Source organism: Shewanella sp. TB7-MNA-CIBAN-0143, assembly GCF_040310065.1.
In the GTDB taxonomy this organism is placed as follows: domain Bacteria; phylum Pseudomonadota; class Gammaproteobacteria; order Enterobacterales; family Shewanellaceae; genus Shewanella.
Genome location: NZ_JBEOPL010000006.1, coordinates 115344 through 173014 on the forward strand (window position 1 = coordinate 115344; position 57671 = coordinate 173014).

Here is a 57671-nt window from a genome sequence, read left to right on the forward strand (position 1 = left end):
AACGGATCAAAGATGGCAAAGTGCATTGGCAAAATGGTGAGTTAATTACCGCAGACAGTGTCTATCAAGCCACTGCGAAAGTGTATTATTACCGCGAAGTGCTGGCCGAAACGAAAGTGCCTTTTGCTGAGCAGGTGTTGTATCAAGATCTTGATACCATTGTGGTTTATAAACCGCATTTTTTACCTGTTACCCCAGGCGGAAATTACGTCAATGAATGTTTAGTGCATCGATTACGTATCGCCACTCAAATTGATACGGTCGCCCCAGCACATAGGCTCGATAAAGACACGGCTGGGGTGATGTTAATGACGCTCAATCCGCAAACACGCCATGCATATCATCAGCTATTCTTAGATGACAAGATCACTAAAGATTATCAAGCCATCGCTAAATTAACGCCTACGTTGCTGAGTGAATTAGCCGATAATACTTGTACGCTTCCTATTCATTGGACGGTTAAAAATCGTATTGTGGCAGCAAATCCCAGCTTTACCATGCAGGTGGTTGAAGGCGAGGCGAATAGCCATTCTGAAATCAGTTTAGTGGCGGTAAAAAATGGTTTTGGCTTATTTGAGTTAAGTCCGATTACCGGTAAAACTCATCAATTACGTGTACATATGCAAAGTTTAGGCATGCCGATTTTACACGACCGCTTTTATCCAGTGCTACAACCTAAAGGGCCGGACAACTTTGATAAACCATTGCAATTGTTGGCTAAACGGTTGCGCTTTACCGATCCAATCAGTGCTATTGAACAAGATTTTCAATGCCAAGGTTTAGATTTTTAGTTGGTTATTTAGCGAATAAAAAAACCGCCATCGTAAAGTCGATAGCGGTTTTTTTGTATCAGCTTATTGCTGTTGCAGTGAGCTTATCTGAGTATTAGTCAGCTTTTGTGTGTTTAATACCTTTACGATTTTTCATTGGGTCGCCATCATAACCAAGGGCTTTCCAGTCTAAACGCTCGCCTTTGTTGTGGCAGTCATTACACTGTAGTGCCTTGTCTTTTGGTGACACCATGTGGTTGATGCGCCACCACATTTCGGTTTCAACAAAGCCATGCTGACCACTGTATTTGAGTCCTTTTTCTACCATGGTTGGGTTAGCTTCCATGCCTAGTTTTGCAGCTAAATCCCAATCAAATTTATCCCAGTAGCCACCTTCACCGTACGTTTTAGGGGTTATCAGAATATTAAGTTTAGCATCATAGATTTGCTTACCCGTGTGCACTTTAAATGGGTAGATTTTAGCTTTAGGGTCGCGAATATCACCTAATGGATAAGCTAATTTAACCGTTTTAGTTGGGTCCATTTTATCGCCAGCCATATACGCATCGGCGCGGCCATTAAACCAGGCATATTGTGGTTTAACGTCTTTTTGCCAAATAAAGCTGCCTTTCTTTTTCATAAAGGTGTGCTTGCCGTATTGGTCTGTTGTTTCAGGAAGATCTTGACCTGCCTGTGACCAATCCCAACGCATTTTGGTGGGTTCATTTTTAGCAAATGATGGTATGTGACAAGTCTGACACGCTACAGTTGCTGTGTGTGTATTGAGCTTTTTATTTTTGTGAGGCGCAGCATCATGGCAATTTACACAACCAATTTTGTTTTCACCACCAGGTGATACGCCCATCGAGTTACCGGTAATTTGATGATTTTCAGTAACGTGACAAGTTTGACACTGGAAGTCATTGCCATCGGTATCCATGTGGACATCGGTCGCTTTATCTGGATAAGACATTGATGAGTCTAAATCGCCGTGTTTAACCGCATCACCACCGCCACCGTAAAAGTGGCAACTGCCGCAATTGTCACGCACGGGTGCACCTACATTTTGGGCAACATTGGCTAAATTGACTCTTGCTAAGGCCTCGCCTGCGCCCGCAGGATCTTTAATGTAAGTTCCCGTGGTGTCGTGACAGACTAAGCAATCGACTTTGGTCATGTCTTTAAAGTCGAATGTAGAATCTTTCCAACCATAACCTGCATGACAACTGGTACAACGCGGTTCGTTACCCGATATCGATACACAAAAGTTGTTAATACTGTTTTTTTTACCACGCATCACTGTGCGGTCAGGTAGTTTTTGCTCTAACTCCCAAGTCCAATGTGAAGATTTCATAAACTCTTCAGCATGTTCTTTATGGCAGGTTAAGCATTGTGTCGTCACTTCAGGGCCATTAGCAAAAGGCCCTTTCAGCGCCTCTTTATGGTTAAAGGCAGCCTGTGCGCTACTGCTTAATAACAGTAATACAGCCAGTGCTGATAATAGTTTCATGATATTTGTCCTTACCCCTGAGCTTGTGCTCAGGGGGGCCAAGTTAGAAGGTTAAGTTAGCGTTAGAAGTTAACGGTCAGTGAGGCATTGACGTCATAGGCGGTGTCAACAACGGGCAACATTGAGTACGCGCTACCGGCAATCACATCGTCAACCTTCATCGGTGCACCTACTGGTGAGCCACTTCCGGTATATTCATAGTCGTAATATAAACCGGCTAACTTGATAAACATTTTTGGATTAATATCAAAGATATAATAAGCTTCGGCAACGTGGCCACGAGTGGCTAACTTACTGCCGATTGGGTCGTCTTGTGCTTGGGTGAAGGGACTCCAGTATTTAGAACCGTAGTTATATTCCAAACCGAATTTGCCGTATGGTGCAGGAATTTGCATGCCCACATAAATGCCGTAACCATCTTTGGTGTCGCTATCAACGGTTTCTTTTGGCACCATAATGATTTCAGTACCAGTGCTGTTCAACTCTGCTTCAAATACTGCATCGCTTAACATGCCACCGAACAAACCAGCATTGCCGTTAGGTTCAGCACGAGTCCATCCTAATGAGGCAAACATTTTCAGGTCGTCATCGGTTTCATAGGCATAACCTAGGCCACCTAAGTACATATCACCAATGACACCGCTTGGTTGTACGCGGGTGACGAAGTTAAAGTTGTCGAATTTTTGCATGTCTTGATACATGGTTGGGGCAAAGATACCCGCCAGTTGAGTAGGGAATGCCATGGTGCCCGTAAAGCCATCATTGACATCTTTAGCACCGAATAAAGTGAACTGTAAGAAATGGTTACCGTCATTAATCACGTCGATATTAAACCCGCCGAGGTGGGTATCTTTAGTGATGATGTCACCAAACAATTCGCCATTGCCGTACTGTGATTCAAAGCCTTGGCCATAGCAAAAACGCACTGTTTGACCTTCAATACCGGTGATATCACCCAAGTTGTAACCTAAGGTAAGACCATCGAAGTTGAAATTGACTAAGTGACCTGATGGCGTGCCGCCTCTGAGTTCATTTTCACGATAATGATTTGGTGGACCGTACGTTGAAGGACGACGTCCAATAGAAAGGTAAGTGCCACTGCCGTTAATGTCTTTCCAATTAAAATAGGCGCGCTCTACTTTTAACTCATCACCACTGGTGCTACCGCTACTGGTGCCATCCATGGTGAATGAGTTCCATGAGTCGAATACTTTAACCCCAGCAGAGTCTCCCCAGCTCTTAAACATGGTTAAACGTCCTGCAAAGCTGACGTTATCCCACACTTTAGCATCAATATTTAGGCGTAAGCGCGTGGTGTAAAATATATCGTTATCAATGTCCTGTTGGGTTTTTTGGCCCAACAGCATTGGCATAACGCCTTGAAGCATACCGCTTTGAAACGCGCTGGCTAAATCAGGGTTTGCCATCATCATTTGGCCTAACGGTGAGGTAGCGCTATTTGGATCGCCAAATACTCCTGACATGGCTTTAGCGCCAAAGTCAGAAAAGTTAACGTTCATGGCTGGGTTCCAAGTGACGTTTTGATAATGTAATGAATGTGCTTTGGTTCTAAAATCACCCGTAATGGCTATTCTGTCTAAGGCTGTGTGACGCTCGGTTTTGTCAACTCGTGAATTTAAGTAATCAAGATCTTCATTAATAGTAGCGAGTTGTTGTTTAAGATCGGCAATCTTTTGTGCATCGGTATCTGCTGCTAGGCTTGCGCCGCTCATAAAGAGCGCGTTAGCCACTAATATTGAGATGAGAGTTCTCATGGTCTTTCTCCCCTTTATTTGCCAAATAACAAGGTCAATTTGGCAAATTTTTTGTGTCAGGATCCCTGAGGCTAAGCCTCACAGTTTTTTCGTTTGGTTTATTGGCTGATGTTTCGTTTAGAACGAAAAGATACTCAGCATTGATGATTTAGCCGCAAGTAGCTGGTTGGTCTGAATCGGCGGCGTGGTCATATAAAAACTGTTGAATATCTTTTATGTCTTTTTCTGATAAGGCTTCAAAAACGGCAGGTTTAGCTTTGTGCTTATCACGAGTAAAGAAACGATCCCATTGGCTCATGGTTTTGGTCATTGGGGTTAATTCAGGGCCTTCACTGTTAGCGCTGTGGCAGGCTTTACATTCTTTTTTGTACAGGTGCTTACCTTTTTTAGGATTACCACCATCTGCGGCCATCACTTGGGTGCCAAGTGATAATGCCATTGCAACTGCGATACCAACTTTAATGTAAGTGTTCATCATTTTGTCCTCTGTCGGGCTTATTAGGGTTGTGCATTAACAGCATTTAATTATTTCTTTGCTGTAAACAATGTTACCTAAAAGTGAGTAGTGTTAATTTGAAGTAGATCATATCCATGAGAAAAATCTAATTGAAAAAAAGTTAATTGAAAGAAATCTAATGGACTAGTGTGATGTGGATCTATTGCGTAAAGATGATGAGTTTGTTAGGGGAGATAAAAGAGGTTTTTTTGATTCTTATTATGGGTATTTTTAGTTGAGAAATAGACTTTTGATAAGCAGGTTTTTACTAAATAGAGGGATTATTAATCATCATTTGAGATCAAGCCCATTGATGGCTGGTTTTGTTTACAGGTGCAGAATAGCTGATTAGCTCATTAACGTGTTGGTCGACATAATCACTAATACAGTGGCACTAATACTACATAACACTAAGGTGACTATGCGGGTTTTATCTTTATCAACGCGGCCAATTAATCTACCTGAGACAAGATAACCAGCAACGACTGAAGGCAATAATAGCAGTGATAGCCATAAATGCTTCACTTCAACTAAGCCGACGATGGTTAGAATAGCTAAGGCAATTAATGAGCTAAACACGAAAAAGGCAGATAATGCCGCTCTAAACTGACCTGGGTCTTGGCCTGCAAGCAAAATGGCCATTGGTGGACCACCGATAGCAGCGATATTGCCAAATATGCCTGAAAATACCCCAGCGATAAATAAACTGAGGCGATTAATGGGGGCGGTAAAGCGAAAAATGCTAAGAATAACAGCAATAAACACAATGCCTGCAATCACTAAGCCTAGTATGGCTTGTGGGGCAAACAGCAATAATCCAGCGCCTAAAAACCCCCCAGGGATCCGCCCGAGTAAGGCATATTGCAAACCATTAAATTGTAGGTGACCGCGTTCTCTAAATAAGGTCATTGCAGAAATGGCAAAGCCCATAACAATAATAGGAACAGGAACTAATTGAGGATTAACAATATACAGCAGCGGGCTAGCAACAACGGCTAACCCAAAGCCAATTAAGCTTTGGGTTAGCGCGCCAAAAAACACGATAATCGATGCCAGTATCAAGGTCGTTGGATCGATAAATGACATCATAAGTTCTCTTTAAAAACATGACGACTTCTTATTAGGGTCGTTTCAAAGTCTGTGAGGTATTGACTAATCAGTGAATTATTCGAGCTCTTCCCACTCGATACCCATATCATCCATTAACTTTTTCGCTTCACTTGGAATGCTATCAGGCTGATCTTTTGATAGATCACCGTCATAAGGTAATGGTTGACCTGTGTACGCATGCAAAAATGCTTCGCATAGCAGTTCACTGTTAGTTGCATGGCGCAGATTATTTATCTGGCGACGCGTCCGCTCATCCGTCAGTACTTTTAATACTTTTAAAGGGATAGAAACCGTAATTTTTTTTACTTGTTCATTTTTTTTGCCGTGCTCGGCATATGGGCTGATATATTCGCCATTCCACTCAGTCATTAACTTACCCTTAACGATAAATACGCTGCAGATTTTAAACCGTTACAATCTCTAGTCAAATTATTGCTACTATTTAATCCCGATTGCAAATAGATTTCTTGATGTTTAGACGTCTAAACGTCTATTTAAGTTGACGGATGGGGATCTCTTAGGTAAATTTGGACGTCTAGACATCTCTTTGTGTGTTTGTGAAATTTTAGGAGTCACCATGACTAAGCATCAAAACGCCACATTGGCCGTTCGCCAAGGTATTGAAACAGACACACAACATGGTGCTATCGTGCCACCGATTTATTTATCGACCAATTATTCATTCGATGGCCACAATAATCCGCGCGAGTTTGATTACAGTCGTTCGGGTAATCCTACTCGATGTATTTTAGGTGACGCACTCGCCAAACTCGAGCAAGGTGCTACCGGCGTGGTGACATGTACCGGCATGGCGGCGATTACATTGGTGACTAGCTTACTTGGCCCAGAGGATTTATTGGTTGTGCCGCACGATTGTTATGGTGGCAGTTACCGCTTATTTACTAACTTGGCCAAAAAAGGCCAATTTAAGTTATTGGTTGTTGATCAAACTGATGCGCAAGCGCTGAGCAAAGCGATAGCTCAAAAACCGAAAATGGTGTGGTTAGAAACGCCATCGAATCCTTTATTGCGGGTGGTAGACATTAATGCCATTAGTATCGCTTGCCATGACGTTGGCGCGCTAGTGACAGTCGATAACACCTTTTTATCACCAATATTACAGCAGCCATTATTATTAGGTGCAGACATTGTTATTCACTCAACCACCAAATACATCAATGGTCATAGCGATGTGGTCGGTGGAGCGGTAGTGGCTAAAGATCCTCAAGTGGGTGAGTTGTTACATTGGTGGTCAAATACTCTTGGGCTTACGGGTTCAGCATTTGACAGTTATTTAACCCTCCGAGGCTTACGTACTTTAGCGGTACGAATTCGTGAGCATCAACGTAATGCACAAAAGATTGTTGAGTTACTCAGCGCCAGTGATGTGGTGGCCAAGGTGTATTATCCGGGTTTAAAAGACCATCTAGGTCACGAAATTGCGGCAAAACAACAACAAGGCTTTGGTGCTATGTTAAGTTTTGAGTTAATTGGCGGCGAAGCGGAAGTGGTGGCATTTTTAAAGGCGCTGTCGTTGTTTAGTATTGCCGAAAGTTTAGGCGGAGTGGAAAGTTTAGTCGCCGTTCCGGCCACCATGACCCATAGAGCAATGGACCCACAAGCAAGGCAAGAGGCTGGTATTAAAGAGACTTTATTGAGACTATCTGTCGGTATTGAAGATGCAGATGACCTCTTGGCCGATATTCAAGCAGGCCTAGCAGCTGTTGCCGCGATAAAATCAGCTTAATTCGAGTTTAAGTTAGCTGTGGTTTCGACCAAATTGGGTAAAATAGCAAAACATGCACTTGCAACACTATTGGTTTCAAAATAGAAGTCTAGCAGTCGCAACAAAAGTCGTAGTTGTTTAAGGAGTCAGTAATGACGCGAAGTCATTTACATAAGTTTGGTGGTTCAAGTTTAGCGGATGCAGATTGCTATCGCCGTGTTGCACATATTCTACTTACGCATGGTCAGAGTGATGATTTAGTTGTGGTATCCGCCGCCGGAAAAACGACTAACTTCTTATACAAATTATTGAGCCTGCGTGACAGCGGTCAGTTGTGGCAAGAAGAGCTGCAAATTCTGATCAGTTACCAGCAGACGTTAATTGAACAATTATTATCAAACGAGCAAGCGCGTGATTTACGCGAACGTTTGTCTACCGACAAATCTCAGTTAGTCAGCTTATTATCTTTAGAGCAACGTAACGATTACCAATTAAACCAAGTGGTGAGTTTTGGTGAACGTTGGTCGGCGCGCTTAATGGCCGCTTTGTTACGAGAAATGGGCGTAGCTGCGACTCATGTCGATGCGTGCTCTATTTTGGTAGCCGATGAAGGCGCCGTACCTAATATTTTAGTGGCTGAGTCTCGTGACAAGGTACAGGCCTTATTAGCCTTACATCCGCAAGAGCGTTTAGTGATCACCGGCTTTATATGCGCTAACCGCCACGGTGATACCTTATTGCTGGGTCGCAATGGTTCTGATTTTAGTGCCACCTTAATTGCCAGCTTAGCTGACATTGAGCGTGTGACCATTTGGACCGACGTTGAAGGGGTATTTAACGCCGACCCGAATAAAATTAATGATGCTAAATTACTCAAGAGTATGTCATTAGCCGAAGCTGACCGCTTAGCGCGCCTGGGCTCTCCTGTACTGCATTCTCGTACCTTACAGCCGTTATTTAATACCGACGTGAGCCTAGCGGTACGCTCAAGCTATGCTTCACACACCGACTTTACTTTAATCGCGCCACTGAGTTCATCAGCGAGTGCGCCTGTGGTCACTAACTTAAATGAAGTGGTGTTGTTTAGTTTTAAAATGAACGCAGACATTGAACCATTGTTGGCCATTTTGGATAAAGCAGGTATCACACCGTTAGCTTATTGGTCGCTAGCACAACATAAGTTTGAGTTGGCGTTAACGCTTGAAAGCCAGAAACAAGTGCAAGCTTTACTCACTCAATACAGCAGTGAATTTTTGATTGAAGAGTTGAGTGCCCAAACTGACTTAGGCCTAGTGGCATTAGTCAGTGCCGATGCTCATCACTTTAGACGCAGTTTTGCCCGACTACTCAGCCGTGATGCCAAACCGATTTATCAAGATGCATTAAGTTTGGTCACTTTAGTCCCGCAAGCTCAAGTGAGTTTATTGACCCAAAAAGTACATCGTCGTTGTGCTGGACCAAGAATGCGTATTGGAGTGTTATTGCTGGGAGTGGGTAACATTGGTGAGGCGTGGATTGATTTGTTTAAACGCGCCAGTCCAGCATTAGATCACGAACTTGAAGCCTCTGTTGAGCTTGTTGGTTTAGTCGGTTCGAAAAAAGCATTAATTTCTAACGACGGAATTAACCTTGAACAATGGCAGCAAGATTATCAACAGCAAGGTATTGAATGGGATTATGATCAGCTTTTTGATCAATTAGCGCAGTTATCATGCGATGAAATTGTCGCCTTAGATATCAGTGCGAGTGCTGCTTTAACCTTACAATATCCCGAGCTATTTGCCCGTGGTATTCATGTGGTAAGTGCCAATAAATTAGCCGGCTCAGGGCCATTGCCATTTTATCGTGAATTAAAGCAGCAGCTGAGTAATCGCCGCTTATTTTGGCGTTATAACGCCAGCTGTGGCGCAGGTTTACCTATTCAACATGCGTTAAATGACTTACGTAATAGTGGTGACACTATTGAAGCTGTGGGTGGTATTTTCTCGGGCACGTTATGTTGGTTGTTCGAAAATTATGATGGCAGTAAGCCGTTCTCAGAATTAGTACTGCATGCTCGCAGTTTAGGCATTACTGAACCTGATCCACGCGATGACTTATCTGGCCGCGATATGCAACGTAAGTTGTTAATCTTGGCTCGCGAGATTGGTTTAGCGGTAGAGCTAGACGATATTAGTCTTAACTCATTAGTACCTCAAGCTTTAGCAGAGTTGTCACTAGAAGATTTTTTAACACGCATCAGTGAGTTAGACGATGATTTGTTGCAGCAGTATGTCGCTGCGGCTGAACAGAACAAGGTGCTACGTTATGTGGCTTCGCTGGATAAAGTGGAAGGTAAGTTACAGGCTGAAGTGGGTTTGCAGTGGGTTGATAATAATCATCCTTATGCCAATTTAACCCCAGGGGATAATGTGTTTGTTATTCGCAGTGCGTTTTATCAAGGTAATCCATTGATTATTCGCGGCCCAGGGGCTGGGCGTGAGGTGACTGCTGCGGCTGTGCAGTCGGATTTGGTGCATATTTGCAAAGACTTGTTGCAAGAGTAGTTTTGTTAAAAAAGACCATTATTAATGGTCTTTTTTTATGTCATCTCGGGAATGTTTATGAGCTGAAATTCAGCTCTTTTCTTTATTTGCCGCAAACCGCTCAACGCATAAATACTAAAATGTTAGATGACAAGTGTTCACATCTTGAAATGGAGTTCAAAATAATGATGAAAATCAAAGTATTTACTAAAGTGTTAAAACCTAAACTAAGCTTTTGGATGAAACCGATAGAACAAGCTGATTGTGGTTTACAAGACGAAATTAATTTATGGTTATCCACACAAACATCTATAGAAATCACCGAAATTAAACAAACTCAAAGCGGTGGGTCATTTATGCCAGCGACGTTAAATATTACCATTTGGTATCAGTAATCTAATGAGATTGTTCCATGTAAGCTTAATCATCTCCTCGACATAAACGAACAATAGATAATAAAAATGAATAGGTAGCATAAAGCTGCGTCCTTATTTTAAGTGCTGAAAAAGCTTAATAATAGAAGGGCTTAGACTTTTTATTATATGAATATCCGATCGAGAGTTCGACCAATTTGAAGTGATGTTTATGGATACTATTTTTGCGAGTATTTAAAGATTGGCCCAGTCTTTAGTTATCTTTATTTATTCTCAGGTAACGAATACTCTTAAGGCGACACAATCTAAGTCGCCTGTGCTTAGGCTTCTTCTACTGCGTCATCTTTTAATGATTTAGCTGTTTTATCGGTTAACGTTATTAATAGGCCTGTGAGTAGGCTCATGCTGTAACCGAGTACGGCGCCGATAATAAGTGGTGGAATGATAGCGGCTATATCAGCATTTAAGGCAAAAGTGATGCAACAACCGATAAAGGTGCCGGGAATAAAGGCGAAGTTTTTATTACTGGCTTGTAAGCACATAAATGCGGTGACAATGCCTGTTAATGCATAGCTGATCATTGGCGAACCTAGAACACCGCTGCCTGCAATAATTAACCAGCCCCAGAATACACCGGAAAGATTGGTCATCATCGCCATCATCATGCCTTTAGCACCTGTTTCTGTTTGAGCGAAAAAGGTACTGCAGCCCAGAAAGCCGACCCATGTCACGAGATGAAATACATCAGCAAGACCAGCCCAAACAGCCGCTAATAAACCAGCAGAAATTGCAATTTGCCAACGATGCGCCATGGTTGCCTCACAAAAGATTAAAATTAGAACGGTGAGTTCTAAATTTAGCACAATAAACTAAATTTAGGCAGTTAGGTTTTACAAAAGTCGATCCAGTTCGCAAATAAAAGCAACTGCTAATAAAACCAAACGTTATGCAACTCGATAATTGTCAGAGAGTCATCATGTCTATCGCACATTAACATCAGATATAGTCACTAATGCTATTAACTTTGTTAGAACCTAAGTGTTAGCGCACTTTTTAAAAAATAATTTGAACATTATCAAATGACACAGTCTGCAGGCTGATGAAAAAAAAGCCTGCAGATAGATGAACAAACGGCTGTTTTCAGCCGTTTTATATTGTCTATGATTTAGGCCTAGCGTTAATGTGATTATTACAAATTGCTTATTGATGGTTTTTTAGCTTGACTTAGTATGCAGTTAAACTAGTATATGGACATATAGACGTCCAAACGGCCAAATGATTTAGGTTAAGTTAATCATTTAAGCTGATTGGTATAGACTCCTAAGTGTTACAGAAGTTAAAGGAATACATTATGGCTTTTCATCATGCACAACATGCCCAGTCGTTAAATCAGAGCTTGTCTGAGCTGAATGATATTAATGTGTCTTTTGAGTTTTTTCCGCCATCAACGCCAGCAATGGAAGAGATTTTGTGGAATTCTATTCGTCGTTTAGAACCATTGAACCCTAAATTTGTATCAGTAACATACGGTGCCAATTCAGGTGTACGTGATCGTACTCATAGCGTGATTGAACGTATCCAGAAAGAAACCAATCTACTCGCTGCGCCGCATTTAACCTTGGTTGATGCTAGTGATGAAGAATTGGTTGAGCTGGCAAAGCATTATTGGAATTCTGGTATTAGAGACATCGTGGCATTGCGCGGTGATTTACCTGACGGTAGCCCAAAACCAACTCGCTTTGCCAATGACTTAGTGCGTTTACTGCGCTCAGTGGCCGACTTTGATATTTCGGTAGCAGCGTATCCTGAAGTGCATCCTGATGCGCGTAATGCGCAGGCTGATTTAATTAACTTAAAGAAAAAGATTGATGCGGGTGCTAACCGCGCCATTACTCAATTTTTCTTTGATGTTGAATCCTACTTACGTTTTCGCGACCGTTGCGTTACAGCTGGTATAGATGTTGAGATTATTCCAGGGATATTACCTGTGACTAACTTTAAACAGACTAAGCGTTTTGCTGGCATGACCAATGTCGCTATTCCACATTGGTTACATCGTCAATTTGAAGGTTTAGATGACGACCCTGCAACACGTCAGTTAGTGGGTGCCAACGTTGCTATTGATATGGTGAAAGTATTGTCCCGTGAAGGTGTTAAAGATTTCCATTTTTATACCCTTAATCGTGCAGAATTAACGTATGCCATTTGCCATACATTAGGCGTGCGTCCAAAGTAGTACAGTGTAACATTCACTCAATTTAAACCCCGTTAATGGTTCCATTAACGGGGTTTTTGTTTAAATATTCGACGTTTGCCGTATTCTTTTTTGAATATATTTAGCCTATGGTGGTAAGACAATAACCAATAACCAATAACGAATGACTAAAGAGGTGTGATGATGAAAACATCCTTTTACAAGCTCGCTGCATTGGCTGGCATAACGATGCTAACTGTTATGACCGCAGAAGCTGCAGAAACAACTTCCCCACAACTGCCGGTTCCTGCTGCGGCTCAGCTATGTACTTCTTGCCACGGTGCACAAGGTCAAGGTATCGACATTATTGGCCCTCGTTTAGCAGGCTTATCTGCCGATTACATCAGCAATCAACTTGCGTTATTTCATGCAGGAAAACGTCAAAATCCAACCATGCTAGCAATGGCTGCAACGGTGCAAGGTGACAATATTGCTGTGGTAGCGCAATATTTTAGTCAGCAACCTGTTGCTGACATTCCGCTCCAATTTCGCGGTGACAAGGTTGGTATTAGCGATCCGTTCGAAAAATTAGCCTTTCAAGGTGACTGGTCACGTACCATTCCAGCATGTGTTAGTTGCCATGGTCCATCTGCCGTGGGTGGCGGGCAGTTTCCTCGTTTAGCGGGGCAGCAAGCCAGTTATCTTAAAACCCAATTATTAGCCTGGCAAGAGGGCTCTCGTACAGGCGATGCTGATAACATGATGGGCAATATTGCGCTGAAATTAACGGCTGCCGAAATCGATGGGTTATCTCAGTTTTTTGCCAATATAAAATAAGGACATGGCTATGAAATTATTATCGCTATTGACCATTGGCGCTCTGTTTAGCTTGCCTTTACAGGCCGATGAATTATTGACCGAAGTTCCGGCTAAGCCTACTGCGGTAAAATCGTCAGAGTCTTCGACGACACTACCCGATCGCCAAGCTGCATTACCTGCGCTGGAGAAAAAAGTTGATGCTGTTTATCTTCAACCCGCACCATTAACTGCTATTCCAGAGGGGGATTTTGGTGACAAGGTTCGGTTAGGTTATCAATTGTTTGTTAACACCCAACAGCTACGAGACAAGTACGTTGGCAATGAGCTCAATTGTGTTAACTGCCATATGAATTCAGGACGACAAGCTAATTCGTCGCCTTTATGGGCGGCATACTTTGCTTACCCTGCTTATCGTAAGAAAAACGATAAAGTAAACTCTTTTCAAGAGCGTATACAAGGTTGTTTTACCTATTCAATGAACGGTAAAGCTCCGGCGGCAAACTCTCCTGAACTTGTGGCAATATCGGCCTATTCTTACTGGTTGGGCATGAGCGGATTAATGGATCAATACAAGGTTGCAGGCCCAGTGCCTGAGTTGTCTGATGTGGAGTTGGTTAAAGGCGGTAAACGGGATGATTTCCCAATGCCAGCAGCTATTGCTAAACATTTGGATACTGCAGCGTTAAGCCAGCTTCCTGGGCGCGGCTATCCGAAAACACCTCAACCTGAACTGGCTTATTCTCCTGAACGTGGTCAGGCAGTTTATCAAGCACATTGCCAAGTGTGTCATAGTGAAGATGGCCAAGGACAAGTGATTGCTGGTGTTACTGCATTACCACCATTATGGGGAGCTCAAAGCTATAATTGGGGCGCAGGCATGCATAGGGTAAATACAGCTGCTGACTTTATTTATGAAAATATGCCGTTAGGCAAAAGCGTGCAATTAACAGTTCAGCAAGCTTGGGATGTAGCGGCTTACCTTAATTCGTTTGATCGGCCACAAGATCCTCGTTTTAACGGTGATGTGAGTAAGACTCAAGCCACCTATCATAAGCACCAAGGATATTATGGCCAATCCGTTGCCGGCAAGCCTGTTTTGGGCACGGCTTCGTATCCGGTTTTTCCGCTTAAAAATAATATAAAGTAATTATATTTGCTTAGTCTAAACCATTAATCTTTGTCAGTTATACCCATTAAGTTAACGCTTAGTGGGTATTTTTATTGGTTGTTAATTCATTTTCAGAAATGTAATACGCAGAGCGCTTATTGAGCATGATGATAAATGTCAGTATATTCAGTCATCATCATCACCATATAGGCTGGGCAATGACATTATTTACTTCAGCAGCACAATCGTGCCCACTTTGCCAGCAAGCTAACGGTTGTGCGATGGAGCAAGGATTAGCCATTGATGCATGCTGGTGTGCTAAGCAAACGTTAGACATGCCATTGATTATTGAGCAGTACAAAGCCGCATCTACTTTGGTTGATTTACCTAATGGCCAATGTGTTTGTCAGTCATGTATGACTAAATTGGCGCAACAATTCAACACAGACCTCGTTGAAACCTATTCACCAGAACCAGAACCAAAATCTGAATCAGAACTCAAACCATAACTATAACCATAATAATAATGACCATTTATTAGGAACGTTTCTATGCCAACGAAAGTGATTAATTTCAATGACAAGTTCTCTTTGTTCGACCAGCATTGGTCTCCTCGTGTAATTGCAGAAATGAATGACTATCAATTTAAATTGGTTAAAGTCGAGGGTGAGTTTGTTTGGCATGAACATGCCGATACTGACGAAGTGTTTATTGTAATGGAAGGAACGTTGCAGATCGCTTTTCGCGATCAGGACATTACGCTTCAGGCAGGGGAAATGTTTGTTATTCCTAAGGGGGTTGAGCATAAACCCATGGCGAAAAAAGAATGCAAGATCATGATTATCGAACCTCGAGGTGTCGTCAATACGGGTGAGATAGATAGCGATCGAACTGCGTTAAATGATCAGTGGATATAAAGCAGACCCTTTCTGGTCATTTATGACAGGACTCTGTTCATGCGATCGCATTTCAAGCAATAGCCGCAGGTGTGACGTCAACACGATGTTTAATGAGAAGCCATTGTTAACCCAATGTTAATTTTTATTGTTAGCCTGCTGTTAGTCGGTATACTGAGGAGATTGCGTGTTGGCCATTAAGCCAAAAAGTCTGACATATAACGCTATGTATACTAGAGGATAATAATAATGCTTAGAAAAATTCTCGTTGCTGTCGCGACTATTATAGCGATCCCTTTTGTTGTCGCCCTATTTGTTCAAAAAGACTATTCAGTCACTCGTACTATCACCATAGATAAACCGATCTCCGAGGTTTTTGATTACGTTAAACATCTAAAAAACCAAGATAATTTTAGTAAGTGGGCGCAAATGGATCTCGAGATGGTGAAAGCCTACCGCGGTACCGATGCGACAGTAGGCTTTGTGTCTGCTTGGGCAAGTGAAAACCCAGATGTAGGTGTTGGCGAGCAAGAAATTATTGCCATAGATGAAGGTAAACGTATCGATTTTGAATTACGGTTTATTTCACCCTTTGAAGCGACCGAGCCTGCCTATATGAGCACTACAGCCGTTAATGCTAATCAAACTAAAGTTGATTGGGGTTTTAGTGGCCATTTTGCTTATCCAACTAACTTAATGTTTTTGTTTATCGATTTTGAAACCATGATAGGTACTGATTTACAGCAAGGTCTAGAGTCATTGAAAGTGGTACTCGAAAAATAATTTGTATGTGCATGAGCTAATGAATCATCTTGAAGATGATTCATTAGCTCATGCAGTGGCTTGCCATGGTTAACTTAATCGGGGTAATCTAAAAAATGCAATCGTTGCAGTGGAGTTGGGCCACCGTAACCATAATAAAAATAACCAAACATCTAATAATTATAATATTCGACATAAGTCATTACTCATTATGAGGTTTTTTACATGGAAGCAGTCACGCAATTTGTCAGTATGATTAACAGTATAGTATGGGGCGTTCCCATGCTGATTTTGATTTTAGGGGTCGGGCTGTTTCTGTCGATAGGCTTAAAATTTATGCCTATTTTAAAGCTGAATCGAGGTTTTAAATTATTATGGTCGGGTCGTCAGGTTACTGATGAAAGTGAAAAAGGTGATGTCAGTCCGTTTAATGCTCTCATGACTTCATTATCGGCCACCATTGGTACGGGTAACATCGCTGGTGTGGCTACGGCGATTTTTATTGGGGGACCCGGGGCATTATTTTGGATGTGGTGTACGGCGCTCGTGGGTATGGCGACTAAGTTTTCGGAAGCTGTACTGGCGGTAAAATATCGTGAGACAGATGCTAATGGAAACCATGTTGGCGGCCCGATGTATTACATCAAAAATGGTTTAGGCAGTAAATGGGCCTGGTTAGGCACTGCATTTGCTCTGTTTGGATCTATTGCCGGTTTTGGTATTGGTAATACTGTACAAGCTAACTCAGTCGCTGATGCAATGAGCAGTAACTTTGGTGTACCTAATTGGGTTACTGGTGTGGTGTTAATGGTGCTAGTGGGTGCGGTACTCATGGGCGGTATTAAACGTATTGCTGAAGTGGCGGGTAAGTTAGTGCCATTGATGACGGTATTTTATATTACCGCAGGTTTAGCGGTATTGATTGTATATGCAGACGAAGTACCTGCTGCTTTTATGTTGATTATTGAAAGTGCCTTTAACCCAGTAGCAGCTCAAGGTGGTTTTGCGGGTGCTGCGGTATGGGCTGCGATTCGTTTTGGTGTGGCACGTGGTGTATTTTCAAATGAAGCGGGGTTAGGGAGTGCGCCAATTGCTCATGCGGCGGCGCAAACTAATAACCCAGTGAAACAAGGTTTAGTGGCCATGTTAGGGACGTTTATTGACACGCTCATTGTGTGTTCAATAACGGGCTTGGCGATTGTAGTTTCTGGTGCGTGGACATCTGGCGAAAACGGCGCTGCATTAACCTCTCTTGCATTTTCACATGCTTTGCCCATGGGTAATTATATTGTGGCCATCGCATTGGCTGTGTTTGCCTTTACCACTATTTTAGGGTGGAGTTTTTACAGCGAAAAGTGCGTTCAATACTTATTGGGCGACAAAGCGGTTAAGCCATTTCGTCTAATCTGGACCTTGGTTGTGCCTTTGGGGGCAGTAAGTTCGCTAGAGTTTATTTGGTTATTAGCCGATACATTGAATGCGATGATGGCGATTCCAAACTTAATTGCGTTAGTGCTATTAAGCCCTGTAGTATTTGGCTTAACCCGTGAATACTTTATCAAGCAACGCGCACTAAAAGCCAAAGCATAGTGTGAGTAAATCGTGTGGGTAAAATAGTGTGGGTAAATAGTGCAGGTGCATTGTTCGGATAATTTGTTTGGCTGAATCGCTTGGCTAAATCATTCAGCAATCGCCGGATAATGGCACCGAGCAATATAATTCAACAATAATAATAGCTAAGCATGTTTATCAGTACATTGATAAACATGCTTTTTTAAAAGGATTTTTTATGAAGCACGTTTTTTTTACTGCCTCTGTTGCAGCTATCTTGAGTGCGGTGTTAGTGTCGGGTTGCTCTAACCTGTCACTGCGAACCAATGCGGGTACAATTGCGCTAGGCAATGCCACAATAGCTGGAGTTGATACCTACACCTCAGCAGAAATGTCTAGGTTCAAAGCACAGTTTCTTGGCGATGTGACCACGTCATATTGTGAAAATTCATCGGATCCTGAAAAGTTAGATGATCTTCCAAGTTTGTCTTCAATGACTAAGTCACTCAAATTACAAGTGACTCAACGAGGCGGTAATGCCATTGTGTTGAAGCAATGTGGCAAAGTTAATTACCCGTCTTGTACTGTTTATTTAGAGTGTAACGGCGAGGCATATGTCATCGACCGTGGCTTATAACTAGACCCATTTTTCTAGCGCCTATTGGAGTCATGCAATAGGCGCTAATCTAATCGTTTACTGAATCGCATTGCTGCAATCCATAATCCAATGACTGTAAAACCCACCAGCCATAACACATCGCTAATTAACTCACCTAACGTCGCCCCTTTTAACACAATCGCTCGGATCACCCGCATAAAATGGGTCCCTGGTAGTGCTTCAGCAATCCATTTGGCTGCCGTCGGCATGGCTTCTAATGGGGTGATAAATCCAGAGAGTAATATGGTCGGTAATAATACAAAAATGGTCATTTGCATGGCTTGTAGCTGGTTTTTTGCAATAGTGGAAATGATTAACCCTAATGTCAGACTCGCGGTAATAAACAGTAAAGTACCTAATAATAAATGACTGATAGCGCCATTGATGGGCACTGCAAAAATAATATTGCCCAAGCCCAAAATAATGGTCATTTGCACTAAGCCGATGACGATGTAGGGCAATATTTTTCCAATCATTAGTTCTATTGGTTTAATCGGAGTGGTGATTAATAATTCAAGATTACCGCGTTCACGCTCACGAACGATGGCTGATGAAGTAAACAGTACCATGGTCATGGTCAGAATGACGGCGATTAAACCTGGAACAATATTTACCGCTGATCGCTGCTCCGGATTATAAAACAAGCTAACTTCAAACCGAGATTGGCTGCTGGTTTGCTCAGGTACAATATCGTTGAGCGATAGGTTTCGTAGTTGCTTTATCGCGCCAGCAATCATGGTGTCTGAACCATCGACTATCCATTGGCCAATCGGTTCATTGCGAGCGATTTTTTCGTTCAAGGTAGGCGGTAAAATTAATGCCGCTTTAATGTCGCCACGGCGAATAGCAGCCTGAGCTTGCTCGGCTGTGGTTAGATAGGATGTGACTTCCACTACCTGGGTGACTTTTACCGCTTCGACTATCCAGCGCCCTGCTGCTGAGTCACTTTGATCAACAATAGCGACTGGTATTGCCCGTACATCAGTATTGATGGCATAGCCGAATAACAACAGCTGGATCAGCGGGATCATTATCACCATAGCAAAGGTAATTCGATCGCGCATAAGCTGCTTAACTTCTTTAGCGGTAATGGCGTGAATGCGCATGTAGCTATGGCGAATACTGTTCAGCATGTTGTTAGCCCTTATGTTGCTTCATGGGAGGCTGGAACACGCTGGCCAGTATGACTGACAAACACGTCTTCAAGATTAGCGCTAACCAAGTGAATATCTTGCAGGTTAACGGGGCGATTATGCTGTTGGCACTGATGCAGTAGCCAAGAGATAGGATCTGCCACTTGTTTGCTGACCAAGACCCGTAATCTATGGCCTAACTGCGCCGCAGAGGTCACTTCAACGTGACTGATTAATGCTTGTTTTAACAGCCTTAAATCAGTGGTGTTGATTTCAACCACATGGGCATTGATGTTATCCATTAATGCTTTTGGCGTGTCATCTGCTCTGATCCTGCCTTTTTCCATAATGGCAATTTTATGGCAGCGTTCGGCCTCATCCATATAATGGGTAGTCACTAAAATACTGGTGCCTTGTTCTGATAAATCGAACAGTTGCTCCCAAAAGTCACGCCTGTTTTGTGGATCAACGGCTGAGGTGGGTTCATCTAAAAACAGTAACTTAGGTTGATTTAAACAGGCGCATGCAAGGGCCAATCGTTGTCTTTGTCCACCGCTGAGGGTGCCAGCCAGTTGATGTTGATACTGGCTTAGCTTGTAAGTGCTTTGCAGTTGATCAATGCGTTTTTTGCAGGTGCTACTGTCGATACCATAGATTCGGCCAATAAATTGCAGGTTCTCTGTAACCGTTAAGTCATCGTAGAGAGAAAACTTTTGGGTCATATAACCAATGTTATGGCGTAATGCTTCAGCCTGCTCCGGGATGGCTAACCCCATGACATTGATGGTGCCTTCGGTGGGAGTGAGTAAACCGGTTAACATTCTAATGGTGGTTGATTTACCACAGCCATTTGGGCCTAAAAACCCATAAATGTTGCCTTTCGGCACCAATAAATCTAATTGCTCGACCGCAGCAAAGTCGCCAAATTTTTTGGTGAGGCCATGAGCTTGAATTACCCATTGTGGGTCTACGGATGAGGTCATTTTTGTGTCGGCAATATAACTTGGGCTGGTATGCCCGTAGGTAGCTCGCTGGCCGAACTGTCTAAATTGACTTCAGCTAGAAAGGCTAATCGTGACCGATCTGATTGATTCAGCGCATAGTAGGGGGTAAATGCTGGTTCAGTACTTATCCAACGCAGTGTGCCGTTAAATGTGCCCTCGATACCATCTACACTGACCGACAACGTTTGGCCAATGTGAAGTTTGGCAGCATAGGGTTCAGGTATATACACTCTGGCGTAGGGCGCTGCATCAGCTTGAATAACTGCAACGATTGCACTCAGTTGGACGCGTTCGCCTACATTGTAAGGTAAGTTATCTAGCTTACCGCTGCGAGTTGCACGAATGCTTAAGTCGCTGTAAACCTGCTGCTCGTAACGTAGGTTGGCATTGGCAGCATCGAGTGCCGCTTGTGCTTGAAAAATATCTTCTTGGCGAACACCTTTGATTAATATGGTTAGCCGGTCGTTGGCGGCGTCATATTCTGCATTGGCTTGATCGCGAAGCGCTAAAGCACGATCGCGTTCTGCTTCACTGACTAGATTTTTTAATAATAAACTCGCGCTGCGTTGATAAGACTTTTGTGCTTCTATTTTGGCGGCGTTAGCACTTTTTAATGCCGAATTGGCACTGGCGATATCTTCAGGGCGCTCGCCATTGGTGAGTTTTAGTAAGTAGGCTTGGGCTTTGACCACTTCGGCTTGCATTACCGCTAAGCGCGCGGCTTGTTTTTGGGTATCAAATTGGACTAATAAATCACCGGCGTTGACTTGCATGCCTTTTTTAATGGGTTGTGCAGTAATGATTTCTGCGGCGGTTGAACGAAGAATGACTCGATCGCGCTCTAAGGTACCTAATGCTTGTGAAGGGGTGGCTGGGGTGCAGCCACTTATTAATATCAAGCTGGAGAATAACGTTGAAAATAACGCTGAAAATAGAATGTGTTTCATAGTAAGTCTCAACCATCGTGGTCATTACACTATAGCAAACTTGTCGTGTAACAATGCATTAGCTTATTTGATGATTGCACTTGTAAAGCCAGCTAAGTGTGACCTATGCCACACTTAGCGAGTTTCCTTTGTTTGCTCTTTATTCGAAGTTGTTATCAAATTCTGAATCTTCAAATAAGTCGACAGCAGAAGTCGGGACAACATTTTTGAATTGGCGTGCAAAATGACGTTGCACCCCTTTTAAGTCGATATTGCCGATACCAGACGCAAAACCAAACCAAGCATACAGACCGCTAATGTCTTCAAACATCGGGGGTAAATATTTAGGGTGGGCAATAATGCCTTCTTGGTAAGCTTGATACAGAACAGGAATGTCTTCGATGGCTAATTTACCCAAAAACAGCATTGGGATTAGTTCTGGTAAACCTGTGCTGATGGCGCTACGAATAAAGTTAATGTTTTCAACATAACCGCGTACGTAGGAGATATCTTTAGTGAAAAAGCTGCCACCACCAACCATGCCACCACGAAACACCCGTTGAGTAACACGATAACTGTCTTTTGAACTCAGGTTGAGGTTTCTAAAGTATCGATAGACTTCAATAAAGTCGGCACCTTGTTCTGCCATGTCGACAGCAGATACTCGATCGCTAATTCGACGAGCACGGCCTGGATTTGAGCTTAATGTCAGCATTTCCATCAACACTGCTAAGCCTTCCTGCGACGCTGTCACTCGTGGTGAACCAACACTGAGCCAAGTTGCATGTGGTTGCGCCCGACCATTAAGTGTGGTGCCCACATGCACCCAGCCTTCGTGCACTTCATATACATTGAGATCCGATTCGCTGAACATGGCGCGGGTATTGAGCTTAACGGTATCGCCACCTACTGCCGCATCAGAGACAATACCATCGCTCAATTTAACGTGAATTTCATCGTTATGAAAATACTTCACTAAGCGTTCGCTAAGAATAGTTACCGCTTCAGGGGCGGTCACAATTTTAGGATGACGGCTACTCATGTGACGCGCTGCTGGCAGCGAAAATATATGGCTTAAGCGATCGCCCAGTTGGCGTACCGTATGACGATCGCCATGTAATTTGTCGCTCGCACTGCCGTACAATTCTTGGCTGAGTTTACCAAACATTGGCTTGCCGCGGTTATGCAGCATGTCTATTACTATTCGATATTGGTCAATGTTAGCCAGTAAAATTTTACCTAGCTTATCGCGTTTGCCTAAACCTCGCTCAACGGCACTTTTTAACCCTTGTAGGTCGGTCTGGGTCTGATCTGCGTTAAATGATAAAGGAATCGATTGATAGAAATCATTACTGACGTTGGGTAATTCTTTGCTTTGTTTGGCTAAAAAGTCATCTTCAACTTGTCTTGGCCATTTTATCGAATCCAAAATTTTAATCGGTGCTTGGATGCGAATTAATTCATCAGAAAAACGACGAATATCTTGTTGATAACGCAATAAAGAGTCAGACATTGTCTTTTCCTAATCTTGAGAATGTTGTAAGCAGTATTAGCACTTATATTAGCAGATGTTGATCGCAAAACGGCAATGAAAAAATACCTCAAATGTAGCACTGTTTTGGTGCGACAAATCAGTTTATATCGCAACCCCCTCTAGTCATATTATTTAAGTCTATAAAAATTATAGGTTATTTATTTGGCATTAAAACTGCTTTAGCTAAAGTAGTCTTGATTAAAAGGAAAACCTATGGCAGCGATGAGCTATTTAAGTGTGATTGAGCGTTACCATGAATATGAACACCTGGTACACGAATTATTAGAATCGATTTTGATCGGTGTGGGAGACATTAATCTATTCGAACAGCCTATTTCAGCTAAAATTTTTGAAGACATGGCGATTAGTTATCCCTTTGTGGAACTCATTTATTTACTTGATCAGCAAGGGATGCAGATTTGCCCTAATATCAGTGTCATTAATCAGCAAGTTAAGCTAATGGCTTGCGGTCATCATGCTGACCGAAGTCAGCGACCTTATTTTACTCAATTGACTGCCATCGACACCGTTCATATCACTCGACCTTATTTATCTAACTCCGGTGGTGGGCTGTGTTTGTCGGCATCACAAATGATTAAATCGGCCTCTGGGCAAGTGGTTATTGTGGTTATTGATGTCAACCTAACACGATTGATCGAGTTTATGATGGGCGACAGTGCTCGGCGTAAAATGTCACCGTTTTTTAAAAGCATTTATGCTGCGATTGTACTGTGTCTGTTTGTGTTGGTGAGTGTACTTATGTGGACCGTGATCCGCGATATTTATACCTTATTTAGCCAAATATCTGCGACCCATGATCCGCTACAGCCCTTTGGTATTATCATTTTTCTTACATTGGCTTTAGCTATTTTTGATTTGGGTAAAACCATTTTGGAAGAAGAAGTGCTTATGCATAAAGATATCTTCCGCCACAGTTCGACCCGAAGAACGATTACGCGGTTTATTTCGACCATTTTGATCGCGATTTCAATTGAAGCTTTGCTGACCATGTTTAAAGCGTCGCTGGGAGAAAAGCAATATATTGAACCAGCCATTCTGATGATGTTGGCGGTCGTTGGGCTATTGGTTGGGTTAGGGATATATGTGTACTTAGGTGCCAAAGCTGAGCTGCTACTCACACAAACACAAGCCGGTAAGCACACTAGGCGCGTACAAACTAAGAGTGAATCGGCGATTAATTAGCGCTTAATAGTGTTTAAGTTCGCTCGCTTAAAATAGACAGGGATAAACGACATTAGCGTTTATCCCTATTTTTTAGAAAAAGTCGTCGTCACCAATCGCTTTACGTAATTGTGCTTGTTCGAGGAAATCTTCTAACCTGCGTTTTACTTGGCGTTTATGTTGTAATGTTTCTGCGGATTTAACGTTTCTAGGCGTTGTCATCGCGTCCATTTCTGTGTCATCAGGCACTCTTTCACTAAGATTAGCCATAACAAAACCCTCATGTTGAATAAAAGCGTGGTATTAATTCAATGAGCATTTTCTAACTAAAAAAACCTAAATAGGGAAGTAAAATATTTTTCCTCAGTTGGACAGCTATTTTTACCTTTCTCTTTGAGCTTAGCAGTAAATGTTTTTCTTGCTAGTAAAACAAACTAGCTTGTGCGAAGAGTATGCTTGTGATCAACTATTCTGGATGTGCTGATGTGCTGATGTGCTGATGTGCTGATGTGCTGATGTGCTGATGTGCTGATGTGCTGATGTGCTGATCGTAGATAATGCTCCGCTTTCAATACAGATAAAAAAACGCCACCTTTAACTCGGTGGCGTCGATATGAAAAATACAGCAAAGCGCATATGCGATAGGTTGACTCGTTATAGGCTAAAGCCATATGAGTAGCCTAAAACGACTTTAGCATCATTGTCCGGTAAGTCCGTGTCAGAGGCCATAAATGAGACAGTTCCTAGGTCTGTTTCAGCGCTTAATGTGACATTGTAGTCTGCATAGGTGTCGCCGAATAAATCTTCAACGACATCGCCTTGTGAGTAACCGTAGTGGAACGCAATGCTGAGCTTTTCTGTTAACGGGAAACTGGCATTGGCTTGGATATAGTTCCAATCTGTTTCGTCACTTGCACCTGACACATCAGAATCAGCGTTGATCACTTGAGAATAACCCACATCTAACCATTTCCATCCAAGTACTAAGGCTACTTCACCAAAATCAATACTGCCACCAGCATCTGGGTAAGCATAATAAAGATAGCTAATGTCGTAAGTTAGGTCTTCAGTAAAGTTACCGCCATAACCACCATAAAGATCTAATTCGTAGCTGGTTTCATCACCGAAATCGACATTCGATACCCAAGTACCAGCATAAAATCCAGAGTCATGAGCATAGTCAATGCCGCCTTGAACGGCCGCTTCATTATTGGTTTGCGTGGTGCCACGCCATAAGTAGTTCGATGTTGCGCCAATATTGCCAGTGACTTCAGCAAGGGCAGAGCCGCTTAGTAATAAGCCTGTTGATAATGCAATAGCTTGATATAGTGATTTTTTCATCTTCATCCCTTAAAGTTTTATTATCACTGAGGCATTTATGTGTCATTAAATGAGCTCAATGTTGGTTTGTCTGAGGATCAATTAGCGAATCGCATGCCAATATTTTTTTATTATTTAAATTAGTGAGTTATATAATACTGGATCATTTTGTTGCATCTTTGTTGCCGCTAAATGATGCACTAATGCACTTTTATTGTGCAATGATACTTTGGGCTTAGGTATTTGCTTATATTGAGTCGATTAGCGTTTTGCTGTGCGAAAGAAGGGATTCTGAAGTGATCTATATTGTTCATGTAACTCAGGCATCTGGATAACAGAATAAGCAAAGCTGAAAAATAACCAATAAAAAACCTCCACAGAGGAGGTTTCTATCAAAAAAAGACTGAGTGTAATAATTAATTAACGCTATCTTTTAGTGTTTTACCAGCTTTAAACTTAGGCACAGTAGCTGCAGCGATTTGAATTTCTTTGCCAGTTTGTGGGTTACGGCCTGTACGAGCAGCACGTTGAGTGGTTTCAAAAGAACCAAAACCAACAATAGAAATTTTATCACCATTTTTCATGGCTTCAGTTACCGCTTCTTCGAAAGATTTTAGTGCGCGGCCAGCTTCAGCTTTAGTTAGTTCCGCATTCTCAGCGATTTTTGCAATTAATTCACTTTTGTTCATATTGATATTCTCTGCTTTCCATAGAAGTGTTTTTTAAAACATGAATAACATGCCACAAGCCATGCTGGTTTAAAAGCACTTTATCCCATAAATTCAGTATCTGTAATGGTTTTAGAGCAAAATCAGTACAAATAATGTCTTTTTTGGCTCTGTGGTTATTCTTCTAGCAGTTGGTAAAGAATTTTCTTTACTAACTGTGGTTCGAAAGGCTTATCACATAAGGCGTTAACTCCAGCACTAAATACATTACTTAGGTGGGTGTCATTGGCTTCTGACGATACCATTAGAATGGGGATATGTGATTGTTGACTGTGATTACGGATATATTGCGTTAATGCAAGACCATCCACCGAAGGCATGTTGTAGTCTGTTATCACTAAGTCATACATGTTTTCTTTCATTAGGTTGATAGCCTGCTCACCGTCAACCGCTTCAGTAATCAGTTGCATCCCTAAGTTACCAATAGTGCGTTTAATCACATTACGCGCCATTCGGCTATCATCAACCACTAATACCCTGATGTTATGCACGTCAAAGTGGCTTAAATCCAACTCGTCGTGGCTGAGTAAATCAATGGTCGAATTAAGTGCCGTCGCTAAGTGCTCAGCATTAAATGGCTTAGGCAAAATGGCGACAACACCTGATTGCCTAAAGATTTCGAGCTGTTCACGGCGACACTCACTGGACACCAGCATAAATTGAATATCATTTAACGCTGGAGTGCTTTTGATGTATTGCAGTAGCTCTGTGGCTTCACCATCGACAAAATGCAGTGCACTGGCGATTAAGTCGGGTTTATGGCGTTGAATAATCGTTTTGGCTTCCGCAATCGTTGCGGCAGTTTGAATGCTGCTCACCCCTTCTTGCTGAAGACGCGTAATGATAATTTTACGTTGAGTCTCTGACGGCTCAAGTAATAGGATGGATAATTCACTTGGGGATAAACTAGTCATAATTCACGTTCCACAGATATATTTATTATTATTTTGTTGTTTTAATGTTACGCATATGAATGAATTATACACTAAAAATGCCCTAAGGATGCCCTAATGATGGCAGTCAAACCAGAGTAATAGTGTCTTATGCTTACTTTTTAACGAGATAGTCTCTCGTCACGTTAGACAGTCCTACCCACCATTGAAATACCACCACGCTCAACAGTAACAACCACAGTGGGATCAGTGGTATGTCATAACCTTGAAACACAAGTTTTACGTCATCAGGGGTGATTTGATAGGCAATGATTGCTGTTGTGGTGATAGCTGTAAGTCCGAGAGTTTGTAAGCCTACGTAGCTGATCAGCAGTACTTTTGTCCATGCTGCACGTTTGATTAAACCAATGAATACCGGTATCACTCCCAGTGTTAATAAATCATATGCTTGATATGTTGTTGCGCGCCAAATAGCAATAATAGTGAGTACAACATACAGTGAGATAAGAAGCATGACTCTAATTGGCATTCGGGGGGCTGTGTTTTGGTTCATATTGATCATCTAGCTGGAAAATTTGAGGTAGAATATCTCACAAAATAGAGCGATGGATACATTTTGATGACAGAAACACATTTTTGGGCGCTGGTAACACGAGATCAACCAGAGCAGTCTTCTGCTGATCTTGAATTGCGTTTACGCGAACAATTGCAACTCTTGGATGATGAAGCGCTAAAGACATTTGATAAAATGTTAGGCCAGCAATTACGCCGTAGTTATTTATGGTCAGTTTGGGGCGCTGCATACATCATTACCGGTTGCGATTCTGACTATGCCTTTGCTGAGTTTAGATGTTTTTTACTGTCGTTAGGTCAGCAATGGTATGACAAGGTTATTGCTAATCCTGACTGCTTGGGTGAGTTAGCACAATGGCCGTTAGTGGATGATTATGCTTACCCGTTTGTGGAAGACTACGATTTAATTGCAGGTAAAATTTACGAAGACCGTAATGGGGATGAGTTGCCGTTTATGCCATCAGGCCAGAATACACCAGTGGGTAAAAAATTCAGCACCAAGCCAAAAGTGATGCGTCAAACCTATCCTTTATTGAGCGCACGATTTCCTTTTTAGTGGGATGAAACTGTTAAGCGTTGGTTCAGCTTAACAGGTCTATAGTTATTACATATGATGCTGGCTAGATGGCTAACATTCAATTTAATGACGATTATCCGCATTGCAATATGACCACAACAGTTTAGACAAACGTTAAACATGACGTGCTGGATTGATTGTTTAACTTACAGTATGAAGCGGTTGTGTTGTAAGCGTCTTAACCCCTTTGGAGGTCTATTATGAACGTAAAATATTTACTACTTGCTCCGGTATTGGTATGCCAAGTTGCCATGGCCGAAGATGCGCCAGAAGCGAACCCTGTTACCGAAGTGGGGCTGGTTAAAATTGAGTGGCAAAATCCAAAAGATTTTCGTGATATTAAAACCTCAAATGAACTTCAGTCGCGCTTTGAAAACCGTTTATTTGAAACCTTAACCAAAAACATCAATAAACAGGCTGAAAAAATCCTTAAGCCAGGGCAGACTTTGCAAATGCAAGTGACTAACTTTGATTTAGCTGGAGACATGCGACCAACATTTGGGGCTACGCCAGGTGATTTACGTATTGTAAAAGATTTATATCCACCCAGAGCGACGTTTAGCTACAGTGTAAATGAAGGTGACAAAGTCATTATTGCTGGAGATGAAAAAATTATCGACATGAGTTTTATGAACAATACGCGTAATTTCAATAACAGACCGTTTCAATATGAAACCAACTTATTTGATGATTGGTTACAAAAAACGGTAGCTCCCAAATTATAAGCTAAGCATTGTTGATTGTTTTTCATGCAGGTAAAATCCATTTGAAGCGATTTTTGCCTGCTTTTTGGCCTGGGCGCTTAACGTTGATATTTGATACTCTGTTGCTTGTTGGGTCACCAATGGTGGTAAAACCCCAATGGATAATGAAACCAAAGGGTATTGGAATTGCAGCCCCTGTCTGTCTTGGGCTTGCATTGATTGTGCTTGCCAGTGATCGCCATTATAAAAACTCATTTTCTGTTGCTCAAACCGTTCAATAATTGTTTGGCAGTTGGCTAGCGTGTCATCTTGCATGCTTATCATAACAAAATCGTCCCCACCAATATGGCCAACAAAACAATGTTCATTTTGATAAGGCAGCAACAAGTTTGCGACTAACTGAATGACTTCATCCCCCCGCCAAAAACCATAAATATCGTTGTAAGGTTTAAAATGGCTTAAATCTAAATAGGCAAGATAGTAAGATTTTTTTTGTAGCCTTAAGCGTTTTAGCTCTTCTTGTATTGGCACGTTCCCCGGCAAATTGGTGAGAGGGTTTGCGTGTCGCGCCATTTTTATTCTATGTTCAGTAATACGTTGTAATAAATCTTTAGTATGGCCAATGCCAATCAACTGCTGATTACGCAAAATAATGAACTGTTGCGCTACCGTGTTGACTGAGTCAGAGGTGAGTAATTTGCTGACATGGGTAAGCGGTTCGTTGGCATCAATGTGTAATACCTTGGTGTCCATTGCCATTTTCGCAGGCCGGTTTTCGTGTAATGCACGGCCATAAGGTGTGCTGAATAGCTCGAGTAATGTGCTGCGATTGACGATACCTAATGGCTTATTATTTTCGGTTACCACAATGGCTTGTAATGCTGGTTGTTCAGAAAAAGTCTGACTGATTTTTTTAAGTTGTGTACCAGGAGATGCTTTTATGGCGTTGGTGCATAAACTTTCAGCCGTTTCACAATAACGGGAATTGGGTTGAGCCATGGGAGTGCTCAGTTCACTGCTAAATTGCTGGTTTGGATGGAGCGCTGGTCGTCCAAGAAAGTAGCCTTGGCAATAGGTTACCCCTAATTGTTTTAGGGTGGTGAGTTCCTCATTGGTTTCAATGCCTTCTGCGATCACTTTACAGGTTAAGTTCTGGCATAAATCGACAATAGAGCGGACAAACTCTTGTTTTACCGCAGTGGTATCTATTTGATGAATAAAATGGCGGTCAATTTTGACATAATCTGGTGCTAATTCAGACCACAAGCGTAATCCAGAATAACCGGCGCCTAAATCATCAATAGCGGTTAAAAACCCTTGATTGCGATAATGGTTTAAACAGGACTTTAGCAAGTCGATATCGTCGGCAGGATATTGTTCGGACAATTCAATAACCACATCCGCCGGGTTGATCCCCAATTGTTTGATAAGCTGTAATGTCATGCCTTTTGGATGATTGGGATCGAGTAATGCTTTTGGTGAAATATTAATAAATAGCTTGCCATTAAGCTGGCGCGAGTGAAATGCATTAATTGAAATACTGCGACATAAGGTTTCAAGTTCGCTTAATAAGTTTTGTTTTTCGGCGGTAGTAAATAAGGCGAAAGGGGTGTGTAACGGGCTACTTTTAGGGCCACGACTGAGCGCTTCATAACCGTGCAATTGATTTGTTGAAACATTGAAAATCGGCTGAAATACAGCATCGATAGATTGCTGTTCGATGATGTTGTCAAGTTCACTTACGAGCTGTAAAGCCGTCATCTGTAGGTCTCATTCAATTAATTACCTAACGGCATCGCGTTCGGTATTGTTACCAATGAGAGACAAGTCTATTGCGAAAATATGACAAGATTATGTCATATGATGGAAAGCTCCTAATAAGAAAGTATTAGTGTCTGTTGATCTTTGTTAGTCATTTCTACTGCGTTATCGGCTCTTTGTGTAGCATAACTACACTACAAAGCCTCTGCCTTATATAAATGACTAACAATTCGCTGCAAAAACCACTTTGAAAGATCAACAGACCCTATGAGCATAGCGATTACTTGGCGAGTTTAAATACTTGTAGTGTTTGTAGTAAGGCCGCAAGCTTTTTGACAAAGGCTTCAAGTGTCTCTGGTGCAACATGAGTGCTGTTCTGCATCGCATCAAATTCTGCAACCATTTCTTGTACATAAGGTAAGAAACGATTACTACTAGTTGTAAAACCTTGATCTTCCGTAAAAATCGCCACAAACTTACCGTGGCCTTCTTTACGTAACTCATCGAGGCGAGCATCTGAATCAATGGCTTGTCTATAGGCGACTTGCAGGTTTTCTTTTATTTGTAGAAAAACATTGGTGTACGGCATAATTGCCTCATAGTGCATGTGCAAAGAATAACGTTAATTATAAGGAGCTGGTATGCAGGCAACAAGAGAAAGTAGGCTTATTTTCAATATCAATTTGATTTATGGTCGCTTACAACGAAATTGCTACGGTTTAGTTGTATTACTGCTGTGTTTTACATCGACATCGGCAGCTGCGTTGGATTCACCGGTATTCTATAAAATAGAGTATCAGCAACAGCAAGCGTATTTATTGGGCTCCATTCATATTGGTCGGCAAGACTTTTACCCATTAGCACAACATATTGAATCAGCATTTAAACAATCGGATGCGCTGGTCGTTGAAGCTGATATTAGCCAAGGCGATACTGGGGCGTTATTGCAACAATATGGTGGTTTGTCGGCAGATATTGCCGCAGACGTTAATGCGACTCGGCAAGAGTATTGTCAAAGTCATCAAACCTTATGCCAAGCACTGGCTCCGTATGCACCTTGGTTGCAGTCAGCGCAAATTAGCATGGGGCGTTTTGGGCAATTAGGTTACAGCGCAGAACAGGGTGTCGACGCTTATTTTATGGCAAATCGCAGTGGTAAAGCTTTGGTTGAGCTGGAAAGCATTCAGTTTCAATTCGAATTAATTTCATCATTTTCAACTGCGACTCAGCTGCAAATGCTGGATGATTCGATTAACGCTAGCGATGCTGAAATGCTTGATTTAATCTACGCTTGGCGCCAAGGCGATAGTAATGCTCTAGCAAAAATTATGGAATCGCAAGCGGGCGATGCTGATGAATTACTCGAAAAGCTGTTGTGGCAACGTAATCACACGATGGCGCAAAAAATCATCCAGTTGTTACAAAGTAAAACCCACAAACAATTATTTATCGTGGTGGGCGCTGGCCATATTGTCGGACAGCAAGCTATTCCTGACCTACTAAAACAGCAAGGAGCAACGATTACTCGCTGTAGCTTTTTACAGTGTTAATGTCGATGTGGTTCCAGCTATTCGAAAGGTAAGTTATTGAAAATAAGTTATTGAAAATAAGTTGTTGAAAATAAGATACTAAAGCCTGAGTTTGTTGTTAAGTCGATTGGCCTACAAAGTGAATGTAGCGCCCAAGCGACAAATAAGGTTCTTGTTGAGAATAAGCCAACTCCATCTCAATCAGTTGATGTTTATCAAAGCCAGGTGGCAGATTGTGTTTCAAGTAATCATTGATAACTCTTACGCCCGATTGACTCACCATCGACAGTTGCCATTGGCTAAACCAAGTGCGGACATCTTCAATATACAGCGGGTGGGTCGGGGTTAATCCGACCTTCTTTTTGACGTTGAAATCACGGTTAACATAGTCAAAATTACCTGATATTAAGCTATGAAACCGTAAAGCTTCTTTATTAAAAAACATCAGAGAAAATAAACCATTAGGCTTTAATAATGCCAGTAAACCTTGCAAGGTGCTGCGGGCATCAATTAACCATTCTGCTACCGCATGGCAGAGAATGACATCAAATTGACCATACTCTTCAACGGTTAATGCTTGTATTGGGCTGTGGATTAACTGTATCGATAATGCAGTATTTGCCGCTTCAATCTGTTGCTGTGCTAGGGCAAGCATTTGCTCAGAAATATCACATAGCACGACATCATGGCCTAAAGCTGCCAGTTTTTGACTCAAATAACCAAAACCGCCACCGGCATCTAAAATACGTAATCTTGGTTTGCCAAGGCTGGCTAAAGCCGGAACTAAGTCGCGCCATAATACAGCAGCACGGATTTCACCTTTAGTGGTACCGTAAATATTTTGGGCAAATTTTTGGCTGAGTTTATCAAAGTTTTTGTCTTGCACTGTATCGGCTGCGTTAGGTCAGTTAAGTCAGATAATTATCTCATTTTGGATTGAAAAAGGTAAAGGTAAATTAGTTGTAGTAAGCGAGTAGTCACAGCCATTGTGTCGAGAGTTTGTGAGTGGATGGCATCAATATATGTTGTCGCGACATACTGTTTTAAACGCAAAAAGTAATTAGCGGTTTAGCAACGGCAGGAGTCTAAGGTATAATCATCTATTAACCGTTTTGCAGCACATGCTTTTTGCTGCCTACCTAGGGTACAACATTTTGAGTCACGACTACGCTATCGAATTAAAAGCGATGCCTTCGCTTTTGTCTTTGTATCGCAAAATCCTGTTTGGACGTAAACCGGGATGGAACCAACAACCGCTTCCGAATATTTATGTACAAGCGTCGAATGTGGTGTTGTCGCAAGATAAAATTAGCCAATATGCTGCTGTGTGCAGTTTTGAATATGACGGTATGACTTTACCGCCAACGTATTTGTATGTTTGGGCGTTTCGTTTACATGCGATGATTTTTACGCATAAAGCGGTGACATTTCCGTTACTTGGCATGCTCCATTTAAAAAATAGTATTAGTGTATTACGCCCAGTGCGAGCAGATGAAACCTTAATCGTACAGTGTGAGTTAGCCACAAGTCGCACGACCGATGCTGGGCTTGAGTTTGATTTGGTGTCTAAAGTGTTTGTCGGTGAAGAGTTAGTTTGGCAAGCGCTATCAACTTACTTATATCGTATAGAGTCTGCAGGTCGTCGTGCTCGTCCACCTAAAGCATCAGGTATGGTATGGGAAAACGTTCAGCAATGGCGCTTAACCGATGATTTAGGCCGTCGCTATGCTAAAGCTTCTGGCGATTATAACTTGATCCATTTACATCCTTTGTTGTCAAAACGCTTTGGTTTTGAGCGAGTGTTAGCGCATGGGATGTGGTCTAAAGCGCGGGTGTTATCTCAGTTAATGACGTTTGTTGGCGATCGACCGTTTCAAGTTGATGTTGAATTTAAACTGCCAGTATTTATGCCGTCTGAAGTGACGTTTGCGTTTGAAAGTATTGAAAATGGTAAACGTTTTGAAATGCGTGATGTTAAAGGCCGCCGACCGCATTTACAGGGCAGCATCACTTATTTATAAGCCCTTTGGTTAGCTAACTTTATTTATTAATAAAAAGGCTCAAGTCGATGACTTGAGCCTTTTTATTGCTAACTGCAAAGCTTACTTTTGATATATGTGTACATCGCGTTGCGGGAACGGAATACTAATGCCTTCCGCATCAAAGCGTATTTTCACTGCGCGAGTAATGTCCCAGTATACTTCCCAGTAATCATCGGGTTTAACCCAAGGCCTTACAATAAAGTCGACTGACGATTCGCCCAATGTGTGGAGTTTGACTATCGGTTCTGGATGCGCTTGCACCTTAGGATGTTGTTCGACAATACTTTTTAATATGGTTTCTGCATGTTCAACGTTGTCGCTGTAGCTAATGCCAAAGGTCATGTCTACTCGGCGCTGATGTTCTGCGGTGATGTTGTTAATGGTATCGCCCCAAATTTTATTGTTTGGCACAATAAGGCGTTGGTTATCTAATGTTTTGATCGTTGTCGAGACTAGGCTCATGTGGCTAACACGACCGGTGACATTAGCAGCATTGATTAAGTCGCCGACATCAAATGGGCGGTAGATTAAGATCATCATGCCTGAGGCGAAGTTGGACAGGGTATCTTGCAGTGCGAAACCAATAATGACTCCCGCAATACCAAAACCTGCGAGTAACGGCCCAAGCTCAAATCCGAGCTGTGATAAGGCTATCAATAATCCTAGGGCAAACACTAGTTTACTGGACAAAGATATAAAGAAGTCTTGCAGTAATTGGCTAAATTGTAATTTTGATGCTCGTACCGTTTTAGAGATAATTTGAGTGACAATTTTGGCGACTAAACTTGCGGCAAATAATATGAATAGAAACACTAAAATCTTAAAGGTTAAACTGGGCCCATTATTAATCGTCTGATCTTTAATGACTTTACCCCAACCCTGTAGCAGGTTAGATGCAACGCTAAAGTTCAGCACATCTTGGGTGATATCACCAGACACACTAAACAATGTTTGTTTAAATGGTGCCACGTTCTGGCCCAATGTTTCGAGTATGCCCGCTGAAACCGCTAAGCTAGCGCTACTTTGCTCCAAGCGTTCTTTTAGTGCCACCACGTCAGCTTTTTGTTCGCTGGTAATATCAGCTCCAGCATCTGCGGCTTCTGCAACGGCTTTTTGTAATTCATCTTGAGTGTAATGCACTAAACTATCGAACTGATCGGCTCTATTGAGCATAAACTCGGTCAATTTTTGCTTTTGGACACTCACATCTATATTCAGTGTTTCTGCCCACTGCAGAGTGGTTAATTGTGCCTTGAGATAATGGTCGCGTTCAAATTCGCGTTGTGAAATGGCTAAGATGCTCTTATTGTCATCATCTTGGCTTAATCCAAGACGCATGGTCATAATGTGGTCGTTTAAGTATGCGCTGACATTCTCTAAAAAGGCCATTTGGCTTTGCACTAAAGTGACTAGATATTGCTGGTCAGCGTCGGGTGTTGCAATGAGTTGACCAATTATGTCGCGTAATTCAGACGATTTGTTTTTAATGCGATATTCAGTAAATGCACGTAGTTCACCTTTTGCTTTAAATAGTAACTTGGTATCTTGCTCGATCGTTTGTTGTAAGCGACTTATTTGAGTCTGGGTATCGGTTAGCTGGCTAGTGGCAACAATCGGTACCACTGCATCTTGTTCTGCACGAAGAGATGGCGTCATAAACACTGCCGAGGTGAATAATAATAACGTAAGTAAAATCCGTAGCATGGAAAGTGGTCCTTTGGCTCTGAGTTGCGGCTATGATAGTGGAAAAATCCTATAGGAGCCAAGTACAGTAATTGGTTGGTTAATTTGTTACACTGCCGCCATTATTGAACTGAGGAAATTATCATGTCGCTGCAATGTGCTCATTGCTATAAATCTTTTTCAATTGCGAAGGTGAAAGACAGTCGCGGGAAAGGTTTGTCCGTAGAAGTTCAATGCCCTCATTGTGCAGCATGGCTTGGGCATAATAAATATTTGTCAGTTGTTAAAATAGTAGGTTTCTATGGTGGGGTTGTTGCTGCTGCAGTAGGTTATTTTGTTGAGGGTGTAACCGTTATCACTACTCCATTGATTATTTTGGCCGTTATTATGGTTGGTTTGTCGCATATTATGGACCATTTACAGCTGATTGAAGCACCTGAAAATGATCCTAGTGCAGAGACTAGTGCGAAATAAGCTTGTTAATTAACTTCAATAACTTGGCTTTCTAGTGATGCTTCAACATAGTAAATCCCGCCTAACACGACAACCCCAACAATGATCATGACTAAAATGATGCCAATGTTTTCTTTAATAAATTGTGCCATGGTGTTTGTCCTGTAATGATGATGTTTTACACATTCGTTATGGTATGGGTCATAGCTTAAGGCTATCTTAAAAATAACGACTTAGTCACCTATTAGTTGTTATTGGTAGTGGTTAATATTAGTTGCTAATGAGCGTCGTTGTGAATGGGTTGTCATGAATTGTCACAATCTAAGGGTTGCTTTTCAGCTACGGTCTTTTACACTAACGCTCACTTTTATTAACCTGATGGAGTTGTGCTGGTGAGTTCCCGCATCAAAATAAGACAAACTATCGCAATCTGGCTCAGTGCCATTTTGATTGTGTTGTCTGTTGCTGCGTCTGCACACTCAGTTAAACATCTTGATGACGGCGTACAAAATCATTGTACCTTGTGTTTCCATCAGCATCAGCTTAATAAAACGCTTCACTCTTCCAATTTAGTTTTTGCTGTTTCTAAGCAAACGTTCGAACGCCAACACTATACGCTGCCTTTTTTACTTAGCGTATTCCAAGCCTACTATCAAAGTCGTGCCCCACCTGTATCTCGTTAGTCCAACATTTTAATGATTTATTTTCCGTTATCTGTCGGTTTACTCTAAACCCAGATAGGCGGCTACTTGTTGTATTTTGGAGATATTATGTCTGCGTTAAACACACGTGTTTCGTTATTGGCACTGGCTTGTGCTGTGAGTTCGTATTCTGCAATGGCAGAAGATTCTAGTTTAACTAATCCTAGTATTAGTGCGGTGCTCGATGGTTATTACCAAACGGGCGACCGACCATTAGCTGAGCGTGCTGAAGGTTTTGGTTTAGGCGAAACTGAGTTGGCATTAAGTGCCAATATTGATGAAATGTTTTACGGTAAAGTGACCGCAGTTGTTGAGTCTCATGACGGTGAAACAGAGCTTAATTTAGAAGAAGCCTTTATCCAAACGTTAGCGATGCCTTACGGTTTATCGGTTCGTGCGGGTCGATTTTTATCGGATATTGGTTATTTAAATAATCAACATTTACATACCGATGCATTTTCAGAACGTCCAGCGGCCTATCGTGCATTTTTAGGTGGTCATTATTTTGATGATGGTATTCGTTTAAATTATGTGGCCCCAACAGATCTCTACTGGACCATGGGCGTTGAAGCGTTTAAAGGTGAAAGTTTACGTGCGACAGATGAGCACGGAGAGCGTGATTTTGATGATGTTGGCGTGTATACCGCATTAACCAAGATTGGTGGTGACATTGGTATCGAGAGTTCTTGGCAACTAGGATTGAGCTATTTGCGTAATCAGAATGGCCAAGCTTATGCCGAAGATGAGCATGAAGATGAAGTGGTTGATGAGGAAGGACACACTGAACACAGCCATAGTGCATCTTATACTGGCGAAAATACCTACATAGCTGACTTTGTTTATAAGTGGGCACCTAATGGTAATTACAAATATCAAAACTTAACCGTGAGTGGCGAATATTTTAGAGTCACTGACATTTTTGGTATGGAGCCTGGACATATTCTTGAGGCAGATCATGAGGACGTTAGTACTGATGACTATCATCAAGGTTGGTACGTGAGTAGCGTGTATCAATTTTCACCAAGTTGGTCTGCTGGGATTCGTTACGGTCAAATTGATACTAATGAAATCCATGAAGATCACCTCGACCCACAGAAATTAAAAGAGTCTGAAGTCAGTTTTGCTTGGCATAGCAGTCATTTTTCGACCGTGCGTTTGCAATACACTCATCAGACTGGAACTAATTTCGATGGTTTCGAAGATGATAATATCTTTACTTTACAATATGTCATGTCATTAGGAGCTCACGGTGCGCATCAATTCTAAATTGCTTTTAGCAGTGGCTTCAATGTCGCTGCTGTTTACCGCGACAGCTAAAGCGGAACTGAACGTGTTTGCATGTGAACCTGAATATGCCGCATTAGCGCAAACTTTAGCGCCCGATGCGAGGGTGTATTCGGCCACCACAGCGATGCAAGATCCACATCAAGTACAAGCAAGACCAAGCTTGATTGCTAAAATGCGCCAAGCTGATTTAGTTGTGTGTGCTGGGGCCGATTTAGAAATTGGTTGGTTGCCAATGTTACAAATGAAGTCTGCTAATCCTCAGGTTAACTCAACAGATAAAGGCTTGTTTTTTGCAGCAGACCAAATTGATACCTTGGATAAGTTAACTCAAGTAGATCGTTCAATGGGTGATGTGCATGCAAAGGGAAATCCTCATTTGCATTTAGATCCCTTGCGGATGTTGACCGTTGCGCAGGCCTTGAGCGCTAAGCTTACTGAAGTTGATCCAGAAAATGCCAGTCAGTATGCCCAGTCATTGAGCGACTTTAGTCAACGTTGGCAGGCTAAAATACCGCAGTGGCAAGAGCAAGCTAAAAACTTAGCCGGTAAAAAGGTCATCGCTTATCATTCGAGCTTCCGTTATTTATTTAATTGGACTGGAATAGAGCAAGTGGCAGATCTTGAGCCTAAACCAGGCTTAGCACCCACCAGCAGCCATTTAGCCTCATTACTTACTCGTGCTGAAAAAGGCGATGTAATGGCGGTAATCGTCGCTTCATATCAAGATGAACGCGGAGCTAAATGGTTAGGTGAACGCGCAAATCTGCCGGTATTGGTGTTACCGATGTCGGTAGGTGGTAACGATGAAAGCAAAGACTTAATCAGTCTATATGATAGTTTGCTGACGTTATTAAATGGAGTGAAATAACACTATGTTTGATGTCGAGCTACTGTCTATTTTGTTGCCTGCGTTAGTGGCAGGGCTATTAGTGTTATCAACTCATGTGTTGTTAGGTCAACAAGTGCTTAAGCGTGGCATTATCTTCATTGATTTGGCTATCGCTCAGGTCGCTGCATTGGGGGCAATCGTATCGCACATAGATCATCGAGTAGAAGCGTTACCGTTTGCTCATGTTTGGATGCCAGCGTTGTTTGCATTAGCCGGTGCTGGAGTTATCGCTTGGATGGCAAAACACTTAGTCGGTGAACTCGAGGCATTTATTGGTTGTTTTTATGTGCTCAGTGCGGTGGCGGCAATGTTATTGTTAGCCAATGACCCTCACGGTGCTGAATTATTAAAACAGTTAATGTCGGGTCAAATATTGTGGGTGAGTTGGTCTCAGTTAGCATTACCTGCAGTAGTCTCTGCAGGTATTCTTGGGGTGATCATCGCTAAACCACGGATATTAGATGGTGCAGGTTTTTACTTTTTATTTGCATTAGTGATTACTTTGTCGGTGGAGTTAGTAGGCGTGTATTTAGTGTTTAGCACGCTTATTTTACCGGCTTTGGCATTAAATAAGTATCAAGGTAAAACCAAGTTAGTGTGGGCTTATGGCGTCGGCATAGTGGGTTATATTGCTGGGCTACTGTTGTCTGCTCGCTATGACTTACCCAGTGGTGCCGCTATTGTTGCGACATTAGCATTAAGTGCATTGTTGTTTAGAATGTTACTTAAACTACGTTCACCAACATCAGAGCATCAACCTGCTAAATAAATATCTGTTATCTAGCTGCCATATAAGCTTCTGTCATATAAGCTAAGTTACTCTGCCCCAGATCACAGGGGCAGAGTATTTCAGCGTACATATGTAAACAAAACGTTGAGTCCCTAGACTAGCATCGTTATACTGACGCCAATTTTATTGCAGGAGTATGCTGTGCTGCTTATCGCTCGTTCAATCATTCTCGTTGTGCTGTTATTTTTAGCCTTTATATTTTCAGTTGTTATTTGCCTTGTGCGGCCAATGCATCGCGACAATGTACATTTGGTTGCCCGTTTTTTTGGTTCGGTTGCACCGGTATTAGGCATTAAGGTCATTAGACGTGCTCATCCAGTCAGTGCAACATCGCAACCGTGTATTTATTTAGCCAATCATCAAAATAATTTTGATTTATTTACTCATACGTCAGTTGTGCCTAAAGGGACTGTCAGCTTAGGTAAAAAGAGCTTGGTGTGGGTACCCTTATTTGGGCAAATTTATTGGCTATCAGGCAATATCCTTATCGATCGTAACAATCGTCATAGTGCATTCGATACTATGGCTAAAACGGTAGATAAAATGAAAAATAAACTATTATCAGTGTGGATATTCCCTGAAGGGACTCGTTCACGCGGTCGTGGATTATTACCTTTTAAAGTGGGTGCATTCCATACTGCAGTCGCTGCTCAAGCGCCAATAGTGCCAGTATTAGCTTCTTGTCAGAATCATATTAACCTTAATCGTTGGAACAACGGTGTGGTGATTGTAGAAATGCAGGAGCCGATAGCAACGGCGGGCTTAGATAAGAATGATGTTAAAGCGTTAAACGCTAAGGTGCATCAAGTTATGTCGGCGCGTTTAGTTGAATTAAACAAAGAAGCAGAAGCATTAATGCAGCAAGCCAAAGCTTAACCATGTTATTGGTCGTCAAACATCCGTCATAAGCTCGCAACTTGTGTCAGTTTGGGTATAATTGATTAACATTTTTACGAGTCCTATTTACGGAGTAATCCATGTCTGTTGAGCGTCAGTTAAAAGAGCAATTTGCTGAGAATCTTGAAATTGTTGATGCCTTACTTGCTGATGGTTCAGAGCCTGATGCGGAATATACAATTGAACATCATTTTTCGGCGACTAATTTTGATCGTTTAGAAAAAGCTGCTGTTGATGCATTTAAGCTTGGTTTTGAAGTGAATGATGCCGAAGAAATGGAACTTGAAGATGGCTCGATTATTTTCTGTTTTGACGCTATTGCCAAGCATAAGCTAGAAGTGCCTTTGCTGGATAAAGCATGTGAACAGTTGATTCTCGTTGCGGGCAAGCAAAAAGTAGACTACGACGGTTGGGGTACTTTTTTTGTCGGTGATGAAGTTGAAGGCGATGAAGAAGACGAAGACGATGAAGAAGACTATGAAGATGAAGATGGTACATTTCACTAATAAATCGATGGTCTAATTCCATAAAAAAACGCTCATCAAAGATGGGCGTTTTTTTATGGATAACCAAAAAGTTTGCTAGGCGCTTATTTATGGATAATGCTTTTGTTACGGCCTTCTTGCTTAGCGACATATAAGGCTTTATCTGCACCCGATAACCAGGTTGAGCTATTATCTATTTCAGAATCTAAATCGTTAATGCCCAGACTCACCGTGACTCTAATGAGGCGGTTTTCGAATGCGACTTCTGATGCTTCAATACGCTTTCTTAATCGTTCGGTAAAGTTGAGAGCTTCTTCTGCTGTTGTCTTAGATAGCACCACTCCAAACTCTTCTCCGCCATATCGGCCTGCACAGTCAGTGTCACGCAATGCTTGCTTTAACAAATAGGCAATATGTTGGATCACTTTATCACCGGCAGGGTGACCATATTCATCGTTAATGCGCTTGAAATTATCAATATCAATCATCACCAATGATGCCGCATCGCCATAGCGTGAATAACGATCGAATTCTTTTTCCATGCAACTTTGCCAATGGCGACGGTTATGCAAAAGGGTTAAACCATCGGTTTGACTGAGTTGTTCAAGTTGCTCATTAGCGGCTTTAAGTTGCAGTTTATTAACCGCAATATCGGTCACATCATAGATAATAATGCTGATATGAGTGATTTGCCCTGTTAACGAAGCTAATGGCAGTAAGGTAATATTTTGGTACATAAAATCGGCTCGGCCAGTCACCGGGCGATAGTTTTTAAACTGAAATACGTATGGACGCTGTTCCCAACTAATAAAGGTGCGATTTTTAAGTAAAAAAACCGACTCCATTTTATGTTTTAGCCACGTGGCGGGTAAGTCGGGAAACTTTTCAAATAGATTACTACCTTTAATGGAATTGGGTGAGACACCGCTGTGGTTTTCCATAAAACCGTTCCAAAGTTGGATGTTATAGTCGCGATCGAGCACAACTAAACCAACCTCAATGGTTTGCACCATATCGATTAGCCAGTGGAGTTCGTTCATCGCACTTTGATCATTTGACATAAAAAGTATCCAACATTAGTCGAGTAAATAGCCAAGTTTGTAGTTCAGCGTAGGAATTGAGTCTTCAGTAAATAGCAGCAGAAGATCACATTCAATATTGTAATCTTCTATTCGATAGTTAATTTCCATCGCGAGAGTGCGCTGCCATTTGTCAGAGTTGTCGTGAATGAGCTCGTTGACACTGCAGTGTCTGCCAAGCACTACTGGATGGGTCTGACTGAATTTCATGTCGAGTTGTTCAGAAATACCATTTAAAAAAGCGCCAATGAGCACATTACCAGTGTCCATCATTACTTCTATTTCAGTACCAATATCATTTGGATTTTCTAATCCCATTAACTTGGCCATATCTTCAAAACTAGAATCATGGAACAGTAATAACGCTTCACCCGCGATACCTGCACCAATAAATCCTTGGCAAAGCCCAGAGACTGTTGAGTTTCGTTCGGTGGCTTTTAAGGCCATCGTTAATTCGCTGACTTCAAGCACATTAACGTTAGGAATAGGCAGTAGTACAAATACATCCAGAAGCTTAGCGAGCAAGTCAGCGGCTCTGCCCATGGCGACGTTGGCTATTTCTTGACATGCATCACGCATGTCAACTTTCATCATTGGCGTTTCTTCAACTTTATTACCCTGGGTAAGAGTCAAAATACCGTACTCTTGCAGAATATGGCTAATAGCCTCTGCACTAACGGGTTTTTGAATAAAGTCGAGGGCACCTAATGCTTTGACTCGTTCATGAGCCTTAATTTGAATATCACCTGACACCACAATAATCAGTGCCGGTAAATCTTGTTGTTGTACCGCTTGAAGTACTTCGTAACCATCCATGACTGGCATGTTGAGATCGAGAAACACAATCTCACCTTTACCCGCGCGAATGATATCAAGACCCTCTGCGCCATTGGTGGCGTAGCTAATTTCAACGTCCCAATCTTTGGGGAGAGTTCTTGCCATTTGTTTTCTGGCGAGCGCAGAATCGTCGCATATTAATATTGGAATGGTCATTGTTGCTGGTCTTCCTTATTTCGCCTTTAGGGGAAAAAAACTCGTTAATGCAACTGCGAGTGGTGCGAGGCGGATAGTTATTATTATAAGACTATTTACAGCGATTTTTTGTTCGTTAGATCATTATACTTATTTGCTTACAATATTGATAACTTAGTTTTAACATCTAGCTAAGTTTGTAACATTTATGTGGCCGTTGCCACAAAGTCATCAATGTCATATCAATCAGGTGTTACATGTTATGTAAAAACATGAAGATTAGATGGTTATGCTTATATTGATAATATATCAGGCTAACACTCAATGAAATTTTGTTCAAAATAACGTGTGGCAATATTTTGACCAGTGCCGATTATTTGTCATGTTATTACTATTCGCCAGATAGTCCAGATATGTTAGTCTAAAAACTGGACTGACCAGTAACAGGGTGTTTCATGGAAAGAGAGTTGATTAAGTTGACGGTAGATAATGGCATTGCCCATGTTTGCTTAAATAGACCCAGTAAAATTAATGCGCTTAATGTTGAAATGTTTACTGCGATTGATAACGTAATTAAACAACTCCGTGGCGATAAACGAGTTAATGCGGTTATTTTATCGGGTGCTGAAGGTAACTTTTGTTCAGGCTTAGATGTGAAAAGTGTCGCGAGTTCACCTACAAGTGCATTAAAGCTTTTATTCAAGTGGTTGCCTGGTAATGCAAATTTAGCCCAACGTGTGTCGTTGGGATGGCAGCGTTTGCCTGTTCCTGTTATTGCGGTTCTAGAAGGTTGTTGCTACGGCGGTGGGACTCAAATTGCGCTAGGGGCAGATATTCGTATTGCGACGCCAAACTGTAAGTTGTCGATAATGGAAGCAAAGTGGGGGCTTGTGCCAGATATGGCTGGTTTGGTGGCATTAAGGCAAATTATGCACAAAGACAAAGCGTTGATGTTGACCTATACCGCGGATATTTTAACTGCCGAGCAAGCGCTTGAGCTAGGCTTGGTGACTCAAATAAGTGATAACGCTTATGAGTGTGCCACGTTATTAGCCCAAAAAATCATCCGCACTTCCCCGGATGCTAATGCTGCGATTAAACGCAGCATCAATCAAAGTTGGACCGCTTCAGTGCGCAGCCTATTAGCCCGAGAATCACTAAGCCAAATAAGGTTGTTGCTGGGTAAAAACCGCGTGATTGCTGCGATTAGACAAACTAAAAATCCTGATAAAGCCTATCGTTCTCGTCAATCTTGGTGGTAATAATCTGTTTTCGCTAATGCTCTATTTTAGTCATGGCTACGCTGAATTTACTATCTTCCGATAACGGTTCTGGAAAAGCCTTCTATTTGATCGAGGGCTTCTTCCCAGCCACTCGGGCTGCTTAAGTCCAAGCTCATTTGGTATTGGCGATAATACTTAGCAGGTTTCACTTGATTGTAGTTGAGGCGGGTAGGTGCTTGTTCAATTGAATTCGGATGTGCATCGGCGGATTGAATATCAAGGATCGGGATCGACATGGTGACTAATTGTTCGGCGATCGATTTACGCTGACTTTGCGGATCAATTAAATACTCAAATTCGCGATAAGCGTTGACGATGACTAGCACATCAGGGATGGGAATTTTTTTGTCATAAAGCAGATTCGTGACCATGCCGGCCGTGTCATCAATAACAATTAGAATCTTGCCGCCAGGAAATAAACTGGTGGTTGAGGTTAATTGGTTCAGGGCTTCATTGAGATTACTTTGCTGAAAGTTACGTAATTCAAGCAATTGAGACGACTCATACTTTGGGATACTTTTATTGCTGGTTAATTGCAGTTGTTCGGTGCCTGCTTTAGTGATTTCTTCTGGTTTTGTTGCATAGTTAGGCCGATATAGCCCTTTTGCTGGGGTTAAGCTAATACTTGCCCAACCGCGGGCATTAATATTGGTTCGTAAGTAGCTGGCTAAGCCGGCAGCATCAGCATCGGTGTCCGACGCAGCAATAATCATCGCTGAACCAAAGTGTTTTTTACTCTGCCAAGACCTTACAAGCACTTCAGTTTGTTTACCGTCAATAGTGATAAATTTGATTTCATCGGTAGGTAAGTAGCCGTAAGGTTGCTGTGCCTTTGCGCCAGGCGCTGCCAGTAATATGCTTATCGTTACGATTAATAACCGACTAAATTGTCCTAGTTGCACCATAACCTCGAGCGAATAACACCATAATGCGGTTAGCTTAATGTATAACCGCGAATAAAAACAATGCCCTGATATACAGGGCATTGGTTACACGACATGATTAATACAACATTATTTAATGCTAGTTAGCCGTTATACGTGGCTGACAAGTACCATACGTATTGCATCAAGCTGTAATTGACTGTTATCCATGTAGCCCGTTATCTCGGTCATTTGATTACGAATATATTCTAGCTCGTCTTCACGAATGTTCGGATTTACGGCTTTTAGGGCTTCAAGTCTTTCCAGCTCGCCTGTGAGTTGTTGAGTCATTTTAGCTCGAGCATTCACTACTAGCTGCTTAAGCGACTCTTTTGCATACTCTTCACCTTTGGCCAATAACGGATGTAAAATAGGCTGTGAGGCATTAACAAGCTTGCTAGCGATGTGACGGTTTACCGCACTTAGCTGTTTGTCAAAACTGGCGTAGTCCACTTTATCTGCCATATTAAGACCATTTTTATCCAATAACACCCGGATAGGTGTCGGTGGTAAATAACGGTATAACTGAGTCGATTTTGGGGCAGAGGCATCAGCCATGTAAATTAATTCTAAAAACAGCGTCCCCGCGGGAAGCGCTTTATTCTTTAGAATTGCCACACTGGTGGTGCCCGTTTCTGAGCCAGTGATTAAATCTAAGCCGGTTTGTACTAAAGGATGCTCTTGGGTGATAAATGCAATGTCATCACGAGACAAAGCGGTTTCACGATCAAACGTCACCGTAATACCGTCTTCATTCAGCCCAGGATAAGTAGGGAACATCATGTGCTCACTCGGGCGTAAAATGATTGAGTTTTCACCGCGATCTTCTTGATCGACACCAATAATATCCCATAAACGAATGACCGAACCGATGAGATGAGTATCGTTATCGCTGTCTGATAAACGCTTAATTAATGCATTGGCACGCTCGCCACCGTGAGAGTTTATCTCTAGCAGTTTATCGCGGCCTTGCTCCATTGCCTGTTTAAGCTCTTTATAACGATGCTGGGTGTGATTCAGCAATTGAGTCATCTGATCTTCATCATCGTCGCAAAGTACGTTAATCAGTTCATCGGCAAATTCGTTAAACAACACATGACCGCTCGGGCAGGTGAGTTCGAATGCATTTAATCCTTGATGATACCAACGCATCAATCTTTCTTGAGCGGTATCGCGCAAGTAAGGCAAATGAATTTGGATATCGTTTTGTTGCCCAATACGATCTAAGCGGCCAATACGTTGCTCTAACAAATCAGGATTGAGCGGCAAATCAAACAAAATCAAATGGCTAGCAAACTGGAAGTTACGTCCTTCGGAGCCAATTTCAGAACAAATTAATGCTTGGGCGCCGCCGTCTTCTTGAGCAAAGTAAGCGCCGGCTTTATCGCGTTCGATAATCGACATATCTTCATGGAATACCGTAGCTTGAATACCTTCGCGGGTTCGCAGCGCTTCTTCAAGGCTTAATGCAGTTTCAGCCTGGCTAGCAATAATCAGTACTTTTTTACTGCGATGCGATTTTAGGAACTCAATTAACCAGTCTACCCGTGGATCAAACTTCCACCAGCTGGCACTGTCATTTTCAAAGGCCTGGTAAAGCTTCTCAGGGCTTAATGCTTGTGCTGCTTTAGCCAGTGGCTGCTTGGCACTGCCCATCATGGCGTTAACGCGTTCAGCGGTCACGTACTGCGCAGGCATCTCATATGGATAAGCATTAAATATACGCTTCGGAAAGCCTTTTACTGATGCGCGACTGTTACGATAAAGTACGCGGCCAGTGCCATGGCGGTCGAGCAATTCTTGGAGCAATTCTTGACGTGCTGCTTGCTGTGATTCTGCATCAACCTCTTTTGACTGGATTAAACGAATGCTTGGCTCGATGTCTTTCTCGCTAAGCAACTCAGTTAAGCTGTTAATGGCACTGTCGGGTAATTTTTTATCCTGACTTAATGCTTCAGCTGCTTCTGCCACATCTTTGTAGCTTGCTTCTTCAGCTAAGAAAGCATCGTAATCATAAAAACGATCTGGATCGAGCAAACGTAAACGAGCAAAGTGGCTTTGATGACCGAGTTGATCAGGGGTCGCGGTAAGGAGTAATACACCAGGGACCACTTCACTTAACGCTTCGACGATTTTATAAGCGCGACTAGGGGCATCTTCTGACCATTCTAAATGGTGAGCTTCATCGACAACCATTAAGTCCCAATCAGCGTCTACAGCTTGTTCAAGACGCTTTTTCTTGCGCAGTAAATCAAGTGAACAAATAATTAACTGCTCGGTATAAAACGGATTGTCATTATCGGCATAAGCTTCTACGCATCGATCTTCATCAAATACTGAAAAGCGTAAATTAAAGCGGCGCAGCATTTCAACTAACCACTGGTGACGAAGTGTGTCCGGGACTATGACTAAAATACGTTCAGCACGACCAGTGAGTAATTGCTGATGAATAATTAAGCCAGCTTCAATGGTTTTACCTAAACCGACTTCATCGGCCAGTAATACGCGTGGAGCGTAACGGCTACCCACTTCATGAGCAATCCACTGCTGATGTGCAATTAAGCCTACGCGTGGGCCTTGTTGACCGAGTAAATCTGAGCTGGCTAATTTGTGGCGCAATAACTGACATTGATAACGCACCCCAAAACGTTCTAGGCGGTCAATTTGTCCGGCGAATAAACGATCTTGTGGTTTATTAAAGCGAATATTATGGCTTAGCATGGTCTCTCGAAGACTGACTTTTTCTTGAGTCTCGCTATGAATACCATGATAAATCACCAATTGGTTTTTTTCTTCAAGCTCTTCAATGGTGATACTCCAACCTTCACCGCTTTCGACAGTGTCACCTGGGTTAAAAATAACTCTGGTTAAGGGAGCTTCACTGCGAGAAAACATCCGGTTTTCTCCAGTGGCAGGGAATAGCAGCGTAACCATGCGGCCTTCAACTTGAACGACTGTTCCTAATCCGAGTTCTGACTCGGTATCACTTATCCAGCGTTGACCTAAGGCAAACGGCATCTTTTACTCTCATTTATTGCGTGAAACAAAAAAGGGGGCGTATGTTAAACCAAACCCATCCAGATTGAAATTTTAGCATTGATTTATCGTTTAGATGTTCATTTTTACACCATCTTGACATGTTAGCGTCACATTGACGTCATAGTGTGAAGCAAAGGCGATGATGATGACATTGAGTTTTTACCCGACAAGTGACATATTTTATTAAGGCAGCATTGCTCATGGCAATGACCTGTTTTCAATAGAGACTTTAATTATCCCTTTAATGTTATACGTTTAGTTAAGTTAAGTGATACTGATATCTATTCATTGAGAGCACTCTGGAGGCACCATGCAACGAAACGACAAAAAGTTGTTTGTACTGGATACCAACGTGTTACTGCATGAACCTTTAGCGATATATTCGTTTAAGGAACATGACGTAGTTATTCCCATGACAGTGTTAGAAGAGCTCGACAGTATAAAGGACCGCAAACGAGATGTGAGTCGTGATGCACGAGTGGCTATACGTGCATTAGAAGATATTCTGGGTGGTCCCACGACCCCAGAGCAAATTTTAAAAGGCGTTGCATTGCCTACTCGCGAAGAACATTCTCAAGTTTCTGGTCATTTATCGATTTTCCCAGATCATCAAGTCGAGTTTATTATCGGCTCGCTGCCTGGAGACAATAACGATAACCGCATTATCAACACCGCCCTGCATTTACAAAAAATCCATTTTCCCCGCACTGTCGTGTTAGTCACTAAAGACATTAACATGCGCTTAAAAGCCAAAGGTGCAGGTATTGAGCGCGTAGAAGATTACCGCAGCGATCAGTTGATTGATGATGTGCGTTTTCTCGCCAAAGGCTTTTATCAATTCTCTGGGGATTTTTGGCAAAATGTCGATAAAGTCTCCACCGAACGTAGAGGGTTGCATACGGTTCACCAAGTACCATTGGAACATCTTGGTAATGAAAACTTTTATCTTAACCAGTATTTAATCGATGAAAGCTCGGATTTTTGTGGTCGAGTAGTCAGTAAAACCGATAAAAATTTACAGATGATCGATCGCGGCCGTGATCGCTTATTACATCATGAAGCATGGGGAATTAATCCTAAAAATATTTACCAAGGTATGGCGCTAGATGCTTTGCTAGATCCTGATATTGAACTGATTATTCTGACGGGGCCAGCGGGTTGCGGTAAGACGCTATTGGCAATGGCGGCGGCATTAGAATTGGTCGTCGAACGTAAGTTATATGACAAAATTATCGTCACCCGTAATACCCCCGAAATTGCTGAGTCGATAGGTTTTCTTCCGGGTAGCGAAGAAGAGAAAATGACCCCTTGGTTGGCTGCGATAACCGATACGCTAGAAGTGCTACATAAAAATGATGTAAACCCAGCAGGTAGTGTTAATTACATAATGGAAAAAGCCAATATTCAGTTTAAGTCGATTAACTTTATGCGTGGCCGCTCTATTCAAAACTCGGTGGTTATTTTAGATGAATGTCAAAACCTAACCGCGTCACAAATTAAAACCATGATCACTCGTATGGGCGAAGGCACTAAACTGATTTGTAGTGGTAATTTAGCCCAAATTGACTCGACGTATTTAACACCGGTTACATCAGGATTAACTTACATAGTCGAACGTTTTAAAAACTTTGAAGGCAGCGCCAATATTTATCTTAATGGTGTCGTACGGTCTCGTTTAGCGGAGTTTGCAGAGGAGCATTTGTAACGGCTTAACTTGCTAAGGAAATCACTTTATTAATCATGGTTATATCCTGTCTATATACATAAGGTTACACAAGATAACCTTATGTATTTTCAATCGCCTACAATATGCCTTAATATTTGTAGTCTGTATTACTTGCAGGTTGGACAAGTATCTCTGGAGCCATTAATACATGTGCTTGAGCTTATCTTCCTGATATCATAATCATTACTGTTATAACTGCCGTTTTTGGTGTTATTCGTTCGACAGCGGGTCTTTTTTTACGCTGTATCAAGGGTGGTTAATGAAACCGACTGAGCCAGATTTACAACTAAAATCTCCTATTCAACGTAATTATAACCGAGCGGTGTTCTACACCTATATCGGGGTGATTGTGATGGCTTTGCTGACCGCTGGCATTATGTTTGAACGTCAAAAAGAGCAGCAAATTCAACAGCGAGAAGAACAAGTTGCCCGTCATGTTATGCAAATCGACTTATTGCTTGAGTCGAGCATTCGTGCGGTGAAAAGTTTGCGTGATGTGGCGGTGGACCATTTACGTTTGGGGGAGTTTGTTCGTAAAGAGCGCTTACCAGAGTATGAAAAATTTAACGAAGATGGCCAGTATTTCACCTTAGAACCTAATTATGCCAACAGCGGCGTGCCGTTCACCAATATGGGACGCATTACGGGTGCGGGTTCATTAGATGATCGTAGCGAGAGCTTTTATCAAGAGCTTGAAATGCTGTTTGAACTGTCATTATCCTTCCCAGTCGCGAAAGAAGCAGCGCCTAAAGCTTCGTCGATTTATTATATTTCTAAGCGTCGGATGATGTCATTTTATCCATGGGAAAATAATGACTTACGCTTTAGGGATGAGCTGCTCAATAAGAAACAATTTCAATTAGCGACACCTTCAATGAACCCACAACGGAGTGTGTTTTGGAGTGAGGCATACATCGACTCGACGAATCAGGGCTTAATTACTACGCTTGGGTTACCCGTGTACCTTGAAGATGAGTTTATTGGTTCGATTAACCTCGACATGACGTTATCATCGTTAGATAAACAAATTCGCACCTATTTTAAAATGCCAGGCACGGTGATTTTGCTTGATCAGCAAAATAATATTTTATCTCACAGTGATTTTGACTCCAGTGAAATGAATAAGGTTTATCACATAAGCCAGCGAATTCCGGCAGAGTTACATTCATTATCGGAATCTGAGCTATTTGATGCCCACGAAGGCATATTGCGAAACGGTTATTATATTCATAGTGTGGCACTGCATAACGCGCCATGGCGATTACTGTATTTGCAAGATGAAGATGATTTATTTAAAGATTCTTGGGACAAGCTGCAACTGAGTTTTCTGTTAGTGGTATTGGCTTTGTCGCTGCTGGTTACCATAGTGCATTGGCAAACTCGCCGAGCATTCGTTAGCCCTGCTTCACGCTTATTAACCCATCTAGAAGCATGTTCACAAACGCCTATCCGTCCGCCAGAGAAAATTACCCGTGGTTGGGAACCGTGGTTTGCGCTAGTGAGTCGTATTTTTGAAGAAAACCGTCAGTATACTCATCATCTTGCCGAACAAAACAAACGTCTTGATAACTTAGTTGCTAGGCGCACTCAGCGTTTACGTGAAACAACAGAGCGCCGTGAGCGAGAGTTTGCACTGTTACGATCATTGATCGATTCGATCCCTGAAGCGATCGTGTTTAAAGACAAAGAAGGCAAATACTTAGGCTGTAATAAGTCAGCTGAAAGAATGCTGGGTTATACCGAAAATGAGATTATAGGCTTAACGTCGTCAGAAGTGGTGAGCCCAGAGCAAGGCTTGCGCATTGGGGAAGAAGACAACAAAGTACTGACTCAGCAACATTCCTTGCGTTACCAAGAACGAGTCAATATTGAAGGTAAACCGGTATTACTCGATACCTTTAAATTACCGTTTTACAATCGCCGTGGCGATCTATTAGGTTTGATTTCTGTTTGGCGCGATATTACCCGTGAATATGAAGCTGCTGAACAGTTACGTATGTCTGAGCAACGTTATCATCTTGCTATGGATGCGGTAGAAGATGGCCTGTGGGATTGGTACATTGATTCTGAACAGATTATTTGTAATCCGGCTTTTTATTCTATGCTGGGTTATCAAGCTAATGAGTTTCCACCGTTACTCGAATCAATCGATGAGTTGTATCATCCTGACGATCGTGAACGGGTCCAAGAGTACCGCTCTCAATATGTGCGCGATCCGGTTGGCACTTATGAAATCGAATTTAGAATGCGCGGTAAAAATGACCAGTACTACTGGGTGTTATCCCGTGGTCGAGCGGTTGAGTTTTCTGAGGATGGTTGTAGTAAGCGGATGCTAGGTACTCATAAAGACATTACCCGCCAGAAGAGTAACGAAGTCGCCTTGCTTGAAGCAAAACAAGACGCCGAGTTAGCCAACATGTACAAGAGCGAATTTTTGGCCAACATGAGTCACGAAATTCGGACACCTATGAACGCGATTATTGGGATGTTGCAGTTAGCACAACGCACTAGCTTGACCGTGCAGCAACAAGATTATCTTAATAAAGCCGGTTTTTCTGCCCAATCGTTACTGCGAATTATTAATGACATTTTAGATTTTTCTAAAATTGAAGCAGGCAAATTAGAATTAGAAAGAGTCGCGTTTCCGCTGGATAAAGTGCTTGATCATGTTATTGATATTAATGCGCTTAAAGCGCAAGAAAAAGGCGTTGAATTACTGCTATATGCGCCTGTTACCGCAGGGCTTATTTTGTATGGCGATCCACTGCGTTTAGGTCAGGTCATCGTTAATTTATTGTCTAATGCGGTCAAATTTACCCAAACCGGTGAAGTTGAGCTGGGTTGTGAAGATGTGGGTGAGCGTGACGACCGTATTACCATGAAGTTCTGGGTACGCGATAGCGGTATTGGGATCAGTAAAGATCAACAAGCAATGCTGTTTGATGCATTCTCACAAGCCGATGGTTCAACCACACGTAAATATGGTGGCACAGGCTTAGGGTTATCTATCAGTAAACATTTAGTGTCGATGATGGGTGGTACCATGCAAGTTGAGTCCGAACTGGGCGCCGGCAGTACTTTTAGTTTTACCATTAGCTTTGAAATTGCCGAAGAACAAGTGATCGAGCCGCTGGTAGTGCCAGAACAGTTAAATAACCTGACAACGCTGGTGGTTGACGACAACCCAAGTGCATTACAAATTTATTCGACATTGATGACCGACTTTAGCTTTGGTGTAAACACGGCTGACAGTGGTCAAAAAGCACTGGATATATTGCGTAAAAAACCAGTCGATTTATTGTTGTTGGATTGGATGATGCCTGAAATGAACGGCTGTGATGTTATTAAGGCGATAGATGAAATGGTCGCAGATGGTAGCTTAGCAAAGCGTCCTATTATTATCTTAATGACCGCTTATGCTGCTGAACCGTTAGACCATGAGCTGCAAAAAAATTCTGTTTATGCCGTGTTACAAAAACCGTTTAAGGCCTCGGCGTTATTTGATGAAATTATTAATGCTTTTGCCAAAGAACCCAAGCTAAATGCAATGCCGGTTATTATTGAAGCAGAACCCGCTAAAGCCTCTGGCTTAGTATTGTTGGTTGAGGATAACTTTATTAACCAACAAGTGGCATCTGAATTACTCAAAAGTGCTGGTTATGAAGTTGTGATAGCCGATAATGGCCAAGTGGCATTAGATGTGATTGATTCTAAACCATTTGATGCAGTGTTAATGGATATTCAAATGCCGGTAATGGATGGATTAACTGCCACCGCCGAATTACGCAAACGTTATAGCAAACAACAAATGCCCATTATTGCCATGACTGCGCACGCAATGTCGGGTGATAAAGAAAAAAGTTTAGCAGCAGGCATGAATGCGCATATCACTAAGCCGATTGTGCTTACTGAATTATTTGAAACCTTATCTCATTGGATTACATATAAACATAATCATAAAGACGATTAGTATTTTTGAAGATAGGATATAAACGACAGGGAGATTAATTATGGTCCGCCGAAGTATTTCATTGGCGCTGTTGCTGGCAATCACACCAGCAACATTACTTTCTAACGCAGCAATGGCTGCCAGCGACTCAGCCCAAAAAATAATTAATAATGCTGAAGTGGCAAAAGGCTTTATCAATCTATTTTATGATGCCAAATCCGCACAGCTTTATTTACAAGCGGATAAGCTCAATCAACCCTTTCTATTGCTGACCAGTTTACCTCATGGTGTTGGTTCAAATGATATCGGTTTAGACCGTGGCCAGCTCGGCCAAACCCGAATGGTACAATTTGAACAGCATGGTCCTTATGTTGTGCTCAAGCAGCTTAATACCTATTTTCGCGCCTCCAGTGATAACGTTGCTGAGCGTCAAGCGGTCACACAAGCTTTTGCTGAATCGATTTTATGGCGCGGTAAATTAGTTGAAGGTAAAACGGCATTAGTCGCGATTAATGACCTAGTGATTAATGATTTGCATGGGGTGTCGGATGTATTAACGGCAACTAAGCAAGGTTTGTACAGCTTAGACAGCAGCCGCTCAGTGATATTGCCGCAAGAGATTAAATCGTTTGAACGTAATGCTGATATTAATGTTAATTTAACCTTTAAAGCCAGCAAAGCAGGCAAGCAAGTTGAGCAAGTTACTCCAGACGGTAAATTGTTGTCTGTTCAAGTGCGCTATTCCTTTGTGCAACTCCCTGATGTGGGTTATCAACCTCGTCGTTATCATCCCATGAGCGGTTATTTATCTGATGAATATGCCGATTATTCTACCGCAGTTGATCAACCACTGACTCAACGCCATTTGCTGCGCCACAGATTAGAAAAAGTTACTCCGGGTGATGCTCCCAGTAAAGTGGTTAAACCTATCATTTATTACCTCGACCCAGGTGTACCTGAGCCTATTCGCAGTGCATTATTGGAAGGTGCACGTTGGTGGGAAAGTGCATTTACTGATGCCGGTTTCATTGACGGCTTTAAAGTTGAATTGTTGCCAGAAGGTGCAGACCCTCAAGACGTTCGCTATAACATGATCCAATGGGTGCATCGCGCCACAAGAGGTTGGTCATATGGCGCAGCAGTAACCGACCCTCGTAGCGGTGAAATCATTAAAGGTAATGTCACGCTTGGCAGCTTAAGAGTACGTCAAGATCATCTTATTGCTCGAGGGCTAACGGCTGGTTGGCCTGATCGTAAAGCCGCTGCTGATGCCGCCATGGCATTGTCGCTTGCCCGTATTCGCCAGTTAGCAGCGCATGAAGTGGGCCATACCTTAGGGCTTGACCATAACTTTGCTGCATCAACAAACGATAATGCTTCGGTAATGGATTATCCGCATCCGTACGTGAGTATTCAAGGCGATAAAATTAATATTGCCACGCCTTACACCGAAGGAATTGGTGAGTGGGACAAATACACCATCGCTTATGGTTATGGAGGCCTTACGCAGACCGAGTCTTTGTTAACGTCGACCCTAACTAAAGGCTTTCGATATATTGGGGAAGCAGACTCTCGTAGTGCCAGCGCCAGTAATGCATACGCCAGTTTATGGGATCGTGGTAACGATGCGGTAGCAGAGTTAGTACGTTTAGAAACAGTGCGTCGTAAAGCGATGGATGACTTTAACTCAGATGCTTTATTAGCCGGTGAACCTCATGGCGAATTAGCCGATGTATTTGTGCCCATATATTTGCTCACGCGTTATCAAATAGAAGCCGCAGCAAAGTGGATTGGCGGGACGGATTACAGTTATCAGCAAGTAGGTTCTGGCGTACGTTGGAATTATATTCGGCCTAAAATGCAACTTGCTGCGCTCGATGCATTATTGGCGAGTTTGCAAACAGAGAGCTTGTTAGTACCAAGTAATGTGTTGCAAGCGTTAGTGCCAAAAGCCGGTAATTATCGAAAAACTCGTGAAAGCTTTGGATCAAACTTAGGCGTGATAACTGATCCTGTGGCGATGGCAGAAGTGTTGAGCCGTCATATTGTGGCGCAATTATTAACCCCTGAACGTTTAAACCGTGTCAGTCAGGCCTATATGGAAGACAGTCAGCAACTGTCGGTGGTTCAATTAATCGATAAGCTTGCGGGTGCCAGTTTGTATCAAGACTTACCGAGTGGACAGGGCCTAGCGATGCAAATGCGCGTCAATACAGTGGTGATTGATAGTTTGTTAGCAACGTACCATAGCCCTAAAACAGCGCCCGAAGTCAAAGCACAGTTAGCCGCAAGAGTTGACTATATTATTAAGCAACTTAAACGCCGCAGTAACCGTGGCAGCGATTATCAATCGGCGCATTACGATTGGCTGTTTCAAGGTATCACTAAAGGCATGACAGATCCTACTTATCGATTAATCACCAAGCCGGTGGACCTGCCTCCTGGCTCGCCAATTTAAGTGTTGGCTGATAGTGTTTGGTGAGAGTGTTGAGTGATGTATAGCGGATAATACGCGACCTCTATTGGGGTCGCGTATTGCTTTGTATCAACGCAACAGCATGATGATAGTGTTTGGAGTATGGCTATTTTGTTTGCGGTAAAGTGGCTTCTGCAACGATGACTTTAGGGTTTCTAGGGTAGAAATCATCTGCTTTACGATCGATATGGCTAAATTGGCGAGTGTTTTTATAGGGCAGTTTCATAAAACCTGAAATGCCATGACCTTGAATTTTATTTGCGTGAGTAATAATTCGATCCAAACAGGCTCGAAATGCCGCCTGTTTTCGTGGATTTAATAAACGTAAGTAACTGTGGATTTTTAAATGGTTTGGTAGCGCTTCAAAAATAATACAGCCAGTATGGTGGATTTGATTTAACCACCCCAGTTCGGTCATGATTTCTGCTGGCAGTTCCAAGTTTTCTTCCGGATCTTTACCGTCTTCAAAGTATGAGTGCAGCCGAGATTTATCTTCTAAGGTGGGCACATCACCGACCTCAAAAGGCATTTGCAGTTCACCGGTTATTTTATATTGGTGCTCGGTACTTTTTCGCTCAAGGTGTAAGGTGTCTTTGGCATTAAAGAAGCAAGCCTTGAACACCCCAATCCGCTTAATTCCTCGCGCCATGGTGACCATATTATTTACTGCTAACACTAACGGCGCTTTACTGTCGGGATCGTAAATAGCTAAATTGGAGTCGATAAACACCCCAGACTCTTGCCAATGGATCACCAAACCCCCGACGATTGGATACTGTGCTAAACGGCCTACTGCGGCAATAAAGCCTTTTTCGGTATCGGCCATACCCACCATAAAATTGCGATAGTATTTTTCTAA

53 protein-coding genes (2 of these 53 cut by a window edge) are annotated in these 57671 nt (G+C 42.3%); 28 read left to right on the forward strand and 25 right to left on the reverse strand.

Annotated elements, in window-relative coordinates; all coding sequences use genetic code 11:
* On the forward strand, positions 1-791 hold the 3' portion of the coding sequence (locus AAEY97_RS06885) for a pseudouridine synthase (RefSeq protein ID WP_350997586.1). Its footprint begins 190 nt before the window's first position; only the last 791 of its 981 coding nucleotides appear in the window; its start codon lies off the left edge, out of view; it ends in the stop codon at positions 789-791.
* Positions 792-885: 94 nt separating this feature from the next.
* On the opposite strand, the gene AAEY97_RS06890 is transcribed toward AAEY97_RS06885, so the two are convergent.
* The 5 genes from AAEY97_RS06890 to metJ form a co-directional block, all read right to left on the reverse strand.
* Positions 886-2280 carry a tetrathionate reductase family octaheme c-type cytochrome gene (locus tag AAEY97_RS06890; protein ID WP_350997588.1) on the reverse strand — a complete coding sequence of 465 codons (1395 nt, stop codon included), beginning with the start codon at positions 2278-2280 and terminating at the stop codon, positions 886-888.
* Between the two features lie 62 nt (positions 2281-2342).
* Entirely contained in the window at positions 2343-4055 is a 1713-nt protein-coding gene (locus tag AAEY97_RS06895; RefSeq protein ID WP_162023936.1) for a DUF3373 domain-containing protein, read from the reverse strand.
* Between the two features lie 148 nt (positions 4056-4203).
* Complete coding sequence (locus AAEY97_RS06900; RefSeq protein ID WP_101085111.1) at positions 4204-4533, reverse strand: c-type cytochrome; 330 nt, start codon at positions 4531-4533, stop codon at positions 4204-4206.
* A 366-nt stretch (positions 4534-4899) separates the two neighbouring features.
* Positions 4900-5640 carry a sulfite exporter TauE/SafE family protein gene (locus tag AAEY97_RS06905; RefSeq protein ID WP_101085112.1) on the reverse strand — a complete coding sequence of 247 codons (741 nt, stop codon included), beginning with the start codon at positions 5638-5640 and terminating at the stop codon, positions 4900-4902.
* 75 nt (positions 5641-5715) lie between these two features.
* Entirely contained in the window at positions 5716-6030 is a 315-nt protein-coding gene (gene metJ / locus AAEY97_RS06910; protein WP_011638970.1) for a met regulon transcriptional regulator MetJ, read from the reverse strand.
* A 208-nt stretch (positions 6031-6238) separates the two neighbouring features.
* Between metJ and metB the strand changes: the two genes are divergently transcribed.
* The 3 genes from metB (at position 6239) to AAEY97_RS06925 (ending at position 10307) form a co-directional block, all read left to right on the forward strand.
* Entirely contained in the window at positions 6239-7408 is a 1170-nt protein-coding gene (gene metB, locus AAEY97_RS06915; RefSeq protein ID WP_162023935.1) for a cystathionine gamma-synthase, read from the forward strand.
* A gap of 131 nt (positions 7409-7539) precedes the next feature.
* The gene (locus AAEY97_RS06920; protein WP_162023934.1) at positions 7540-9933 is read left to right on the forward strand and encodes a bifunctional aspartate kinase/homoserine dehydrogenase II; all 2394 of its coding nucleotides are present in this window, start codon (positions 7540-7542) and stop codon (positions 9931-9933) included.
* A gap of 164 nt (positions 9934-10097) precedes the next feature.
* The gene (locus AAEY97_RS06925; protein ID WP_350997593.1) at positions 10098-10307 is read left to right on the forward strand and encodes a hypothetical protein; all 210 of its coding nucleotides are present in this window, start codon (positions 10098-10100) and stop codon (positions 10305-10307) included.
* A gap of 299 nt (positions 10308-10606) precedes the next feature.
* On the opposite strand, the gene AAEY97_RS06930 is transcribed toward AAEY97_RS06925, so the two are convergent.
* The gene (locus tag AAEY97_RS06930) at positions 10607-11098 is read right to left on the reverse strand and encodes a DUF1097 domain-containing protein (protein ID WP_350997596.1); all 492 of its coding nucleotides are present in this window, start codon (positions 11096-11098) and stop codon (positions 10607-10609) included.
* 539 nt (positions 11099-11637) lie between these two features.
* Between AAEY97_RS06930 and metF the strand changes: the two genes are divergently transcribed.
* The 8 genes from metF to AAEY97_RS06970 all read left to right on the forward strand — a co-directional run bounded on the left by metF (position 11638) and on the right by AAEY97_RS06970 (position 18253).
* Positions 11638-12522, forward strand: a complete 885-nt coding sequence (gene metF / locus AAEY97_RS06935; RefSeq protein WP_011638965.1) for a methylenetetrahydrofolate reductase — start codon at positions 11638-11640, stop codon at positions 12520-12522.
* A 207-nt stretch (positions 12523-12729) separates the two neighbouring features.
* Positions 12730-13317, forward strand: a complete 588-nt coding sequence (locus tag AAEY97_RS06940) for a c-type cytochrome (protein ID WP_243756329.1) — start codon at positions 12730-12732, stop codon at positions 13315-13317.
* A gap of 10 nt (positions 13318-13327) precedes the next feature.
* The gene (locus tag AAEY97_RS06945) at positions 13328-14446 is read left to right on the forward strand and encodes a c-type cytochrome (RefSeq protein ID WP_101085117.1); all 1119 of its coding nucleotides are present in this window, start codon (positions 13328-13330) and stop codon (positions 14444-14446) included.
* Between the two features lie 179 nt (positions 14447-14625).
* On the forward strand, positions 14626-14916 hold the full coding sequence (locus AAEY97_RS06950; protein WP_350997601.1) for a cysteine-rich CWC family protein: 291 nt from the start codon (positions 14626-14628) through the stop codon (positions 14914-14916).
* Positions 14917-14958: 42 nt separating this feature from the next.
* Entirely contained in the window at positions 14959-15324 is a 366-nt protein-coding gene (locus AAEY97_RS06955; protein WP_101085119.1) for a cupin domain-containing protein, read from the forward strand.
* Between the two features lie 228 nt (positions 15325-15552).
* Positions 15553-16086: an SRPBCC family protein gene (locus AAEY97_RS06960; RefSeq protein ID WP_192114148.1), complete on the forward strand. Its 534-nt coding sequence runs from the start codon at positions 15553-15555 to the stop codon at positions 16084-16086.
* A gap of 204 nt (positions 16087-16290) precedes the next feature.
* Complete coding sequence (locus AAEY97_RS06965; RefSeq protein ID WP_335691214.1) at positions 16291-17655, forward strand: alanine/glycine:cation symporter family protein; 1365 nt, start codon at positions 16291-16293, stop codon at positions 17653-17655.
* Positions 17656-17854: 199 nt separating this feature from the next.
* The gene (locus AAEY97_RS06970) at positions 17855-18253 is read left to right on the forward strand and encodes a hypothetical protein (RefSeq protein WP_350997605.1); all 399 of its coding nucleotides are present in this window, start codon (positions 17855-17857) and stop codon (positions 18251-18253) included.
* 44 nt (positions 18254-18297) lie between these two features.
* Here AAEY97_RS06970 and AAEY97_RS06975 read toward each other — a convergent pair whose 3' ends face one another.
* From AAEY97_RS06975 to AAEY97_RS06990, 4 genes are all read right to left on the reverse strand, one after another.
* Positions 18298-19407 (reverse strand): ABC transporter permease, encoded by a 1110-nt coding sequence (locus tag AAEY97_RS06975; RefSeq protein WP_350997608.1) that lies wholly within the window; start codon positions 19405-19407, stop codon positions 18298-18300.
* A gap of 11 nt (positions 19408-19418) precedes the next feature.
* A complete protein-coding gene (locus tag AAEY97_RS06980; protein ID WP_350997610.1) occupies positions 19419-20390 on the reverse strand; it encodes an ABC transporter ATP-binding protein in 972 nt (323 codons plus the stop codon).
* Positions 20387-21358 carry an HlyD family secretion protein gene (locus AAEY97_RS06985; protein WP_350997613.1) on the reverse strand — a complete coding sequence of 324 codons (972 nt, stop codon included), beginning with the start codon at positions 21356-21358 and terminating at the stop codon, positions 20387-20389. Before AAEY97_RS06985 ends, AAEY97_RS06980 begins: the two co-directional genes overlap by 4 nt.
* Before the next feature lie 139 nt (positions 21359-21497).
* A complete protein-coding gene (locus tag AAEY97_RS06990) occupies positions 21498-22850 on the reverse strand; it encodes a flavohemoglobin expression-modulating QEGLA motif protein (RefSeq protein WP_162023926.1) in 1353 nt (450 codons plus the stop codon).
* 234 nt (positions 22851-23084) lie between these two features.
* On the opposite strand from AAEY97_RS06990, the gene AAEY97_RS06995 reads away from it, so the two are divergent.
* A complete protein-coding gene (locus tag AAEY97_RS06995; RefSeq protein WP_350997616.1) occupies positions 23085-24074 on the forward strand; it encodes a PDC sensor domain-containing protein in 990 nt (329 codons plus the stop codon).
* A gap of 72 nt (positions 24075-24146) precedes the next feature.
* Here AAEY97_RS06995 and AAEY97_RS07000 read toward each other — a convergent pair whose 3' ends face one another.
* From AAEY97_RS07000 to AAEY97_RS07020, 5 genes are all read right to left on the reverse strand, one after another.
* Positions 24147-24323 carry a PA3496 family putative envelope integrity protein gene (locus AAEY97_RS07000; protein WP_011638952.1) on the reverse strand — a complete coding sequence of 59 codons (177 nt, stop codon included), beginning with the start codon at positions 24321-24323 and terminating at the stop codon, positions 24147-24149.
* A 384-nt stretch (positions 24324-24707) separates the two neighbouring features.
* A complete protein-coding gene (locus tag AAEY97_RS07005; protein ID WP_059745699.1) occupies positions 24708-25394 on the reverse strand; it encodes a TorF family putative porin in 687 nt (228 codons plus the stop codon).
* A gap of 395 nt (positions 25395-25789) precedes the next feature.
* On the reverse strand, positions 25790-26062 hold the full coding sequence (gene hbs, locus AAEY97_RS07010; protein ID WP_011638950.1) for a non-specific DNA-binding protein Hbs: 273 nt from the start codon (positions 26060-26062) through the stop codon (positions 25790-25792).
* Between the two features lie 155 nt (positions 26063-26217).
* A complete protein-coding gene (locus AAEY97_RS07015; RefSeq protein ID WP_011638949.1) occupies positions 26218-27015 on the reverse strand; it encodes a response regulator in 798 nt (265 codons plus the stop codon).
* Positions 27016-27148: 133 nt separating this feature from the next.
* Entirely contained in the window at positions 27149-27547 is a 399-nt protein-coding gene (locus AAEY97_RS07020; protein ID WP_350997619.1) for a hypothetical protein, read from the reverse strand.
* A gap of 66 nt (positions 27548-27613) precedes the next feature.
* Here AAEY97_RS07020 and AAEY97_RS07025 point away from each other — a divergent pair, with 66 nt between their 5' ends.
* Both AAEY97_RS07025 and AAEY97_RS07030 read left to right on the forward strand, forming a co-directional pair.
* Positions 27614-28123: a DUF4240 domain-containing protein gene (locus tag AAEY97_RS07025; RefSeq protein WP_101085130.1), complete on the forward strand. Its 510-nt coding sequence runs from the start codon at positions 27614-27616 to the stop codon at positions 28121-28123.
* A gap of 221 nt (positions 28124-28344) precedes the next feature.
* Positions 28345-28869 carry a DUF3016 domain-containing protein gene (locus AAEY97_RS07030; protein ID WP_101085131.1) on the forward strand — a complete coding sequence of 175 codons (525 nt, stop codon included), beginning with the start codon at positions 28345-28347 and terminating at the stop codon, positions 28867-28869.
* On the opposite strand, the gene AAEY97_RS07035 is transcribed toward AAEY97_RS07030, so the two are convergent.
* Positions 28864-30609, reverse strand: a complete 1746-nt coding sequence (locus AAEY97_RS07035; RefSeq protein ID WP_350997622.1) for a GGDEF domain-containing protein — start codon at positions 30607-30609, stop codon at positions 28864-28866. The genes AAEY97_RS07030 and AAEY97_RS07035 overlap by 6 nt on opposite strands.
* Positions 30610-30889: 280 nt before the next feature.
* Positions 30890-31198, reverse strand: coding sequence for a prephenate dehydrogenase (locus AAEY97_RS07040; RefSeq protein WP_101085133.1), 309 nt, complete (start codon positions 31196-31198; stop codon positions 30890-30892).
* 52 nt (positions 31199-31250) lie between these two features.
* On the opposite strand from AAEY97_RS07040, the gene AAEY97_RS07045 reads away from it, so the two are divergent.
* The gene (locus AAEY97_RS07045; RefSeq protein ID WP_350997625.1) at positions 31251-32159 is read left to right on the forward strand and encodes a TraB/GumN family protein; all 909 of its coding nucleotides are present in this window, start codon (positions 31251-31253) and stop codon (positions 32157-32159) included.
* 97 nt (positions 32160-32256) lie between these two features.
* Here AAEY97_RS07045 and AAEY97_RS07050 read toward each other — a convergent pair whose 3' ends face one another.
* Positions 32257-33024, reverse strand: coding sequence for a methyltransferase domain-containing protein (locus AAEY97_RS07050; protein WP_101085135.1), 768 nt, complete (start codon positions 33022-33024; stop codon positions 32257-32259).
* Positions 33025-33292: 268 nt separating this feature from the next.
* On the opposite strand from AAEY97_RS07050, the gene AAEY97_RS07055 reads away from it, so the two are divergent.
* Positions 33293-34159, forward strand: coding sequence for a MaoC family dehydratase (locus AAEY97_RS07055; protein WP_101085361.1), 867 nt, complete (start codon positions 33293-33295; stop codon positions 34157-34159).
* A gap of 81 nt (positions 34160-34240) precedes the next feature.
* Here AAEY97_RS07055 and AAEY97_RS07060 read toward each other — a convergent pair whose 3' ends face one another.
* Positions 34241-35884, reverse strand: a complete 1644-nt coding sequence (locus tag AAEY97_RS07060; protein ID WP_350997627.1) for a mechanosensitive ion channel domain-containing protein — start codon at positions 35882-35884, stop codon at positions 34241-34243.
* A 123-nt stretch (positions 35885-36007) separates the two neighbouring features.
* On the opposite strand from AAEY97_RS07060, the gene AAEY97_RS07065 reads away from it, so the two are divergent.
* The gene (locus AAEY97_RS07065) at positions 36008-36337 is read left to right on the forward strand and encodes a hypothetical protein (protein ID WP_101085137.1); all 330 of its coding nucleotides are present in this window, start codon (positions 36008-36010) and stop codon (positions 36335-36337) included.
* Positions 36338-36342: 5 nt separating this feature from the next.
* Here the strand turns inward: AAEY97_RS07065 and AAEY97_RS07070 are convergent, their stop codons facing one another.
* A complete protein-coding gene (locus tag AAEY97_RS07070) occupies positions 36343-36468 on the reverse strand; it encodes a hypothetical protein (RefSeq protein ID WP_259395501.1) in 126 nt (41 codons plus the stop codon).
* Between the two features lie 240 nt (positions 36469-36708).
* Between AAEY97_RS07070 and AAEY97_RS07075 the strand changes: the two genes are divergently transcribed.
* The 6 genes from AAEY97_RS07075 to rraB all read left to right on the forward strand — a co-directional run bounded on the left by AAEY97_RS07075 (position 36709) and on the right by rraB (position 41386).
* A complete protein-coding gene (locus AAEY97_RS07075; protein ID WP_101085138.1) occupies positions 36709-36999 on the forward strand; it encodes an ABC-type zinc uptake system zinc chaperone in 291 nt (96 codons plus the stop codon).
* A gap of 87 nt (positions 37000-37086) precedes the next feature.
* Positions 37087-38283: a hypothetical protein gene (locus AAEY97_RS07080; RefSeq protein ID WP_350997630.1), complete on the forward strand. Its 1197-nt coding sequence runs from the start codon at positions 37087-37089 to the stop codon at positions 38281-38283.
* A complete protein-coding gene (locus tag AAEY97_RS07085) occupies positions 38267-39172 on the forward strand; it encodes a metal ABC transporter solute-binding protein, Zn/Mn family (RefSeq protein ID WP_182745170.1) in 906 nt (301 codons plus the stop codon). Before AAEY97_RS07080 ends, AAEY97_RS07085 begins: the two co-directional genes overlap by 17 nt.
* 4 nt (positions 39173-39176) lie before the next feature.
* A complete protein-coding gene (locus AAEY97_RS07090) occupies positions 39177-39962 on the forward strand; it encodes a metal ABC transporter permease (RefSeq protein ID WP_335691193.1) in 786 nt (261 codons plus the stop codon).
* Between the two features lie 162 nt (positions 39963-40124).
* Positions 40125-40859 carry a 1-acylglycerol-3-phosphate O-acyltransferase gene (locus tag AAEY97_RS07095; protein WP_101085141.1) on the forward strand — a complete coding sequence of 245 codons (735 nt, stop codon included), beginning with the start codon at positions 40125-40127 and terminating at the stop codon, positions 40857-40859.
* Between the two features lie 101 nt (positions 40860-40960).
* Positions 40961-41386, forward strand: a complete 426-nt coding sequence (gene rraB / locus AAEY97_RS07100; RefSeq protein WP_162023917.1) for a ribonuclease E inhibitor RraB — start codon at positions 40961-40963, stop codon at positions 41384-41386.
* An 83-nt stretch (positions 41387-41469) separates the two neighbouring features.
* On the opposite strand, the gene AAEY97_RS07105 is transcribed toward rraB, so the two are convergent.
* Both AAEY97_RS07105 and AAEY97_RS07110 read right to left on the reverse strand, forming a co-directional pair.
* Positions 41470-42426, reverse strand: coding sequence for a GGDEF domain-containing protein (locus AAEY97_RS07105; RefSeq protein WP_162023916.1), 957 nt, complete (start codon positions 42424-42426; stop codon positions 41470-41472).
* A 15-nt stretch (positions 42427-42441) separates the two neighbouring features.
* A complete protein-coding gene (locus AAEY97_RS07110) occupies positions 42442-43437 on the reverse strand; it encodes a response regulator (RefSeq protein ID WP_350997634.1) in 996 nt (331 codons plus the stop codon).
* A 434-nt stretch (positions 43438-43871) separates the two neighbouring features.
* Between AAEY97_RS07110 and AAEY97_RS07115 the strand changes: the two genes are divergently transcribed.
* Positions 43872-44678 (forward strand): crotonase/enoyl-CoA hydratase family protein, encoded by an 807-nt coding sequence (locus AAEY97_RS07115; RefSeq protein WP_350997637.1) that lies wholly within the window; start codon positions 43872-43874, stop codon positions 44676-44678.
* Positions 44679-44728: 50 nt separating this feature from the next.
* Here AAEY97_RS07115 and AAEY97_RS07120 read toward each other — a convergent pair whose 3' ends face one another.
* The gene (locus tag AAEY97_RS07120; RefSeq protein ID WP_243756324.1) at positions 44729-45604 is read right to left on the reverse strand and encodes an alpha/beta hydrolase family protein; all 876 of its coding nucleotides are present in this window, start codon (positions 45602-45604) and stop codon (positions 44729-44731) included.
* A 129-nt stretch (positions 45605-45733) separates the two neighbouring features.
* Positions 45734-48640: an RNA polymerase-associated protein RapA gene (gene rapA / locus AAEY97_RS07125; RefSeq protein ID WP_101085147.1), complete on the reverse strand. Its 2907-nt coding sequence runs from the start codon at positions 48638-48640 to the stop codon at positions 45734-45736.
* Between the two features lie 331 nt (positions 48641-48971).
* Here rapA and AAEY97_RS07130 point away from each other — a divergent pair, with 331 nt between their 5' ends.
* The 3 genes from AAEY97_RS07130 to AAEY97_RS07140 all read left to right on the forward strand — a co-directional run bounded on the left by AAEY97_RS07130 (position 48972) and on the right by AAEY97_RS07140 (position 56794).
* Positions 48972-50366, forward strand: coding sequence for a PhoH family protein (locus tag AAEY97_RS07130; RefSeq protein WP_350997642.1), 1395 nt, complete (start codon positions 48972-48974; stop codon positions 50364-50366).
* Between the two features lie 280 nt (positions 50367-50646).
* Entirely contained in the window at positions 50647-54357 is a 3711-nt protein-coding gene (locus AAEY97_RS07135; RefSeq protein WP_182743097.1) for a response regulator, read from the forward strand.
* A 40-nt stretch (positions 54358-54397) separates the two neighbouring features.
* Positions 54398-56794: a zinc-dependent metalloprotease gene (locus AAEY97_RS07140; RefSeq protein ID WP_350997646.1), complete on the forward strand. Its 2397-nt coding sequence runs from the start codon at positions 54398-54400 to the stop codon at positions 56792-56794.
* 124 nt (positions 56795-56918) lie between these two features.
* On the opposite strand, the gene AAEY97_RS07145 is transcribed toward AAEY97_RS07140, so the two are convergent.
* Positions 56919-57671, reverse strand: the 3' portion of a protein-coding gene (locus AAEY97_RS07145; protein WP_101085153.1) for a protein kinase domain-containing protein. The gene runs 1080 nt beyond the window's last position; the window shows 753 of its 1833 coding nt (coding positions 1081-1833); its start codon lies beyond the right edge, outside the window; the stop codon is at positions 56919-56921.

Excerpts from the sequence above, each read along its gene's own strand:
- AAEY97_RS06965 (WP_335691214.1), top strand. The coding sequence starts at position 16,291 with ATGGAAGCAGTCACGCAATTTGTCAGTATGATTAACAGTATAGTATGG.
- AAEY97_RS07140 (WP_350997646.1), top strand. The coding sequence starts at position 54,398 with ATGGTCCGCCGAAGTATTTCATTGGCGCTGTTGCTGGCAATCACACCA.
- AAEY97_RS06895 (WP_162023936.1), bottom strand. The coding sequence starts at position 4,055 with ATGAGAACTCTCATCTCAATATTAGTGGCTAACGCGCTCTTTATGAGC.
- AAEY97_RS06940 (WP_243756329.1), top strand. The coding sequence starts at position 12,730 with ATGCTAACTGTTATGACCGCAGAAGCTGCAGAAACAACTTCCCCACAA.
- AAEY97_RS07115 (WP_350997637.1), top strand. The coding sequence starts at position 43,872 with ATGGAAAGAGAGTTGATTAAGTTGACGGTAGATAATGGCATTGCCCAT.
- AAEY97_RS07025 (WP_101085130.1), top strand. The coding sequence starts at position 27,614 with ATGACAGAAACACATTTTTGGGCGCTGGTAACACGAGATCAACCAGAG.
- AAEY97_RS07040 (WP_101085133.1), bottom strand. The coding sequence starts at position 31,198 with ATGCCGTACACCAATGTTTTTCTACAAATAAAAGAAAACCTGCAAGTC.
- AAEY97_RS07070 (WP_259395501.1), bottom strand. The coding sequence starts at position 36,468 with ATGGCACAATTTATTAAAGAAAACATTGGCATCATTTTAGTCATGATC.
- AAEY97_RS06995 (WP_350997616.1), top strand. The coding sequence starts at position 23,085 with ATGGCAGCGATGAGCTATTTAAGTGTGATTGAGCGTTACCATGAATAT.
- AAEY97_RS07135 (WP_182743097.1), top strand. The coding sequence starts at position 50,647 with ATGAAACCGACTGAGCCAGATTTACAACTAAAATCTCCTATTCAACGT.
- AAEY97_RS06945 (WP_101085117.1), top strand. The coding sequence starts at position 13,328 with ATGAAATTATTATCGCTATTGACCATTGGCGCTCTGTTTAGCTTGCCT.
- AAEY97_RS07005 (WP_059745699.1), bottom strand. The coding sequence starts at position 25,394 with ATGAAAAAATCACTATATCAAGCTATTGCATTATCAACAGGCTTATTA.
- AAEY97_RS06925 (WP_350997593.1), top strand. The coding sequence starts at position 10,098 with ATGATGAAAATCAAAGTATTTACTAAAGTGTTAAAACCTAAACTAAGC.
- AAEY97_RS06890 (WP_350997588.1), bottom strand. The coding sequence starts at position 2,280 with ATGAAACTATTATCAGCACTGGCTGTATTACTGTTATTAAGCAGTAGC.
- AAEY97_RS07090 (WP_335691193.1), top strand. The coding sequence starts at position 39,177 with ATGTTTGATGTCGAGCTACTGTCTATTTTGTTGCCTGCGTTAGTGGCA.
- AAEY97_RS07015 (WP_011638949.1), bottom strand. The coding sequence starts at position 27,015 with ATGACTAGTTTATCCCCAAGTGAATTATCCATCCTATTACTTGAGCCG.
- AAEY97_RS06980 (WP_350997610.1), bottom strand. The coding sequence starts at position 20,390 with ATGACCTCATCCGTAGACCCACAATGGGTAATTCAAGCTCATGGCCTC.
- AAEY97_RS07045 (WP_350997625.1), top strand. The coding sequence starts at position 31,251 with ATGCAGGCAACAAGAGAAAGTAGGCTTATTTTCAATATCAATTTGATT.
- AAEY97_RS07000 (WP_011638952.1), bottom strand. The coding sequence starts at position 24,323 with ATGGCTAATCTTAGTGAAAGAGTGCCTGATGACACAGAAATGGACGCG.
- rapA (WP_101085147.1), bottom strand. The coding sequence starts at position 48,640 with ATGCCGTTTGCCTTAGGTCAACGCTGGATAAGTGATACCGAGTCAGAA.
- AAEY97_RS06960 (WP_192114148.1), top strand. The coding sequence starts at position 15,553 with ATGCTTAGAAAAATTCTCGTTGCTGTCGCGACTATTATAGCGATCCCT.
- rraB (WP_162023917.1), top strand. The coding sequence starts at position 40,961 with ATGTCTGTTGAGCGTCAGTTAAAAGAGCAATTTGCTGAGAATCTTGAA.
- AAEY97_RS06975 (WP_350997608.1), bottom strand. The coding sequence starts at position 19,407 with ATGCTGAACAGTATTCGCCATAGCTACATGCGCATTCACGCCATTACC.
- AAEY97_RS07060 (WP_350997627.1), bottom strand. The coding sequence starts at position 35,884 with ATGCTACGGATTTTACTTACGTTATTATTATTCACCTCGGCAGTGTTT.
- AAEY97_RS07020 (WP_350997619.1), bottom strand. The coding sequence starts at position 27,547 with ATGAACCAAAACACAGCCCCCCGAATGCCAATTAGAGTCATGCTTCTT.
- metB (WP_162023935.1), top strand. The coding sequence starts at position 6,239 with ATGACTAAGCATCAAAACGCCACATTGGCCGTTCGCCAAGGTATTGAA.
- AAEY97_RS06985 (WP_350997613.1), bottom strand. The coding sequence starts at position 21,358 with ATGAAACACATTCTATTTTCAGCGTTATTTTCAACGTTATTCTCCAGC.
- AAEY97_RS07030 (WP_101085131.1), top strand. The coding sequence starts at position 28,345 with ATGAACGTAAAATATTTACTACTTGCTCCGGTATTGGTATGCCAAGTT.
- AAEY97_RS06930 (WP_350997596.1), bottom strand. The coding sequence starts at position 11,098 with ATGGCGCATCGTTGGCAAATTGCAATTTCTGCTGGTTTATTAGCGGCT.
- AAEY97_RS06970 (WP_350997605.1), top strand. The coding sequence starts at position 17,855 with ATGAAGCACGTTTTTTTTACTGCCTCTGTTGCAGCTATCTTGAGTGCG.
- AAEY97_RS06950 (WP_350997601.1), top strand. The coding sequence starts at position 14,626 with ATGACATTATTTACTTCAGCAGCACAATCGTGCCCACTTTGCCAGCAA.
- AAEY97_RS07035 (WP_350997622.1), bottom strand. The coding sequence starts at position 30,609 with ATGACGGCTTTACAGCTCGTAAGTGAACTTGACAACATCATCGAACAG.
- AAEY97_RS06920 (WP_162023934.1), top strand. The coding sequence starts at position 7,540 with ATGACGCGAAGTCATTTACATAAGTTTGGTGGTTCAAGTTTAGCGGAT.
- metF (WP_011638965.1), top strand. The coding sequence starts at position 11,638 with ATGGCTTTTCATCATGCACAACATGCCCAGTCGTTAAATCAGAGCTTG.
- AAEY97_RS07105 (WP_162023916.1), bottom strand. The coding sequence starts at position 42,426 with ATGTCAAATGATCAAAGTGCGATGAACGAACTCCACTGGCTAATCGAT.
- AAEY97_RS06900 (WP_101085111.1), bottom strand. The coding sequence starts at position 4,533 with ATGATGAACACTTACATTAAAGTTGGTATCGCAGTTGCAATGGCATTA.
- hbs (WP_011638950.1), bottom strand. The coding sequence starts at position 26,062 with ATGAACAAAAGTGAATTAATTGCAAAAATCGCTGAGAATGCGGAACTA.
- AAEY97_RS07120 (WP_243756324.1), bottom strand. The coding sequence starts at position 45,604 with ATGGTGCAACTAGGACAATTTAGTCGGTTATTAATCGTAACGATAAGC.
- AAEY97_RS07065 (WP_101085137.1), top strand. The coding sequence starts at position 36,008 with ATGTCGCTGCAATGTGCTCATTGCTATAAATCTTTTTCAATTGCGAAG.
- AAEY97_RS07080 (WP_350997630.1), top strand. The coding sequence starts at position 37,087 with ATGTCTGCGTTAAACACACGTGTTTCGTTATTGGCACTGGCTTGTGCT.
- metJ (WP_011638970.1), bottom strand. The coding sequence starts at position 6,030 with ATGACTGAGTGGAATGGCGAATATATCAGCCCATATGCCGAGCACGGC.
- AAEY97_RS06905 (WP_101085112.1), bottom strand. The coding sequence starts at position 5,640 with ATGATGTCATTTATCGATCCAACGACCTTGATACTGGCATCGATTATC.
- AAEY97_RS07110 (WP_350997634.1), bottom strand. The coding sequence starts at position 43,437 with ATGACCATTCCAATATTAATATGCGACGATTCTGCGCTCGCCAGAAAA.
- AAEY97_RS06955 (WP_101085119.1), top strand. The coding sequence starts at position 14,959 with ATGCCAACGAAAGTGATTAATTTCAATGACAAGTTCTCTTTGTTCGAC.
- AAEY97_RS07130 (WP_350997642.1), top strand. The coding sequence starts at position 48,972 with ATGCAACGAAACGACAAAAAGTTGTTTGTACTGGATACCAACGTGTTA.
- AAEY97_RS06990 (WP_162023926.1), bottom strand. The coding sequence starts at position 22,850 with ATGTCTGACTCTTTATTGCGTTATCAACAAGATATTCGTCGTTTTTCT.